This window comes from Niallia sp. WK069_GA_01 (assembly GCF_983173855.1).
In genome coordinates, this window is sequence record NZ_OZ470138.1 from 115,344 (window position 1) to 173,014 (window position 57,671).

51 protein-coding genes, 3 tRNA genes, 3 rRNA genes and 1 other RNA gene (2 of these 58 cut by a window edge) are annotated in these 57,671 nt (G+C 36.1%); 5 read left to right on the forward strand and 53 right to left on the reverse strand.

Annotated features, from left to right (window positions below):
* Positions 1–2,176: the 5' portion of a stage II sporulation protein E gene (gene spoIIE, locus AC5LWL_RS00670; RefSeq protein WP_493432560.1), read on the reverse strand. The gene continues 302 nt to the left of window position 1, outside the view; the window shows 2,176 of its 2,478 coding nt (coding positions 1–2,176); its start codon is at positions 2,174–2,176; the stop codon falls past the left edge of the window.
* A gap of 667 nt (positions 2,177–2,843) precedes the next feature.
* Between spoIIE and AC5LWL_RS00675 the strand changes: the two genes are divergently transcribed.
* Positions 2,844–2,917, forward strand: a tRNA-Met gene (locus tag AC5LWL_RS00675).
* Between the two features lie 291 nt (positions 2,918–3,208).
* Here the strand turns inward: AC5LWL_RS00675 and AC5LWL_RS00680 are convergent.
* From AC5LWL_RS00680 to metG, 30 genes are all read right to left on the reverse strand, one after another.
* Positions 3,209–3,694, reverse strand: a complete 486-nt coding sequence (locus AC5LWL_RS00680) for a S1 domain-containing RNA-binding protein (RefSeq protein ID WP_493432561.1) — start codon at positions 3,692–3,694, stop codon at positions 3,209–3,211.
* Positions 3,695–3,797: 103 nt separating this feature from the next.
* Positions 3,798–4,196: an FtsB family cell division protein gene (locus AC5LWL_RS00685; protein ID WP_493432562.1), complete on the reverse strand. Its 399-nt coding sequence runs from the start codon at positions 4,194–4,196 to the stop codon at positions 3,798–3,800.
* A gap of 15 nt (positions 4,197–4,211) precedes the next feature.
* On the reverse strand, positions 4,212–4,841 hold the full coding sequence (yabQ, locus tag AC5LWL_RS00690) for a spore cortex biosynthesis protein YabQ (protein WP_493432563.1): 630 nt from the start codon (positions 4,839–4,841) through the stop codon (positions 4,212–4,214).
* Positions 4,838–5,140, reverse strand: a complete 303-nt coding sequence (yabP, locus tag AC5LWL_RS00695) for a sporulation protein YabP (RefSeq protein WP_493432564.1) — start codon at positions 5,138–5,140, stop codon at positions 4,838–4,840. The genes yabQ and yabP overlap by 4 nt, the downstream gene beginning before the upstream one ends.
* 145 nt (positions 5,141–5,285) lie before the next feature.
* Entirely contained in the window at positions 5,286–5,543 is a 258-nt protein-coding gene (locus AC5LWL_RS00700; RefSeq protein WP_493432565.1) for an RNA-binding S4 domain-containing protein, read from the reverse strand.
* A 13-nt stretch (positions 5,544–5,556) separates the two neighbouring features.
* Positions 5,557–7,020 carry a bifunctional methyltransferase/pyrophosphohydrolase YabN gene (gene yabN / locus AC5LWL_RS00705; protein ID WP_493432566.1) on the reverse strand — a complete coding sequence of 488 codons (1,464 nt, stop codon included), beginning with the start codon at positions 7,018–7,020 and terminating at the stop codon, positions 5,557–5,559.
* A 7-nt stretch (positions 7,021–7,027) separates the two neighbouring features.
* Positions 7,028–8,638, reverse strand: coding sequence for a putative polysaccharide biosynthesis protein (locus tag AC5LWL_RS00710; RefSeq protein WP_493432567.1), 1,611 nt, complete (start codon positions 8,636–8,638; stop codon positions 7,028–7,030).
* 171 nt (positions 8,639–8,809) lie between these two features.
* Entirely contained in the window at positions 8,810–9,916 is a 1,107-nt protein-coding gene (locus AC5LWL_RS00715; RefSeq protein WP_493432568.1) for a DUF1648 domain-containing protein, read from the reverse strand.
* A gap of 5 nt (positions 9,917–9,921) precedes the next feature.
* Complete coding sequence (locus AC5LWL_RS00720; protein ID WP_493432569.1) at positions 9,922–10,302, reverse strand: GntR family transcriptional regulator; 381 nt, start codon at positions 10,300–10,302, stop codon at positions 9,922–9,924.
* A gap of 376 nt (positions 10,303–10,678) precedes the next feature.
* Positions 10,679–11,215, reverse strand: coding sequence for a stage V sporulation protein T (spoVT, locus tag AC5LWL_RS00725; protein ID WP_493432570.1), 537 nt, complete (start codon positions 11,213–11,215; stop codon positions 10,679–10,681).
* 713 nt (positions 11,216–11,928) lie between these two features.
* Entirely contained in the window at positions 11,929–15,465 is a 3,537-nt protein-coding gene (mfd, locus tag AC5LWL_RS00730; protein ID WP_493432571.1) for a transcription-repair coupling factor, read from the reverse strand.
* Between the two features lie 571 nt (positions 15,466–16,036).
* The gene (fin, locus tag AC5LWL_RS00735; protein WP_493432572.1) at positions 16,037–16,267 is read right to left on the reverse strand and encodes an anti-sigma-F factor Fin; all 231 of its coding nucleotides are present in this window, start codon (positions 16,265–16,267) and stop codon (positions 16,037–16,039) included.
* A 488-nt stretch (positions 16,268–16,755) separates the two neighbouring features.
* Positions 16,756–17,898 carry an IS110 family RNA-guided transposase gene (locus tag AC5LWL_RS00740; protein ID WP_493432573.1) on the reverse strand — a complete coding sequence of 381 codons (1,143 nt, stop codon included), beginning with the start codon at positions 17,896–17,898 and terminating at the stop codon, positions 16,756–16,758.
* A gap of 281 nt (positions 17,899–18,179) precedes the next feature.
* A complete protein-coding gene (gene pth, locus AC5LWL_RS00745) occupies positions 18,180–18,743 on the reverse strand; it encodes an aminoacyl-tRNA hydrolase (RefSeq protein WP_493432574.1) in 564 nt (187 codons plus the stop codon).
* Between the two features lie 521 nt (positions 18,744–19,264).
* A complete protein-coding gene (locus tag AC5LWL_RS00750) occupies positions 19,265–19,903 on the reverse strand; it encodes a 50S ribosomal protein L25/general stress protein Ctc (RefSeq protein ID WP_493432575.1) in 639 nt (212 codons plus the stop codon).
* A 212-nt stretch (positions 19,904–20,115) separates the two neighbouring features.
* The gene (locus AC5LWL_RS00755) at positions 20,116–21,072 is read right to left on the reverse strand and encodes a ribose-phosphate diphosphokinase (protein WP_493432576.1); all 957 of its coding nucleotides are present in this window, start codon (positions 21,070–21,072) and stop codon (positions 20,116–20,118) included.
* Between the two features lie 93 nt (positions 21,073–21,165).
* Positions 21,166–22,533 carry a bifunctional UDP-N-acetylglucosamine diphosphorylase/glucosamine-1-phosphate N-acetyltransferase GlmU gene (gene glmU, locus AC5LWL_RS00760; protein WP_493432577.1) on the reverse strand — a complete coding sequence of 456 codons (1,368 nt, stop codon included), beginning with the start codon at positions 22,531–22,533 and terminating at the stop codon, positions 21,166–21,168.
* A 451-nt stretch (positions 22,534–22,984) separates the two neighbouring features.
* A complete protein-coding gene (gene spoVG, locus AC5LWL_RS00765) occupies positions 22,985–23,275 on the reverse strand; it encodes a septation regulator SpoVG (RefSeq protein WP_003347151.1) in 291 nt (96 codons plus the stop codon).
* Positions 23,276–23,535: 260 nt separating this feature from the next.
* Positions 23,536–23,910 (reverse strand): RidA family protein, encoded by a 375-nt coding sequence (locus AC5LWL_RS00770; RefSeq protein WP_493432578.1) that lies wholly within the window; start codon positions 23,908–23,910, stop codon positions 23,536–23,538.
* A gap of 22 nt (positions 23,911–23,932) precedes the next feature.
* Complete coding sequence (gene purR, locus AC5LWL_RS00775) at positions 23,933–24,751, reverse strand: pur operon repressor (protein WP_493432579.1); 819 nt, start codon at positions 24,749–24,751, stop codon at positions 23,933–23,935.
* 56 nt (positions 24,752–24,807) lie between these two features.
* Positions 24,808–25,677, reverse strand: a complete 870-nt coding sequence (ispE, locus tag AC5LWL_RS00780) for a 4-(cytidine 5'-diphospho)-2-C-methyl-D-erythritol kinase (protein ID WP_493432580.1) — start codon at positions 25,675–25,677, stop codon at positions 24,808–24,810.
* Between the two features lie 719 nt (positions 25,678–26,396).
* Positions 26,397–26,579 (reverse strand): small, acid-soluble spore protein, alpha/beta type, encoded by a 183-nt coding sequence (locus AC5LWL_RS00785; RefSeq protein ID WP_493432581.1) that lies wholly within the window; start codon positions 26,577–26,579, stop codon positions 26,397–26,399.
* Between the two features lie 154 nt (positions 26,580–26,733).
* The gene (gene veg, locus AC5LWL_RS00790) at positions 26,734–26,997 is read right to left on the reverse strand and encodes a biofilm formation stimulator Veg (protein WP_031537121.1); all 264 of its coding nucleotides are present in this window, start codon (positions 26,995–26,997) and stop codon (positions 26,734–26,736) included.
* A gap of 263 nt (positions 26,998–27,260) precedes the next feature.
* Positions 27,261–28,601, reverse strand: a complete 1,341-nt coding sequence (locus tag AC5LWL_RS00795; RefSeq protein WP_493432582.1) for a transposase family protein — start codon at positions 28,599–28,601, stop codon at positions 27,261–27,263.
* A 508-nt stretch (positions 28,602–29,109) separates the two neighbouring features.
* Entirely contained in the window at positions 29,110–29,988 is an 879-nt protein-coding gene (gene yabG / locus AC5LWL_RS00800; RefSeq protein WP_493432583.1) for a sporulation peptidase YabG, read from the reverse strand.
* A 229-nt stretch (positions 29,989–30,217) separates the two neighbouring features.
* On the reverse strand, positions 30,218–31,096 hold the full coding sequence (gene rsmA, locus AC5LWL_RS00805; protein WP_493432584.1) for a 16S rRNA (adenine(1518)-N(6)/adenine(1519)-N(6))-dimethyltransferase RsmA: 879 nt from the start codon (positions 31,094–31,096) through the stop codon (positions 30,218–30,220).
* Positions 31,089–31,649, reverse strand: a complete 561-nt coding sequence (rnmV, locus tag AC5LWL_RS00810) for a ribonuclease M5 (RefSeq protein ID WP_493432585.1) — start codon at positions 31,647–31,649, stop codon at positions 31,089–31,091. Before rnmV ends, rsmA begins: the two co-directional genes overlap by 8 nt.
* Positions 31,650–31,920: 271 nt before the next feature.
* On the reverse strand, positions 31,921–33,102 hold the full coding sequence (locus tag AC5LWL_RS00815; RefSeq protein ID WP_493432586.1) for a resuscitation-promoting factor: 1,182 nt from the start codon (positions 33,100–33,102) through the stop codon (positions 31,921–31,923).
* A 239-nt stretch (positions 33,103–33,341) separates the two neighbouring features.
* A complete protein-coding gene (locus tag AC5LWL_RS00820) occupies positions 33,342–34,109 on the reverse strand; it encodes a TatD family hydrolase (protein ID WP_493432587.1) in 768 nt (255 codons plus the stop codon).
* Between the two features lie 206 nt (positions 34,110–34,315).
* A complete protein-coding gene (gene metG, locus AC5LWL_RS00825) occupies positions 34,316–36,307 on the reverse strand; it encodes a methionine--tRNA ligase (RefSeq protein ID WP_493432588.1) in 1,992 nt (663 codons plus the stop codon).
* Positions 36,308–37,028: 721 nt separating this feature from the next.
* On the opposite strand from metG, the gene abrB reads away from it, so the two are divergent.
* The gene (gene abrB / locus AC5LWL_RS00830) at positions 37,029–37,313 is read left to right on the forward strand and encodes a transition state genes transcriptional regulator AbrB (RefSeq protein ID WP_493432589.1); all 285 of its coding nucleotides are present in this window, start codon (positions 37,029–37,031) and stop codon (positions 37,311–37,313) included.
* Between the two features lie 93 nt (positions 37,314–37,406).
* Here the strand turns inward: abrB and rsmI are convergent, their stop codons facing one another.
* From rsmI to AC5LWL_RS00880, 10 genes are all read right to left on the reverse strand, one after another.
* Entirely contained in the window at positions 37,407–38,273 is an 867-nt protein-coding gene (gene rsmI, locus AC5LWL_RS00835; RefSeq protein WP_493432590.1) for a 16S rRNA (cytidine(1402)-2'-O)-methyltransferase, read from the reverse strand.
* Entirely contained in the window at positions 38,251–38,538 is a 288-nt protein-coding gene (locus AC5LWL_RS00840; protein ID WP_493432591.1) for a GIY-YIG nuclease family protein, read from the reverse strand. Before AC5LWL_RS00840 ends, rsmI begins: the two co-directional genes overlap by 23 nt.
* A complete protein-coding gene (locus AC5LWL_RS00845) occupies positions 38,525–39,265 on the reverse strand; it encodes a tRNA1(Val) (adenine(37)-N6)-methyltransferase (protein WP_493436504.1) in 741 nt (246 codons plus the stop codon). The genes AC5LWL_RS00840 and AC5LWL_RS00845 overlap by 14 nt, the downstream gene beginning before the upstream one ends.
* A gap of 220 nt (positions 39,266–39,485) precedes the next feature.
* Positions 39,486–39,863: a DNA replication initiation control protein YabA gene (yabA, locus tag AC5LWL_RS00850; RefSeq protein ID WP_493432592.1), complete on the reverse strand. Its 378-nt coding sequence runs from the start codon at positions 39,861–39,863 to the stop codon at positions 39,486–39,488.
* A gap of 12 nt (positions 39,864–39,875) precedes the next feature.
* Positions 39,876–40,703, reverse strand: coding sequence for a PSP1 domain-containing protein (locus AC5LWL_RS00855; protein WP_493432593.1), 828 nt, complete (start codon positions 40,701–40,703; stop codon positions 39,876–39,878).
* Entirely contained in the window at positions 40,696–41,703 is a 1,008-nt protein-coding gene (gene holB / locus AC5LWL_RS00860) for a DNA polymerase III subunit delta' (RefSeq protein ID WP_493432594.1), read from the reverse strand. The genes AC5LWL_RS00855 and holB overlap by 8 nt, the downstream gene beginning before the upstream one ends.
* Before the next feature lie 13 nt (positions 41,704–41,716).
* Positions 41,717–42,154 carry a YaaR family protein gene (locus tag AC5LWL_RS00865; protein WP_493432595.1) on the reverse strand — a complete coding sequence of 146 codons (438 nt, stop codon included), beginning with the start codon at positions 42,152–42,154 and terminating at the stop codon, positions 41,717–41,719.
* Positions 42,155–42,219: 65 nt separating this feature from the next.
* The gene (darA, locus tag AC5LWL_RS00870; protein ID WP_493432596.1) at positions 42,220–42,549 is read right to left on the reverse strand and encodes a cyclic di-AMP receptor DarA; all 330 of its coding nucleotides are present in this window, start codon (positions 42,547–42,549) and stop codon (positions 42,220–42,222) included.
* A gap of 175 nt (positions 42,550–42,724) precedes the next feature.
* Positions 42,725–43,351 carry a dTMP kinase gene (tmk, locus tag AC5LWL_RS00875; RefSeq protein WP_493432597.1) on the reverse strand — a complete coding sequence of 209 codons (627 nt, stop codon included), beginning with the start codon at positions 43,349–43,351 and terminating at the stop codon, positions 42,725–42,727.
* 27 nt (positions 43,352–43,378) lie between these two features.
* Complete coding sequence (locus AC5LWL_RS00880; RefSeq protein ID WP_493432598.1) at positions 43,379–44,824, reverse strand: aminotransferase class I/II-fold pyridoxal phosphate-dependent enzyme; 1,446 nt, start codon at positions 44,822–44,824, stop codon at positions 43,379–43,381.
* A 752-nt stretch (positions 44,825–45,576) separates the two neighbouring features.
* Between AC5LWL_RS00880 and AC5LWL_RS00885 the strand changes: the two genes are divergently transcribed.
* Complete coding sequence (locus tag AC5LWL_RS00885) at positions 45,577–45,774, forward strand: sigma factor G inhibitor Gin (RefSeq protein WP_493432599.1); 198 nt, start codon at positions 45,577–45,579, stop codon at positions 45,772–45,774.
* 80 nt (positions 45,775–45,854) lie between these two features.
* Here AC5LWL_RS00885 and rrf read toward each other — a convergent pair.
* From rrf to tadA, 12 genes are all read right to left on the reverse strand, one after another.
* Positions 45,855–45,971: ribosomal RNA gene (gene rrf / locus AC5LWL_RS00890) — 5S ribosomal RNA — on the reverse strand.
* 121 nt (positions 45,972–46,092) lie between these two features.
* Positions 46,093–49,029, reverse strand: a 23S ribosomal RNA gene (locus tag AC5LWL_RS00895).
* A gap of 270 nt (positions 49,030–49,299) precedes the next feature.
* Positions 49,300–49,375, reverse strand: a tRNA-Ala gene (locus AC5LWL_RS00900).
* A gap of 24 nt (positions 49,376–49,399) precedes the next feature.
* Positions 49,400–49,476, reverse strand: a tRNA-Ile gene (locus AC5LWL_RS00905).
* A 127-nt stretch (positions 49,477–49,603) separates the two neighbouring features.
* Positions 49,604–51,154, reverse strand: a 16S ribosomal RNA gene (locus AC5LWL_RS00910).
* Together the 16S, 23S and 5S rRNA genes with 2 tRNA genes alongside form the textbook arrangement of a ribosomal RNA operon.
* A gap of 292 nt (positions 51,155–51,446) precedes the next feature.
* Positions 51,447–51,710 carry a pro-sigmaK processing inhibitor BofA family protein gene (locus tag AC5LWL_RS00915; RefSeq protein ID WP_493432600.1) on the reverse strand — a complete coding sequence of 88 codons (264 nt, stop codon included), beginning with the start codon at positions 51,708–51,710 and terminating at the stop codon, positions 51,447–51,449.
* A gap of 82 nt (positions 51,711–51,792) precedes the next feature.
* Entirely contained in the window at positions 51,793–52,008 is a 216-nt protein-coding gene (locus AC5LWL_RS00920) for a YaaL family protein (RefSeq protein WP_493432601.1), read from the reverse strand.
* Between the two features lie 19 nt (positions 52,009–52,027).
* Complete coding sequence (recR, locus tag AC5LWL_RS00925) at positions 52,028–52,624, reverse strand: recombination mediator RecR (RefSeq protein WP_493432602.1); 597 nt, start codon at positions 52,622–52,624, stop codon at positions 52,028–52,030.
* A gap of 10 nt (positions 52,625–52,634) precedes the next feature.
* The gene (locus tag AC5LWL_RS00930; protein ID WP_493432603.1) at positions 52,635–52,955 is read right to left on the reverse strand and encodes a YbaB/EbfC family nucleoid-associated protein; all 321 of its coding nucleotides are present in this window, start codon (positions 52,953–52,955) and stop codon (positions 52,635–52,637) included.
* Positions 52,956–53,040: 85 nt separating this feature from the next.
* A complete protein-coding gene (gene dnaX, locus AC5LWL_RS00935) occupies positions 53,041–54,744 on the reverse strand; it encodes a DNA polymerase III subunit gamma/tau (RefSeq protein ID WP_493432604.1) in 1,704 nt (567 codons plus the stop codon).
* Positions 54,745–54,875: 131 nt separating this feature from the next.
* Positions 54,876–55,140: signal recognition particle sRNA large type (gene ffs / locus AC5LWL_RS00940), an RNA gene on the reverse strand.
* A 91-nt stretch (positions 55,141–55,231) separates the two neighbouring features.
* A complete protein-coding gene (gene tadA, locus AC5LWL_RS00945) occupies positions 55,232–55,732 on the reverse strand; it encodes a tRNA adenosine(34) deaminase TadA (protein WP_493432605.1) in 501 nt (166 codons plus the stop codon).
* A gap of 120 nt (positions 55,733–55,852) precedes the next feature.
* Between tadA and AC5LWL_RS00950 the strand changes: the two genes are divergently transcribed.
* Both AC5LWL_RS00950 and AC5LWL_RS00955 read left to right on the forward strand, forming a co-directional pair.
* Positions 55,853–56,419 (forward strand): cysteine hydrolase family protein, encoded by a 567-nt coding sequence (locus tag AC5LWL_RS00950; RefSeq protein ID WP_493432606.1) that lies wholly within the window; start codon positions 55,853–55,855, stop codon positions 56,417–56,419.
* 37 nt (positions 56,420–56,456) lie between these two features.
* Positions 56,457–57,671, forward strand: partial view of a glycosyl hydrolase family 18 protein gene (locus AC5LWL_RS00955; RefSeq protein WP_493432607.1) — the 5' portion only. Its footprint extends 72 nt past the window's final position; only the first 1,215 of its 1,287 coding nucleotides appear in the window; it begins with the start codon at positions 56,457–56,459; its stop codon lies off the right edge, out of view.

Consider the following 57,671-nt stretch of genomic DNA (forward strand, 5'->3'; position numbering starts at 1 on the left):
CTTGTAATATTCCAATAGGCAAATTACTCGCTTGGATTTTCACAATTGTGGAACCCCTTTTTATAAAACTCGGCGTGGAACCAATTTTCAAAAATTTCACTGCTGCATTTTGCAAGTCAATCATTGCCAAATCCAAAGTAGAAAATATTTCATCTGTTGTACGCAAGGATAGAACCGAATTAATAGACTTTATGGCAACTTGTTCTTCAATTCCCGATTGAAGAATTTTCTGCAGCAGCTGTAATGTTTCCTCACTCTCTACATGTGCTCTTTCCCCATTTCCCATTCCATCACTTATTGCCATTGCATATTTTCCAAGTCCCAGTTCAATAGTAGAATAGCTGTCCCCCGATATAAATCCTCCATCTTTTGCCGCATGAGCAACTCCTGTTTCTACGACATAAGCTTTAGCTGAACGGAAGGTAGCATGACTATAATCATTTGTGTAAGCAGATACATCTTCTGTATTTACAATAATGGTTTCTCCAAGAATATCTGATAACATAGGTGCTATTAATTTTTCACATTCTCCATGATCTGTGTTATATGGAATGGTAATATCAATATCGACATTTCCTTGCTCTAGACTATATATCTCCACGTTTTCAATGTGTATTCCAAACTCCTGTATGGCTTCTAATATAAGCTCCTCTTGTTTATGATGATTTTCACGTTCTCTTTGGATCTCTTTAGCAAAATCCCCCATCACCTCAGAAACACCTAAGAGCTGGTCTGCTACTAGTTTTCTACTTTCCAATACTTGCTTTTTTAATTTTTGGTTTGCTTGATATAAAGTCAGTTCTTGATGAATGGCATCTGTTACCTTTTTAGATCTTGTACAATGCTTTTCCCATTCTCTTGATAAATTCATTGAAATATTCCCATCATTTTCGGACATTTCTGTCATAATATCTTTCATATAATCATATGTTGTATTAAAGTTTCTCGCCCAGCAATGTTCCTTCCTGAAACAAGTTTGACATGTTTTTTCTGTTACGTTACTTAAGAAATAATCCAGTTCCCGATCGCCGTCATCCGTTTCTGAAGAAGTATTACTAGCTGAAAAACTGTTCGAAAGTGCCTGAAATACAGTAGAAAACTGGGAAACTCTTTGTGCCGTTACATCCCTCATTTTCCGCATATACTGCTGCTGTTCTAACGAATATTCGGTTGTTCCTGGAATATGTTTAGCCATCCGTGACGTTAGCAGTTGAGGTGTTAGCATAAATAAGATAACTGCTGCTGTCGTTTCCATAATGGATGCCGTTAAAGTTCCGCCACCTTCCCCATACATTCCAATTAATAGTGTTGCTATATAGAGTCCTAATGCCACCCCAGCCTTCTTTCCTTCTTTCAACAAGCCTCCTAGAAGACCCGAAAAAGCGAGCAAACTCATATGATAGAAACTAGAAATATTAGCTAAACTGAATATTAATCCTGTTACAACACCTACTGTCGACCCAATGGTAGCTCCTGCAACAAAGGCGAAGATAAGCACCAAATACCTCGACATGATATGTTCGATCGACATATCATACACCGTCCAACCAATCGTTCCAGTCATAACAGACGCTAACATAATGATGAGGCAGACAATCTCCTCTGTTTTTAAAGCTTGCCTCCGTTTATTCACGGTTAGCAATGGAAGGCTCTGTAAAAAAATAAGTGTTAATATATATCCTAAACTACCTTCTACAAGAGACATCATTCCGCCATACAGTGTAATTTCGCCTTGTACAATATAAGCTTCTAATAAACTGCCTCCCAATATAGTCAATAATACAATTAGCGGAACCATACTTTGTTCGTTTTTTTTCACTCGCGTTATAATCTTAAAAATAATTAAAAATAAAAAAGAAAGCATGAAGGTAGAAAATGATTCTTTTAGTGAGAGTGTTGCAGCTCCTCCTATTAAACCTACTAGAGCAATGGGTGCCTTTTCTTTACGCGTTAAATATACGGCTGCAAAGAAAGGGAGACTAAATGGAGTTAATTTCGCTAGTATTAATGCTCTGCCTAATAAGAACCCAATAAAGAACAGCATATAGCCTTTAACAAGAAAAAGGTTTTCTATTTTAGTATGAATTTTTTGAAAAAAAGCGCCCAACCCCAGTTTTGATTTTGTAAAATCTACTTCACCTATTGTGTCGATTAAGTCCCTTTCTACTTTTTCCATTTATATACACTCCCTACTCAGTATCGTTGTTCAAAATTATAGAGTGTATTTTTTTAAAAGTTTGTCAAAATGGAGGACGAGCTATTTTTTTTCACTCGACTTCTTTCACTTAATTTTTCAGCAAAAAACATAATTCGATAAAATGGAATGGGTTTAAAATATTTCGATATTCCTTTATCAGTTGGATTAATCTGCTTTATGTGAAAAATAAACTTCTCCCTTTGTTTTCTACATGTTACTTTTTCTGCATGTTTTTGTCATAAAATGAAGGAAAAATTAGTTCTATTAAAATAATAAACTTCTCATTTGAGATATCTTTGTAGGTTACCCTAAAAAAGGATTTGTCTGTCTCAATGGGGGGCCGCAGCCGGAATACACTTCGCTTTCCATGGGGCGGGTGCCGATCCTCCCACGGGAGTCTTCGTGTATTCCACCTACTCCCTGCTTCTAACTTAGACCATAAAATAAAATAGAAAGTTGCTTCTTTTCATGCGCCATGGTGCGAATCTTTATTAGCATGGGTGGCTAACTTGATAAAAGGCGATCTTACGTAGCGATTCTAATCCATCTCAAAATTCTAGATATACGGCTTATTTATAAAAAAAGAATTGACTTTTTGTCCTTTGCTTTGTATCATATATCTTGTGTCTCATTCATATTATATTATGGCGGCGTAGCTCAGCTGGCTAGAGCGTACGGTTCATACCCGTGAGGTCGGGGGTTCGATCCCCTCTGCCGCTATCTTTTCAAAAAAGACTATAGAATAATTCTATAGTCTTTTTTTATATGCTTTTTTTATGAAATCTAGTATTCCTTACACAAAGCTGAAAACACGATCCTTCTTATTTAGACGGAAAATAATAACAAATAAAGGATTTCAGATTAAAATACTCCATCCTTAACTGCAAAATTAACGCCTCTTTTTACCTGTTAAAATTTTCGCATACAAAAAAGCAAGCCATCACGGCTTGCTTAAGCTACGGGAATATATAAACGATAAACCGTGCTATTTATTAGAAATTCAGCAGCAAGTTACCCTCGTCTAGCGCCTCTTCCCCCACGTTTAGACTCAGTATTTCGTTTTAGAGAAGCTAATCGGTCTTCACTATCTTTTAAGAAACGTGCCATCTTCGACTCAAAATTCTCTCTAGGTACACGATTCTCATTCTGTTTTGCATGACGTGGTGGTCTTTGAGAATTGCCTGAGTATCCACCTCTAGATTCTCTTCTTTCTCCGCGATCATGTGAATGTGGTCTTTCTGGTCGTTCTGGTCTTTCTGGTCTGTCTTTTGCTTTTTTAATAGACAGTCCAATTTTCCCGTCCTTCTCCACATTAATAACTTTTACTTCTACTTGATCGCCTACTTTAAGATGTTCGTTAATGTCTTTAACATAATTGTCTGCGACCTCACTAATATGAACAAGGCCTGTTGCGCCTTCTGGGAGTTCAATAAACGCACCAAAATTAGTAATTCCTGTCACTTTTCCTTGTAACTTGCTGCCTACTTCGATTGACATAAAAAAGTTTTGCCTCCTTAAGGATATAAAAAAATCATGCTTATATTATATTATACAAAATGAAAAAAAAGGGTGTCAATACAACTGCCGTCCTTATTATGCTTCATTTTTTACTATTATCGCCTTTTTCATTAGGAATATTAAAGATTATTTCACCTTTTTCAGATAAAAATAAATCTTTTCTAGCAAGTTTTGCTAAATACTCTTGATCATTTAATTTAGCAATTTGTTCATTTAAATCCTTTTCCTGTTTTTGTAATGAAGCAATTCTAACATCCAGCTTCTTCTTTTCTACTGTTTTCTCTTCCAGTGTGGAGCTTTGAGATATGAGTGTTGATATCATCAAAAATCCAAAAGCTGCGGCAAAGAGGAAAAAAACGGTTAGACGGCGGAATAATAGTTTCTTCCTTCTTGTCGCGCTAATGCTAGTTGCCTCTTGTTGTATTGTATAGTCTGTCTGCAATTTTGCAACATCTGGTTTTTTTATTTTTATGGCACTCATACGCTGCTCCTCCCCTCATTCACGTTTTTTTCTATTTGAGATCCATGTTATCCAATACTTCTTTATTTTATTGGGATATCCTGCAAATTTATCAAAAAAACGCTCGACGTGTTTTTTACCTTTATTCGGCATAATCAGCCATAAAAGTGTAAAGATCCATTTTATCGGCATAAATAGCATCTTTACGATAAATCTTAATACCCTTAACACGAATTTCACCAGTGCCATAAGTCCCTTGTATAGCATAATAATAATGGAAACAAGAAATAAAACCAATGACTTAATCGGCTTGTACACAATATTGACCAATAATTTAACAATAAAGTAATATAACTGGACACTAATAGAAATTAAAAGTTTTAATGAACGAAGATAAGGGGCTTTCAAAATACTTTGATAAAAAGCAAAACCTAAAATTAATGCCAAAACAATATAAATACGTACTTCTCCCTGATTAACCAAAAAAAGAACATAAAATATAAGCAGTGCCTGACATATCCAAAAAAGAAGATCATGGATAAAAACGATGACTCTTTTTCGTTCAGGTCTTTTTAAAAAATATTGATACGTATCGAAACATAATCCAAAGAATAAACCCATGCCAACCATCGCCAGCATGGTTATAAATTGCACCGATAGTGTCATCGGAATATCTTGCTAAAGAATCCTTTAGCTTTTTCTCCATTTTGCTCATCTACATATACTAAATCAAAAACCTTGCCTTTAATAGACACAATACCTTTTTCTACATCCAAGTTTTTCATTTGAAGATTTTGCCCTCGTATAGATAAAAAACCCATAACCGTTTCTAAGAGAAACTCTTCATTATCAAAACTCTCCACTTGCTTTACTCCAGTAATATCTAAAAGCTTTCTTCCCCTCATTATAACATCATGTTCTACTGTGTTGCTTTTCAGTGTATTTGACTCATAATTTTGGCTCATTTTTTATCCCTCACAATCAATAGTACAATCTACTTGTATTATTGTATGAGAGATTAAAGAAATTAGAACAAGCTTTCAAAACGGAGCATTACTTATTACTAACCAAAAGATACTATTTCTTTCCCTTTTTTAAGTAGCTATAAACTTAAGATAATGTTTCTTCTTTTAGGATGGTAAACATATTTGCAGCATCTTCTTTTTTAGTTGAATCCTGCAATAATTCCACTTTTGCCGTTACTACTTTTTGTCCAAAACGAACCTGGAGTTCATCTCCTACTTTCACATTTGAACTCGCTTTTGCTTGCTGACCATTTATTAAAATTCTGCCTTGATCTGCAACCTCTTTTGCCAATGTTCTTCGTTTTATTAATCTTGATATTTTTAAAAATTTGTCTAAGCGCAAGTTTATCCCTCCATTATTGCCTTTCTTTCTTTTTAGCCTCATTCCAAAATTCATCCAGTTGATCTAAGCTTAACTCATGAAAGGCCTTCCCGCTATTTTTTACTTGTTCTTCTATAGAGCGAAAACGCCGAATAAATTTCTGGTTTGTTTGGTACATCGCTAGTTCAGGGTCTAATTTATAAAATCTGCCAATATTAACAAGAGAGAATAAAATATCACCAAACTCTTTTTCCATTTCAGGATGATGGCCATTTGCAAGCTCTTCTTTAAATTCCTTTATTTCTTCGTGAACTTTTCCCCAGGCTGAATTTACTTCTGGCCAGTCAAACCCTACTTCCGCAGCCTTTTTCTGCATTTCATATGCTCTTAATAGATTAGGAGCCGCATTATTTATCCCATCTAAAATAGAAGCTTGTTTTTGATCTTTTTCTAAACTTTTTGCTTTTTGCCAATGGTCCATTACATCATCCACAGTATCTGCGGTTTCTTCCCCAAAAACATGTGGATGCCGGCGAATCATTTTCGAGGAAACTCCTTCAATTATATCATTAATTGTAAAAAATCCTTCGTCTTCCCCAATTTGACTATGAAGCATCACTTGCAATAATACATCACCTAATTCTTCCATTATATGATCAATATCATCTTCATTAATCGCTTCAATCAGTTCAAAACATTCTTCCACCAGGTACTTTCGCAAGGTTGCATGTGTTTGTTTTTTATCCCATGGACAACCTTCAGGACTCCTAAGTGTTGCGATGATTTGTCTTAGATTCGTAAATTCTTTATTTAATATTGCTTGGTCGCGTACAGGAGGAACATAAACAGAAGTTAAATTATTGATATTAACTTCCCGATCTAATTCATGTAATTCTATTTCCTTTATCCACTCATCCTTGCTTCCAGCAGCCGTTACAATCGTGACAGGATAATTATATGGCAATTTTTCCATTAACGTTAATTTTACCTCTGAGGCAGAAAACGTATCATATACTTGTCCAATTATAAGATGTTGTCTAATCTGTATTTCATTACTATCTAGTGAAGTACCATCAAGAAGCTGAAATCCTTCAATTGGATCTATCTTTACTGCTTGAAAAATGCTGTCTAAAAAGCTTTGACCTCCACTAAATACTAAGTCCACTACCCCTTCCTTGCTTTTTTCAATCAAAAGCTGAACTGTTTTTTCAGCCACAAGGGGATGTCCAGGAACTGCATAAATAATTTCTTCTTTCCCTGCTTCTTCTAGAAGCAGTGCTGCTATTTCTTTGTATACCGAATCAAATTGATCGTGTTTTTCATAAATGGCATCAAGAAACTGAAAATCTGCCCCCTCCGCCTGCAAGGCTTCCACAACAGGATGATCCATTGTTCGCATATACACTGTCTTCTCATTATTCATAAGCGTTTTATATACACCTAAGGGAAGTTGATTTATATCCCCTGCACCTAAACCAATAATCTCGATCTTATTCAAAAGTATACTACCTCCTTTTTGTCGGTAGAAAAAGTGAAAGTTTACTGCCAAATGGCAATAAAATCAACTCTTCCTGTTTAAAAATATTTGCTCTGATCACAATAAATAAATAGATGATTCCCCCAATTACAACTCCACTCATTGCTTGAAAGCTAGAAAAAAGCCGATCATGGTGTATAAAGACGGCACATAATCCCGTTAATAATAAGTATAATTTTAGAACAAGAAACATCATACATGCTCCAAAAAATATAGTCATTACACTTTTTTTATTCATAAGAGGCTTCTTTATAACACATGCTAACCTCCACAATAAAAGAATCATGATAATAATAAAAGTGATTATAGATGCAACACTTGCACCAATCGTCCCGTAAGACTCTACTAATTGTTTGTTTAAACTGTATTTTATAAAAAAAGAACCCAATATAACCACAGCAGGATAGAGTGAATACCCTAACCCTTGTAGAATGGCGGTGGCTGTTACGATAATAGCATTTAATAAAATAATACAGGTTAAGATAGACAGAACGGTTGAACCATTTGCATTTTTAAATAGCATCGTATTTGTTTCATTCATTATGCTAAGAAGCCCTACTGTTGCCCCCGCTCCTATAAATAACCCTATTGTTAACGATAATTGGATTTTTTCCACTAATTGCTTTCGATTATTTTTAATTTTCTCTCTCGTTATAAAAGGGACAAGTGTCAATGCCATGGAAGTAGTTAACACTGTTCCCATTTGAATTAAAGGCTGCCCTCGATCATATATCCCTTTTAACGCTTTTGCTGTATCGCTATTTATCCCAGAGGATACTAAACCCACATATAAATTTAAGGAATCTGCCAATTGCACCAATATTAATAACATGCTGCTGATAGAGATAGTCAGTCCTTCAAATATGAGCTTTTTATATAATTTTTTATGACTCTTTTTATGATAAAAAACGGGTCTAAGAAAGGAAAAAGTATAGGAACCCTTTTTATAATAGTAAAACAACAGCAGGAGAGAAATCAAACCGCCTGTTATCGAGCCAAACATAGCTCCTGCTCCTATTGTATAAAGAGAAAAACCTTGATAAGTAAAAGCGACTGCCGTAATCAAGATGGTGCTTACACGAATAAGCTGTTCTCCCACTTGAGAAACCGCAGTTGGTATCATGGATCCCTCCCCTTGAAATATCCCCCGCAGTAAAGCAACAAGCGGTGAAATAAGAAAGGAAAAGGCAATTACTTTTAACAATTTGCTCAATTCAGGATCTCCCATTAAAGAAGCAATAGAATCTGCACCAATAAACAAAAAGAAAAAAGAAACGATTCCTATAGAAGATAAAAAGAAGAAAGAAGACCTTAACAAATTAGATAATCCTGTGTAATCTTCTTCCATCTTCATTTCCATATATAACTTCGAAAGAACAACCGGAAATCCATACGTAGAAACAGCTGCAACTACTCCATAAAAAGGGTAAACTTGCTGATAAATATAAAATCCAGTATCTCCAACGATATTTTGAAAAGGGATACGGTAAACGGCACTTAAAATTTTTGTAATCAGCGCTCCAAGGGTAAGTATAAAAGCACCTTTAAACCAGTCGCTTGAATGTATATTAGGCTTCATCAGAAAAGCCCCTTCCTTTGTTTATGTCGCTAGTATTATAGCATAATTTTTTCCGGCATAAACAAAGTATACCAATCCTTTTTACCATAGCTACAGCTCCGCTCTTTGTTGCTACAATAAAAAGAAACCAAGCATGAATTAAACTTGGCTTCGGTATTTTTTTCATTATATTCATGAAATAAAGCTAATAAGTAGAATAACTAAGATCGGAACAACAATCATAATATACCCAATTGGATGAGCAAAGTTCATTGTCCAGCCAATTCCAAATCTCTTCTCAACAAATACGGAAGGGTCATTTTTATTATAATAAAAGAGGCCACCTTTCCAATAATGGTCTTCATCTATATCGACCACCTCTTCCTTGTTTGCCATGTCATCCTCGCCTTCATATGAACCGTTTAATTTCCCTACTTTCACAGCGAAAAAAAGAGAGCCTGCTAACACTAACAGTAAAAAGGATATCGGAAGAACCATCATTACCACCGTATCATAAAGTTCTTTGTATAAAGTTATTACTTGTATAAACGAAAACAATATTGTAATTAGAATCGTAAGCAGAAAGAAAAACCAGCTTGTATATTTACGATACAACAGCTGTCTGTTCTTAGATCCTTTTATATTTGTGGGATTCATTTTTATTCCAGATTTTTTTGTTAGCTCATGCAATCCTAAAAACATCGCTTGCATCGTTAATAAAACAAGTAATAAGGAGATAACAGAAAACGGTGTTTTAACTGCAAAACGATCTGGCTGTCCACTAGATCCCCAATGAATAGGAATATTTGCTGGAAACTGAGTATAGTTAGCTAAACTAAAGATAATCATTCCTATTGTAATAGCGATTGGGAGAACAAAAAGATACCAAGGCAGCATTTCATCCCCTTGTCGAAGGTTCAATGCTGTTACCTTCACTTCCTTTAAATGTGCATACCATTGCTGTTCTCTTTTTAAACGCAATACTTTTCCATGAAAATAAAAATAAAGAGACATACTCCATAACATAATTCCAAACTGAATTACTAAGCCTACTATCACAAGTTGGTCTTCGGCTGAATTTGACTTTATCCCCCATAAATAAAACAGAATTAAAGCGAGCGCAGAAACAGAAAATGTTGCCGCACTATACAATTTTTTATAATATCGAATGATAGGAGAACTTACTTTTTCATCTGGTATACTTACTCCAAATACAACTGTTTTTTTAATAATAAATGGCAATATTGTTTCTATGATGCATAAAAAGCTAATAATAATGATAATTATGGTCATTCCCATACCCTTTACTCTCCTTTCACCTCTGCACTTATTTGATTCACAAGCATGGAGATTTCCTTTTCATCCATTCCTAAAACTAATGCCTCGATGACTGCCGGTCTAAATTGTTGTATCAACTTGTGACATGGTTCTTTTGCTTGCAGCCCTTTTTGCACATAAATCATTGCTCCTGATTTTGGAATGATTTTAAGAATCCCTTTTTCCTCTAGCTCATGGTAGCTCTTATTTACTGTATGCATGTTAATACCAAGATCAGCTGCTAATGCTCTCACTGATGGCAGCATATCGCCATTATTTATTTCTCCGCGAATAATACCTTCCATGATTTGATTTGTTAATTGAGCATATATAGGTATATCAGCCTTAGGCTCAATTCTAATGATCATATTTTTCCCACCAGCCTATTTTTGTTCTATATATATTATAACAGATTTGTTCTACCATACATAGAACAAAGTATCATAAATTATTGTAACCAATTCCTTCTTTTATTGTCACACAATGTGCTATGTTATGTATTATTTAGAAAAGCGCAAGCGAGGTGAGGGAAGCGGTGAAATCAATAGGGTGCTGGCCGGATAAGTACGCGTAAAGAGGAAAATCGACTAACAACGCAAATCCTGTTGCCTACACTTGTACATTCTGTACGTCGGATCTTGACATCGTTACCATTTTAAGAAATCTATACTTTTTTACTGGTTAAAAAAGGGTTGTCCAACAGCCGATAATTCGACTTACTGGACAACCCTTTTTCCAAAGCATTTATGATTCCATTTGTCTTGCTAAAAAACCTGCTGCAGTTTCAACTGCCTTCTTTTCTACTTCTCCTAGGCTGCTTTCCTTGGAGAAAATAATAACAGCGCCTATTGGATCTCCATTTGCAATAATTGGACCGATTGTATAGGAAGAAATATTTTCATCATTTCCATCCACTAAGGCAATTTGATCTTGCTCATTCATTAAAATAGACGTTCTATCTTCCATTGCCTTTTCTACAAGTTCACTTATATTCTTATTTAAATAGTCCTTTTTTGAACCGCCCGCAACAGAAATATAAGTATCTCTATCGCAAATCAAAATAGCATTGCCTAGGCTATCATACAATGCCTCTGCATACTCTCTTGCAAAATCACTCAATTCACTGATAGGAGAATACTTCTTCAAGATTACTTCTCCATCTCGATCAACAAAGATTTCTAATGGATCTCCTTCACGAATACGTAATGTCCTTCTGATTTCTTTTGGGATTACAACACGGCCCAAATCATCGATTCGACGCACAATACCAGTTGCCTTCATTTCATGTTGCCTCACTTTCATCAGATGATTGTTTTAATCTGGTAAATATTCCATTAACTTCCTATGAAATGTTCACCCTATTTAAACATAGTATCTATCATATAGAACGTTCTATACATTTTTATGTAAAATTTTCTCTATGATGTGATTCTTTCCAAACAAATTCCATAAAATTCTTTTTGTACTTTTCAACAAGGGTAAATACGTCATAAACTTCCAATTTTGTGTATACTTTTTTATTCCCCTTGTCCGCGAAGGGTAAACATCCTATTCATACTTATTATTTATTAACTCAAACTTCACCGTTATAAATTTCTCTTCATGTATTAGCATAACTTTGTTTAGAGCAATTAGAAAAAGGTGTTTGATTAATCTTTTGGGTGTTTTTTTTGCAAACCTTATTCCTTATAAATAGGGGCAAGATTCTCGTTTCAGGATGCTCGCTTTCCGTGGGGCGTGCGATGAGCCTCCTCAGCGCAAGCGTAGCCCCGCGGAAAGCGAAGCAACCCCCCACAATAAAAAACAAGCCTCCCATTTTATTGTTCTAAACCGAATCCTATCAAGATTTGCAAACACATTTGAAGGTGTGAAGTTTGAGTTATTAAAAATAGGATATTCTTAGAAACCAGCCATCATACAAAAAGAAGGTATCTTAAAGATTAACTTCAAGATACCTTCTCAAGCTTTATGTCTAATAATAAAAATAGGATGAATTAACTCGCCTCTTGTGGCTCCTTTTTAAAACTATTTAATGCTTCTACCATTTCATAACAAGCATCGAGCCATTTATCTGTTTCAATGCCCTTCACATGAAGAACCATTTTTAATTTTTTCCCGTCCATTCCTAGGCCAATCATTCTTCCATATTTAGAGCTCTTTTCAAAAATCTTTTGTCCATCCAAAAGACTGCTGCTTTCTTCTGATAAAAGAATGAGCACTTCTTCTTTTGTTTGTTTTATCAACTCTACTCCTGCTTGCTTTCCATATACCTTCATTTCCGTTAATTTAAATAAATAGGCTACCTCAGCAGGATAATCACCAAAACGGTCTATCATCTCCTCTTGAAGCTCGCTTACTTCCTCTAAGGACGTAACCCCTCTGAACCTTTTATACATTTCAATTTTTTGCTGCCCATCATTAATATAGAAGTCTGGAATATATGCATCAATATCTAAATCCAATTCTATTGTCTGATTTCTCTGTTCATCAAAGGTTCCTTTTCTTTCTTCAATTGCTTCCTTCAACATTTGTGAGTATAAATCAAAACCAACAGAATCGATAAAGCCATGCTGCTGGGCACCTAATAAATTACCTGCGCCTCTAATAGTCAGGTCTCTCATGGCGATTTTAAATCCGGAACCTAACTCTGTAAATTCTTTAATTGCATGTAATCGTTTTTCTGCTACTTCTGTTAATACTTTATCTTTCCGATAAGTGAAATAGGCATATGCCACTCGATTTGACCGCCCAACTCTTCCTCTTAATTGGTACAGTTGGGATAATCCCATCCGATCTGCATCTTGAACAATTAGGGTGTTAACATTTGGTATATCTACACCTGTCTCAATAATCGTTGTACTCACCAGTACATCGTACTCTCCTTCAAGAAAGCTTAGCATCACAGATTCTAATTCATTTTCTGACATTTTTCCGTGAGCATACGTCACTTTCGCATCAGGAACTAACATAGATATTTCCTCTGCTTTTCTTTCAATATCTTCCACTCTATTATAAAGAAAATAAATTTGGCCATTACGTGCTAGTTCTCTCTCAATCGATTCTCTTACAAGTCCCCCGTTATACTCCATAACATAGGTCTGAATGGGAAAACGATTTTCTGGAGGAGTCTCAATTACAGAAAGATCTCTTACTCCAAGCATGGACATATGCAATGTTCTTGGAATAGGAGTAGCTGTCAACGTCAGCACATCAACATTTGTTTTTAGCTGTTTGATTTTCTCCTTATGCGTAACACCAAACCTCTGTTCTTCATCTATTATTAATAAACCTATATCTCGATACTGTATATCTTTTGAAAGGATTCGATGTGTACCTACAACAATATCAATTGTTCCTGCTTTTAATCCTTTCAAAGTTTCCGTTTGCTGCTTTCTTGTTCTAAATCTGCTTAACAAACCTATTTCAATCGGATAATCTTGAAAACGTTCTCTCAATGTTTCGTAATGTTGTTGTGCTAAGATAGTCGTTGGTACTAGAAATGCAACCTGCTTGCCGTCAGCTATCGCTTTAAACGCAGCACGAATAGCCACTTCCGTTTTTCCGTAGCCAACATCTCCACAAAGAAGACGATCCATCGGTCTTTCACGTTCCATGTCCTTTTTAATCTCATGAATAGAACGAATCTGATCATCTGTTTCTTGATAAGCAAAAGATAATTCAAATTCCTTTTGCATCTCTCCATCCGGAGAAAATCCGTATCCTACAGAGGCTTCTCGCTCAGCATATAGCTTAATTAAATCGTCTGCAATATCTTGTACCGAGGATTCAACTTTCTTTTTCACTCTCTTCCAATCATTGCCGCCAAGCTTATAAATTTTCGGTTCCTTGCTTTCTGATCCAACATATTTTTGTACCAAGTTTATTTGTTCAACAGGTACGTATAATTTATCGCTTCCTTGATACCTTAAATGAAGATAATCTTTATGCACCCCATTAATCTGCAACGTTTCAATTCCTAAATATCTGCCTATTCCATGATTAACATGAACAACATAGTCTCCAACTTTTAATTCCGAATAACTTTTTATTCTTTCCGCATTCGAAAGCTTTTGTCTTCTTTTCGAGCTCTTTTTTGTTTTTGTTTTAAATAATTCCTCTTCTGTGATTACCGCCATTTTTAAAATTGGAAGCTCAAATCCTGACTGTAGATTTCCTTCTACAAGCTGAACTTCTCCTTTTAAAATGGATTGGTTCTCACCCTTTATAATAGACTTGATTTCATAATCACGAAGTACTTGTTCTAACTTTTCAACTCGTTCCTGATCATTTCCTAACACGATAACAGAGAATTGGTTCTTCTTCCATCGTTCCATTTCTGTCCTTAATACATTCATCTGCCCATGAAAGCTTTGCATTGGTTTACACGAAATATTGATAATATTTTGCGGGTTCGTATTTGGTACATGGCGTAAAAATAAAGACATGTATACAATAGGCTGCTTAGAACGATGCAAAAGATCGTTAATATTTTGAGAAAGAGTCATCCCATGAATAATCTCTCCATCACTCAGCAGGCTTGTATACCAATCTGCTTCTTCCTTTTCTAACGTATCATTCATTTCTTGAACTCTACTAATTTCATCAATAAATATTAGGCCATTTTCAGGTAAATAATCTATTAAACTCGTTTGTTCTCCGTAAAGAATCGATAAGTATTTATACAGTTTCTCTGGCTTTTGGCCATTTTTTAATTGCTCTATTTCATGTCCAATCGACTGCGTTAATAATGTTTTTGTTTCTGTATCTTTTATCTTTTTTAAGCTTTTTGCTAAACCTGCTTCCAGCTTTGCAATAAAGGAATCCACCGCTTCTTCTTGAAAAAGGATTTCAGTAGCAGGACCAATCGCTATTTTGGTCAATTTTTCTTTTGAGCGTTGATCCTCCAACGAAAAGGAACGAATAGAATCTATTTCGGTATCAAATAATTCAATACGCAGAGGGTCTTCTTCTGTTAAAGGGTAAATATCAATGATTCCCCCTCTGACACTAAATTCACCTGGCGCAGAAACCATATCATTCCGGACATATCCCATTTCGATAAATAATTTTAATTGCTTTTCCAACTCTATTTCTTCGCCGACTTCTAATAAAACTTGGCTATCCTTCCAAAGATTTGTTGGAGGAAGCAGCTTTCTTAACCCAGAAACAGGTACAATCATGATTCCATTTGATTCTTTTGTCCAGTGATTTAATGCCTCAATCCTATTCGCTTTTAATTCTGGACTAGCGATACTTACTTCTGCTGCAATCAATTCATTAGCAGGATACAAATAGACATCTTTCTCATCAATTAAATTAGTAATATCATCATAAAGTTTTTGTGCCTGTAGTAAATTATGGGTTACCACCAATAAAGGTTTTTTTGTTTGCTCATATACAGATGTTAAAAACATTGTTCTAGAAGAACCAGATAGACCAGAAATTAATTGTTCATGCAAACCTGCTTCAAAACCAGAAACCAAGGTCTGAATTTCTTCTTGTTGGTTAAATAACGTTTTCAGCCCTAACAATAGATTTGTCCCTCCCTACACAAAGATATAGTATCTTTTGCATTTTATTATCTTTTCTCTATAACACTAGGCCATCAAGTCTATATTCTTGCTATTTTTGTATAGCCTTTAAGCCTTTTATCTTTCCTATACTATTTTTGTTTATTTCACCAAACGAAAATTTCCACCAGTCTATTTTTATGTGGATGAACTGATGGCATTTCTTAAACTTATTCAATTAAAGTACTTCTTTGATTTTTAAAAGGTCGAGCATCAACTTCAAATTGACAACCTCTTCCCTCATACTTGTCTCCTGTCTGCCCTTTATTTAAAGAGGAGTCTCAGAAAACTTATACTTTCTTACCTTATAAAAAAAGTGCTAGTGATTGTATATACGCTATCTACTGCTTATATTCCTGCTAAAATGGTTAATTGTTAATTAGACTTTCTTCTAAATTCAAATGGAAAACGAGGGTGCCCTAAAGCGCTGATTCTATTTTAAAGTCAATAAGAATCAGACTATACGCTTAGGAATACCCTCTTTTTCTAACACTTGCTATTAACCATAACGTCTAGTCATTTCACAATGCCACTAATGAATTAAATAATCATTTTCATAATAATTAGGATTCTTCATCAGAGATTCTTGACAATCTTCACATATTGACTTGATAAAAATTTCTCCATTTTCACTATAATTAATCATTTCAGAGCGATCTACATCTGTCAATACATGTAATCCTAAACGATTTGTTTCTACTGTATCTGAATCAATTGTTCCGATTTTCACTCCACAATGTCTACAATGATAATGTATAGCCAAGTAAAAACCTCCTTATACATCAAAAATACTATTGTTAGTATTTACTTATAAGAAGAATTTCATACCTTACTAAAAAAGCGGAAGCAACCATTTTGGAGAAAATGAATACACTTAAACTCTATTCCATTATATGACATGATAATCAAACAATGTGAATTTTTCTTAAATAGAGATTTTTCCTTTTAGCCAACTAGTAGATGTTTTTTTAATATCAGAGTGTATATACTCCAATACATCACTGTCTAGTGCGGGATTCCACGCAAGACGCCGAAATGCTTTTTCTGTGAAAATAAAACGGGCGAGTGGCTATTCTGGGTATCTGTATAATACAGTAACGTGTTCTATTTGATAGGGCGGGTACAGGATTTTGGTGTAAAGAAAATCTTGAAGCGTGGACTTCTAGAAAAAAGACAATAGTAAAGAAAGGGTGTGACCTCAATTTTTTAAAAAAATCACAACCTTAATAGAGTATTGTAATGGAAGGTCGTCTAACCAGCTAGACGTGGTTCAGAGAAGTGTTGCTTATTAATAAATAGGGTATATATAATTCTTAAAACTTTATGTGCAATAGCCTGTAAAGCTTTTTTCTTTCCTCTTCTTGCAGATAGAGACCAAAAAACATTTGACATTGAGGTATTTTTCGACCTTGATATAGCCCAAGCAACCTCACAAAGAGCAGCTTTTATATGTGGGTTTCCTTGAACGCTTTTGGAACTTTTCTTTTTACCAGCACTTTCATTATTGCCAGGTGATACACCAGCCCAAGAAGCTAAATGTCTTGATGAAGGGAATTGGCTCATATCTGTTCCGATTTCCGCAATAATAACAGCAGCTGTGTGTTCCTTTATACCTGGGATAGATAAAAGTATTTCTTTTTCTTCTTGATAGGAATGAAGCAGGGTATCTATCCTATTTTCAAGTTCTTGAATGGAAGTTTCCAAATACATGATATGATTCCAAGAGCTTTTAATCATAAACATTTGATGTTCATTTAATGTTCCGAAAAGAGAATCGGAAATGGTATCAGCCTTCTTGCGGAGAGAATGATGGATATTGGCATCAACATCAGCCTTATCAAGGTATCCATTATCGACTAACTGTTTCAAAAGTTTACGTCCAGAAACCCCAAAGATATCAGAAATAACTGAACCAAGCTTTATGTTTGAACATTCGAGGACCTTTGAAATTCTATTTTTTTCAGCTGTTAAGTTACCAACCCATTTCTTGCGTAAACGGTTCAAATCTCTTAATTCCCGAAGATCTTGGGAAGGGACAAAGCTTTTTTCAATCAATCCATGACGAAGAAGCTTGGCAATCCATTCTGCATCTGAAACATCGGTCTTACGACCAGGAACGTTTTTAATACGTTGGGCATTGGCCACAGTAATATCGAAATATCCTTCAAGGATGTTGTATACCGGCTTCCAATAGATTCCGGTACTTTCCAGAGCAATGTGTGTAATTTGTTTTTCTTCTAACCACTTTAATAAATCAAATAAACTTTTGGTTAAAGTGGAAAAAGTCTTGGTTTCTTTTTGAATGGATTCATTATTAGTGCCAGTTAGGGCACAAACTACAATCTCTTTTTGATGAACATCCATTCCGGCACAATGGGTTAATAAAATGTCCAAATAAAACAACCTCCAAAGTAGTGTCTATGGAAAGTGGAATAAGCTTGGTCAAACAGCATTTTTCTGTACGTGATCATCCTCAAAAATTGAAGAGTCAACAAAGGGGTGTACACAAGGCAAATTCCAAACAGTTTCTTATACAGGGTCGAACCACCACAAAAGCGCACGTAAAGATTACTTCCCATAGCATTAATCAGTATGGAAAAATGGACAAAAAAGTAAAACCCCGGCTTAGAAAAAATTTTCATGCCGGGGTGTGAGTGTGAAATCATGTGTGTTTCTTATTGAATATTATATTTATTCATCACTTGTAAAAAGGGTTCCTTCGTCCATTCCCCACAAGCATCCGAACATTTTTTAATAATTGTTTCCAATATTGCTTGTTCTTCTTTCGTGAACTTGCCTAATACATAATCAGTAACCTTCATACCATTTTTTGGCCTGTCAATCCCCACTCGGATTCGATTGAATTTTTCAGATCCTAGATGGGCGATAGTAGATTTAATGCCATTATGGCCACCAGAACTACCTTTTTGTCTTAATCTTATTTTTCCTACTGGTAAATCTAAATCATCGTAAATAACAACAATATCTTCTAGTGCAATATCATAATAATCTGCCAGAGGGCGTATGGATTCTCCAGAAAGATTCATATATGTAAGCGGTTTTAATAAGATCACCTTTTCTCCACTAATGATCCCCGTTCCAAATATCCCTTTAAATTTTGCTTTCTCTAAAGGAATTGTATACTCTTTAGCGATGTACTCAATAATGTCAAAGCCAATATTATGCCTTGTATTTTCATATTGTTTTCCAGGGTTCCCTAATCCAACAATTAATTTCATATAAACCACCCTTTGCAAAAAAATGTTTACTACGTACGTATTCAAAGGAAGAACATCCATACACAGAAGTCCGAAGCGCTTACTTAGCAGGCTCCTTGAGAATTGGAGTAGAAGAATGCAGCGTAAGGATTAGAAAGCTATAGGGGATCAAATCTTTTGATAGAGCAATATACAGAAAAAGAAGCTTTCATCCAAAAAACATTTCTAATTGGACAAAACCTCTCGTTCCGCATATATGAAAAAACACATGTATCTTGGTAAATCCCATAAAAAATATTCATTTAAATCAAGGAAAATGAATATTCGCGATAAAGGATTATTTTTCAGAAGGTGCCTTACTCGAAGATAATTCACCGCTCCCTTCGAGTCTAGGCAGCACCGGCATTTCATATCCTATCACTTTAAAAAAGCGGCTAAACTTCAGAAGCTTCTGCTTTTCTTTCCTTTAAAGATTGCTGAACTGTACTTATTAATCATAACAAATTTAGCATAAAGGAAAAAAGGGCAGAAATAAACTTTTTTTACTCAACTGTCTCTTTTTCCGTTTCTCTGCCTTCTAAGTTATCTGGGGCTCCTTCTTCTTGCTGTTCTCCTGTACTAATTTCTTCTTCTTGTCTAGGAGCAAGAATAGATGCGATTACTTCGTCTTTTTCATGATTAATCTCTAAAGATTTATATTCCTTAATATCAGCTATTGTAATCGTTTCTCCTACTTGCAATTCACTAACGTCTATCTCGATGGCAGCTGGAATATCATTTGGTTTTGCTGTTACTTCGACTTCATGAAGTGGTTGTTGCAATACACCGCCATCCTTTACCCCTGCTGCATCTCCAATTAGAGAAACCTTAACTGTAGCTGTTATTTCTTTCGATAAATCGATAGCAAGAAAATCAACATGCAGTATATTTCTTTTAATAGGATCTGAAAGATAATCACTTAGTACTACATTATATTTTTGTCCATCGATAGCTAATTCAATTACGCCATTTCTTCCCACGTTTTTAATTGTTTTTAAAAATTCAATTTCACTTAAATAAATAGATGTACTCTTCGTTTTCGATCCGTATACTACTCCAGGTATATTTCCTTCTTTACGAATTCCTGTTAAAGTTGAATGTTTAAATTCTGTGCGTTCTTTAGCCTGTAATAATGTACTCATAATTTTAATCTTCACCTTCCATTATTTTTTCAAAGACACTCTTATTAAAAAATGCCCTAATTCAGGAAAATTTAAACATAAAACTTTTTTCTAAAATTAACAAACAAAAAATCCTCTCAAAAAAAAACAGGGAAAATAACGGTATTAGAAAAAGAAGAGGCCGCTCTCTAGGAGAAAGCGACTTAGATGTAGACAAAGGTTTCTTCAGCTTATTAATCAAATAAAAAACTTACTGATTGATCAGAATGAACTCTAATAATTGCCTCACCTAAAAGTTCTGCTACTGATAATTGTATAACATTATCAGACAGTTTTTCTTTGTCGAGTTCAATAGAATTAGTTACAACAAGTTCTTTTATTTTTGAATTCTTAATTCTTTCCATTGCTGGTCCTGATAATACAGGGTGTGTACAACAAGCATACACTTCTTTTGCTCCATTTTCAGCAAGAGCATTAGCACCAAGAGTAATTGTTCCTGCCGTATCAATAATATCATCAATTAAAATCGCTATTTTCCCATCAATATTACCAACGATATTCATCACTTCAGCCACATTTGGGCGCGGGCGTCGTTTATCAATAATAGCAATTGGAGCTTTTAGTCTTTCTGCAAGTTTTCGTGCTCTTGTAACACCACCATGATCTGGAGAAACAATGACAATATCTCCATCAAAATCACGTTTACTGAAATAATCGCCTAAAATAGGAACCCCCATAAGGTGGTCAATCGGAATATCAAAGAAGCCTTGAATCTGCGGAGCATGTAGATCTAAAGTAATGACACGTGTTGCTCCTGCAGTTTCTAATAGGTTTGCAACCAACTTAGCTGTAATTGGTTCACGAGCTCTTGCTTTTCTATCTTGCCTTGCATATCCATAATATGGTATAACTAAGTTGATTGTTTTTGCAGAAGCCCGTTTTAAAGCATCGATCATAATTAATAATTCCATGATATGCTCATTAACAGGATTACTAGTGGATTGAATAATGTACACATCACATCCACGAATACTTTCTTCGATATTTATTTGAATTTCACCATCACTGAATCGGGTAACAGAGCACTTTCCTAATTCTACTCCAATAGAATGAGCAATCTCCCTAGCTAAAGCTGGGTTTGAATTTAAGCTAAACACCTTCAAATTTGGATCTAAATTCTTAACTGACATCCTGAACCTCCATAGACTTATTCCTAACTAAATAGGTTGTCCTATCTTAGTGAAGAAATAAGAAGCATTGTCATTCTTCTTATTTCCCTATAATTACTTTTCTTCTTTTTTAACATAGTTCTCTTTATTAACTTGACGAGCCCGAGCAATGGAAAGGGCACTAGAGGGGACATCCTCTGTAATAGTGGAGCCTGCCGCAACATAAGCTCCCATTCCAATTGTAACTGGTGCAATTAAATTAGAATTACAGCCTACAAATGCGCCATCTTCAATTGTTGTTAAAAATTTATTTTTCCCATCATAGTTAACCGTTATTGTTCCACATCCGATATTAACATCACTGCCGACCTTGGCGTCTCCTACATAGCTCAAGTGTGATGCTTTGCTTCTTTTTCCAAAATCCGCTTTTTTAAGCTCAACAAAATTACCAATCTTTACCTCATCAGCGATATTAGATTGGGGACGAATATGAGCGAATGGTCCAATATTTACTTCTGATCCTATCTTACTGTCATGTGCTACAGATTGTTTAATGCTTGTATTCTTTCCAATTATACAGTTTTTTATTTCTGTATTTGGTCCTATCATACAGTCGGAATCTATTGTCGTATGACCAGAAAGTATCGTTCCAGGCATAATGACTGTATCTTCTAAAATGGTCACATCTGAATCTATATACGTATTGGCTGGATCTATGATGCTAACTCCATTACGCATATGTGCTTCATTTATTCTTTTCTTCATGATTCGTTCTGCTTCTGCTAATGCAACACGATCATTTACCCCTAATGTTTCTTCAAAATCATCTGTTTGAAAGGCTGACACTATATCACCTTGATTTTTTAATATCTCAATAACATCAGGCAGATAATATTCTCCTTGAACATTTTCATTGGATACTTGATTCAAAGCTTGAAATAATGACAAATTATCAAAGCAGTAAGTCCCTGTGTTAATTTCAGTGATCTTTCTTTCCTCTTCTGAGGCATCTTTATGTTCAACAATCTTTTCTACTTCGCCTGACTCATTCCGAATAATACGGCCATAACCACTCGGATTGTGCGCTACTGCTGTTAATATAGTTGCTTTAGCAGATGTATTTTCATGATGTTTAAACAGCGACTCGATTGTCTCATGCTTTATTAGAGGTGTGTCGCCACATATAACCAAAGTTACTCCCTCTTTGTTCTCAAGAAGCTCTTTTGTTTGGATGACTGCATGCGCTGTCCCTAACTGCTCTGCTTGAAAAGCATAGTTGACTTTATCACCAAGCTGTTTCTTAACTTGTTCAGAACCGTGTCCAACGACCGTAACAATATCCTTAATATGAAGATTTGAAACTTGGTCTACAACATGCTTCACCATCGGTTTTCCGCATACAGGATGGAGTACTTTATATAATTTCGACTTCATTCTAGTTCCTTGTCCTGCAGCTAATATGACTGCGTAACGAGTTAACATTCACAGGCCTCCAATATAACCTTTTTATCCATTAAAAATATTATCTTAAAAAGTCTTTGATTTCAAGAAATGATTCAACTATTTAAGCTTATTTCTCGAAAAAAAAGGGGTTTTAATAAGGTTTTATCCCTTTTAACTTTTTTTATTTTTTTTGACAAGATTATTTGAGGACACCGTATATTTGAAAAGCAGATCATTACTTTTCTTTTGTCTATCTTGAAAAAAGGGTTTGGCTCTCTCAATAATTCCGCAGCCGGTATACACTTCGCTTTCCATGGGGCTGCGCCTGAGCCTCTGCGTGGTTGTCTTACAAGTAAATAATTCTTTGTTATCCTTCTATGAAAATTTTTTGATCTACTAGTAAAATAAGGAGTCTAATGCAATGGAAGAATATTTATGCATAAAAAAAGAGCCTTACTCATTGGAAGTAGGCTCTAGCTGCAAAATATTTTTAGGAAGCACCAGCTTCTTCAAATTCAACTTCTAATTCACCTAAACGGTGGTACTCTGCTAAAACAGCTTCTTGGATTTTACCTCTTGTACCGGAATTAATTGGATGCGCAATATCTCTGAACTCTCCATCAGGTGTTCGTTTACTAGGCATGGCTACAAATAATCCATTATTTCCATCAATAACCCTAATATCGTGAACAACAAATTCATTATCAAGAGTGATGGAGGCAATAGCTCTCATTCGTCCATCTGTATTAACTCGGCGTAGCCTTACGTCAGTTACTTCCATTCTGTTCACCACCTTTGCTAGAAGATAAAATCTAGTTAAGTAATTCAACAGAACTTTCCTAACTCCTTCTAAAATGGTGAAATTTTTTAGAATATTTAGGATAAATTGATGAAAATTGCTAAAATATAGAATAATATCTTTATTTTAGCAATTTTACCGGAAGAACAGAAACTATTCTTGTCATCTTTTTTGACAAATAATATTATCTATACCCATTTTAGCTGATTGTCTTCTTCAGAGAAAACGACCTTTTTTAGTCTTTATTTACAAAGTGCAATAACTTCTACTTCTACCAACACATCTTTAGGCAACCTTGCTACTTCTACACAAGAGCGAGCTGGTTTATGTGAATGGAAATATTCTCCGTAGACTTCATTAATCGCAGAAAAGTCCTCCATATTTTTAATAAAAACAGTTGCTTTTACTACTGTTTCAAATGATGCATTTGCAGCTTCTAATACAGCACCTAAATTTTTAAATACTTGATGTGTTTGTGTTTGTACGTCGCCCTCAACTAGTGTCCCTTCTGCAGTTAAAGGGATTTGACCTGAGCTGTAAAACATATTATTAACAATGATGCCTTGACTATATGGACCTATTGCTTGTGGTGCATTATTTGTTTGTACTACTTTCATTTGTCATTCCCCTTATCATTTATTATTTATCAAAGTAATTTCCTATTTCCACAGAAATTCTTTTTTCTTTAACATCGACTCCAGATAACTTTACCAAGGATAAATAATCATCCACAAGTCTTTCTTCTGCCTCTTCCGCCTCAACTAAAACAGCAATTCCAGCTAAAATAGCATTAAATTCTTCCAATAAGCTGATCATGCCGTTTACGGTACCGCCTGCCTTCATAAAATCGTCGACAATTAATACCTTGGATCCTTCCTCCAGACTTCTTTTGGAAAGTACCATTGTTTGTATTCTTTTTGTTGAACCAGAAACATAGTTTATACTAACAGTAGAACCTTCTGTTACCTTGCTGTCTCTTCTCACCATGACAACAGGGACATTTAAGTAGGCTGCTACTGCATACGCCAGTGGTATTCCTTTTGTAGCAACTGTCATTACTACATCAATTTTTGTATCTGCAAAAGCAGATGCGAATAATTTTCCGACTTTTTGAACAAGAGCTGTATTACCTAATATATCAGTCATATATAGATAACCACCTGGTAAAAGTCTTTCAGGACTCATAATGAGCTCACAAAGCTCTTCAATAAAAGGCTTTGTTTCTTGCTCGCTTACTTTCACCTGATACTTAACTCCACCAGCTGCTCCAGGCAAAGTTTGAAGGATTCCTATCCCTCTTTGTTCAAAGGTTTCTTTAATGATTGCTAAATCTTCACTTATAGATGATTTAGCTGAACCATACCTTTCAGCAAAGTAGGATAAGGATACAAGCTGCCTTGGATGCTCTAACAAATAATTCGTCATGTCTATTAAGCGCTCACTACGACGAAATTTCATACAGCGAACCTCCAAAATCCGAATATTTATCGTTAATATTACATCATTATACGTGTTTAATCAAGAGTGTGTCGATTACCTATTATCCGGACTGCAAATACTTGATCGCAAAACCCTCTTAAACCATTATATACACGATTCATTCTAGAATCATGGTGAATTAAGCCAAAAACGGTTGGACCGCTCCCACTCATTAACACTGCATCCGCTCCAAATTTTTTCATTTGTTCTTTAATTTGAGCCACTTCTGAATACAAGTTCAATGTGACATCCTCTAGTACATTTCCTACACTTCTGCACATATTGTCATAAGATCCATCGTATATCGACTGAATCATCTTGTCTGTTTTCGGATGGTCTATCTTTCCAACATCTAGTCTTTTATAGATATCTGCAGTAGAAACTCCAATAAACGGTTTAGCTAACACAACCCAGCAAATCGGCGGCGCAGGGAGTTCTTTAATTATTTCTCCTCTGCCAGTTGCGAGTGCCGTTCCACCGTACACACAGAAAGATACATCCGAACCTATTTCAGAACCTATTTCCGCCAACACATCTATAGATAACCCGAGATTCCATAGTTTATTCAGCCCTCGAAGAACAGCTGCGGCATCACTACTTCCGCCTGCAAGCCCTGCTGCTACCGGAATATTTTTCTCAATCTTTATTGTCACCCCTTTTGTAATATTAAATTTATCCTTTAATAGCTTTGCAGCTTGATAAGCTAGATTCCTTTGGTCATCTGGAACAAATCTGTTAAGAGAAATAATTTTTATTTCATCTTTTTCTTCTAATGTAAGCTCTAATCTATCAGCTAAATCAATGGTCGTCATAATCATTTCGACCTCATGATACCCATCTGGCCTCTTATTGAGGACATCTAATGATAAGTTTATCTTAGCTGGTGCTTTTACCAAAAGCTTCAATATTTCCACCTACTTAATTTTCTTTGTCTCCATTTTTTGTCCTATTTTACCACAAATAAGAAAAGCATAAGCGGTCAGTTTGTACTCACTTTATTTTCCTTTTTGGATAAATGCTCACTCGAGAAAGAAAAGGATAAAAAGCAAAAAATAGTGCGAGTATTCACGTTGCTTTACCTTATCAAAGAAGCTCCAAAACAAAATCGACTACCAACACTGCTTCCATCTGCATTCTCCATTAATCGTATGATCCGAGCTATTGAAACATCAGTACTAGTATTTCCTATATATCCGAGCTAACACGAACTACTTTCCTTATTGACTTACTATTTTGAGCCGAGAAAGTTTTCCGCTATAAAAAAGTTGCTTACTTTTTCCAATTACCACTAATTTTTATATGAAATAAAAAGGACACGTTAACATCTATATGGATATAGTGATTTTACCATAAAATAAGCATTTGGTTAGTAGCAACCCTATTGTTTTTTTTACATATTATTCTATCCTATTATCTCTTTATTTAAAAAGTATGTATTCGCTTTATTTTACTATATATAAACTCTGTATCAAAAAGGATACAAAAAGGCGGCTCCACATTTTTATTTATCAGTAAATGTAAGCTTACTAACAAACTAAATGGGAAGCCGCATAAACAGGTACCGTGAATAAATCCATTTTGATGTAAATTCGTGTAAACAAGATGAAATTAAAGGTTACAAAAACTATTCTTGTTTTTGGTTAAGAAGACTCTGTTCGGCTATTTCAATTGCTCTTTTGACCATATTTCCTGCATCTCTTGCTCGTATGCCACCCCAACCGTCTTTTTGAACAACATCATAAAAACCTAGCTCTTTTGCTAATTCTTCTTTTAATCCTTCAGACATAACACCTTTCCGTCTACTCAAAGTGAATCGCTCCTTTCATTATCCACGGTGTTTATAGTATATATCCTCTTTGTTATTTCATAAGTATTATTTCTTACCAGTTTTTTATTTTAAACATCCCGTAAAAATGAAAAAGCAGTAAACCTGTGTTCACTGCAGTTCAAAGCAATATCTATTAACTTAAAGCAACTTGTCCTGATGTATCTTCAAAGAAGGTAATTTGAACCGTTTCTGTTAAAACATCCGCATAGCTGTATGATACACGTTCAAATGCATTTTCATCCTGATCTAATTCAACCACAAAAACAGATGGATAAGTCTCTGCTAGTACACCAGAACGTTCTATAGTCTTGCGACGTCCACCATTGGCTTTTAGCATAAGTCTCTTCCCTAAATTTGAATCAAGAGCTTTTTTTATATCTGATAATGTTTTCGCCATTCGGTCCACCTCACTGTGTAAAGTATATCACACTGACACAACAGAGTCAAACAAAAATATAAATTATACAGCTCCGAGGAGTAAACTTTGATAAAAAAATGTGAAAGATGTTAAAGTAACTTATTCACATGTAAAAATTTACCATTGTCATTTTCGTCCTTTTTACCAAAAAAGACAAGCCAATTTCGTCATTTCCATTGTGAAATTGTGGATAACTACTTTTCTCTTTCCCAACACCACATCCTTTTGTTATAATTATGGCACTAGGTAAATCTAATTTGCATTGGTTTTCCCAGTTGTACTATATCCTCGTTTGTTAGTGTTTGCCCGCGCAAGGCTTCTAACAGTCGCGAGGATATTTCTTTTACCGTTTTTTTGACGCGCTTCAATGCTTTCGACCCTTGCTCATGAAGCACCATTATGATTTCTGTAATCTGGGCCAATAAATAATGATTTTTCATGGCATTGTAATTTTTACTGCTTGCGTGTTGAATGTGATAGCGTAGGTTTTTTTGTCTGTTAAATCCCTCGTTTTCTATTTTCCAACGGCTTCGTCCAGTGTTAACGAGCCTTTTGGCATTCTTTTTTGTGATTTTTATGTTGGTAAGGAAAAGAAACTTTTGTTTTCCCTTTTTCGTCTCCATTTCGTATTCCAGCACACTTTGTTGATGTTCCCTATAAACAATTCCGTTCACCCAAGTAATTCTTCCTTGTTGGCTATCTTCATTTATATTCAAGACATTGTCTTCCATATTTTTTAATACCTGAAACTCACTGGCAATACTTTTGATGCGATCTTCCTTGAATCGAAATAAATAGTTCCACTTATATTTCTTGCATTGGTTAAAGACCTTTTCACACGCATAAAGACTATCGGCAATGATACAGATGGGCAGCCGTTTGAATGTGTCTTTAAGTCTTGTAGCCAATCGATAAAAAGCATTTAGTTCACAATCTTGTTTCTCCACGTCTTCCGATTCATTTTCAATAAATTCTGAGTCAACACTCAGCACCATATCTCCAACAACCAATTTAGCTTCTAGGACGTGATGCATATAGATGGTCTTTGTTTTTTCTTCACCCGTTTCCTTATCCTTTTCCTTGTAATTTCGTCTCAAGCAGTGGTCACAATGCTTTTCATTAAACGTGAAAATGCCTGTACCATCAATGATAACGCCCCAATATTTCCCCTCAATCCGATAAGAATCAAAGCACCTCTTTTTCAATAATTCTTTGATCATGTACGTTCGGATATGTTCAAGTTCTGCTGGTTTCAACCGAGAAAGAAAATTATTGATTGTGTCATAGTGGGGTAATTCTTCCAAATGTTCAATCCCTAAAATTTTTCCTATATTTTCAATGCACTCGTCCTTGTTGAATTCATTCGTCATTTCACGCATGCTTTTTAGATTACAGGTGTTTTTTAAAATAACCATCATCAAAAGGACTTCTGGGTCATAAATGGTATAGCCCTGGTGTCTTGGATCCTTTACTTTTTTAAGCAACTTATTAAAATCTTTAAAAAAGTGTTTCTGCGTTTTCAGAAACTCGAATAAAAAGTTTATCCCTTTTTCTTTATCACGTTTGTCTTTTCTAGTTATCATAAAAAAAATCCTCCCAAATATCAATATAATAGGGTTTTGTATATCCTAATTATCCTATATTTGGCGAGTGTTAGGTGGAATTATCTCGAAAAACTTTTACTCTTCAGAGCTGTAAATTATAACAGTCTTTTTTAGAAGTTGTCAATATTTTTTATTCTTATTTTTCTCTTATTTTTCAACATTCTTATCATTTCCTAATAGTTTCTTTTTATGTAGAAAAATACATTTTTTAAAAAAATAGTATCAATTCAAGAAACCTGTTATGACTTGAAGGCTTGTCTACTTAAAAAATACATGGATAAAAGAGGGCAAACTAAAATCAAAGCAAACTTAGGCTCTCCCTTCCCCGCTGCAGCTTTAATCGACTCGTATCCTTCCAGCCAGTTAACCATAACACTAGACCACCTGTATGTCGAAGCTAGACAATTAACTAGCTTAATTTCGATATCATTATAAGATTCCATCACTGACACTCGTACGTGCCAATGATGAAATGGGAAAATAAAGTCTATTCTGTGTAATTTATATTATATGGCATTCCGGTTCTAAGTACTCCTTTTGTTTCTAGACCTCCCAGCCCCTTCTCTCCTGTTAATGTATTTCTTAACACATCCCACACATTTACTCGCTCCATAAATGGTGTAAAACTAATCTTTGCAACAATATAAACTGGATCTAATGCATGTATATTTACCCTTGAAGGAGAGCTGGCAAAATTTGCTCCCGCATGTATCAGCGATTCAAAATGTGATTGACAAGCACCTGCAAATATTACTAGTTGATCTAAGTGAGGAATTTTCTTTCGTGCTTCTCTGACAGTCTGAACAAAGTACTTTGAATGACGGTAAGCATTAATATCCTGCTTTCCCCCTAGCGCCTTAGAATAGGCGTCATGCCCTGTAATGACAAGTATATCTGGTCGATAGTAATCAATTAGTTTGCCTATTTTTTGCGGCATCTCTTTTTCATTACAATGTACTCCTGTTACCGGAATCCCAATTTTTTCATATAAAGTTAAGCACTTTTCTAAATAAGTAGAATCACCATCTAAATGCAATACTTTTCCAGGTAATTGAAAATAATTGGTTTGTTTACTATAAGAATCTGTTGTAACGTATTCCTGCTTTTGTCGTAATAAATGGACATCCTGCCGGAATAATTCCAATGATTGCTCTTCTAAAAATTGAAATTCCTGTGATATTTTTCTTTGCATCGGTTTATTGATACGAACTAAGTCTTCATAAGGAGCGTCTGCAATAAGACGAAAATCCTCTCCGTATAAAACAGCAAGCTTTTGTCCATTTTCTTCTTTAATATCAATAATTCGAAAAACGATATCACATTGATATGATTTTCTACCGACGATATCCATGGTATTTATACTCACTGTCGTCACTCCAATTAGCCCTATTACAAGAGCCTTTTGTTTCTTAACCTATCTTTCATACACTATGCAATAGTCTATAAAGTTGTGAGCAGCCATGTTATTTCCTTCTTTTATAAAATTAATTGTTTAATTTCATCCTTAAAGGGCTACTCTGAAAAAGCTTTGGCTCTCTTGAATAGACCGCAGTCTCAGATTAAAAAAAGAAGGTGCCTTATTAGACACCTTCATCCTATTTAAATATTTCATATAAAGCATCACTTAATCGTGCAAACTCTTCTATTGATAAGGACTCTCCTCTTCTAGAAGGATCGATGCCTACTTCCTGCAGTGCCTCTATGATTTCTTCCTTTTTTTGTTTTCCATTCTCAAGCTGGCTGGATAAGTTGTTTAAAATCGTTTTTCTTCGCTGTGCAAAACTTGCTCTTGTAATCTGAAAGAAAAAATCTTCATTCTTAACGGAAACTAGCGGCGTCTCCCTTCTTGTAAGCTTAATAACCGCTGAATCCACATTAGGCTGTGGCACAAATACTGTTTTTGGGACAATCATGACAACTTCAGGAACAGTGTAGTATTGTATAGCTATCGACAATGAACCATATTCCTTTGTGCTTGGTTTCGCAGAGATTCTTTCTGCCACTTCTTTTTGCAGCATTACTACAATTCCTCTAAGAGGAAGTCCCTCTTCTAATATCTTCATAATAATCGGCGTAGTTACATAATATGGAAGGTTCGCAACTAACATAATATCATTAATACCTTCAAACTCCGCTGCTATTACCTCTTTTACGTTTGCTTTTAGAATATCTTCATGGATTACTTTTGTATTTTTATATGGTGCTAGCGTTTCATCTAAAATTGGCAATAATCTTTGATCAATCTCAAATGCAACAACTTTTTTGCTGCGCTTCGCCAATTGTTCTGTTAAAGCTCCGATTCCTGGGCCAACTTCAATAGCCCCCGACTCAGCAGAAAGCTCAGCATGCTCCACAATATTTCTTAAAATATTTGTATCAATTAAAAAGTTTTGTCCTAAGCTTTTTTTAAAAGAGAATCCATATTTTTCTAATATCTCCTTTGTTCTTACAGGTGTTGCAATATCTTTATACATCTTTTTCCTCCTGGTGCATTGCCTTTAAAGCATCTGCAAATTCTTGTTTCGTAATTTGAAACATCATAAGCCTTTTATGCAACTGTTTTCCATTTGTATAACCTATCTTTAATAGTTTACCTAATTGCTCACGCCGCTGTTTGGAACCCACGCCGCCTATAAGCTGCGCACAGATTAAATCATCTTGTGTGATTTGTTCCATTACTGTCTCATGCATTAAATGAGCATCCTTTAAAGCTTCTCTAATTGCTTCAGTTGATGCATGCTCCACCCCAACTCCCTTTCCATGCTTATGCAATGCTTCTTCCTTCGTAATAAAAGCATGCTTGCAACCAGGAACTTTTTTAACAATAGTATTACGTATTTTTTGTCCAGGATAATCAGGATCTGTAAAAATAATAACGCCTCTTGTCGACTGGGCTAACTTAATTTTTTCGATTGTTTCTGTATTTATAGCTGAACCATTGGTTTCAATTGTATCTGCATCAACTGCTCTTCGTATAGCAATTGTATCATCTTTACCTTCCACCACTATTATTTCTTTTATCTTCATGAAACCTCCAAAAAAAAAATAAAATATTTGAAAAAAATGAAACATTTTTGTAACATGAAACGTCTATATATATAGAAAGACAAAATACTTAAATATAACATTCATTATAGCTTAAATAATTATTTTCAACAAAAGACGGTCTTCATTAAGAACACTACAACTTTTTTAAATTTATTGAACTTTCAGTGATGAACATTTTATTTTTTTCAAGTTATGTACATCCTCCTAATATAAAAAAGCAGAGAATATGATAGATTCTCTGCAGAAAAATTTATTTGATTACTTTTATATTTACGGGCTTTGAACCCCAACGATATGCTTCTGCTTTCGTTGCGAAAAAAACATCGATTTTTTTTCCTTTTATAGCAGAACCTGTATCAGCAGCTACTGCGTAACCATAACCTTCAACATATACTTTTGTACCTAATGGAATATAATTTGGATCGACAGCAATTACTTTTGCATTAGGATTTGCTTTTAAATTAATACCTGTAGCAGTATAGCCTGAACAACCATTGCAGCTTGCTGTATAAGCCGTGGAGTTAACATACATATCTGTTGCTTCGCTTTCTCCTCGAGACGCAATTTGTAAAACTTCTGCTTTTGTTCCGACTGCTACAACTTTATCTTTTTTTTCTTTTATTTTTTCTTCACTAAGCAGTTTTCGAGAAACTTCTTTGCCGTTTTCTAATGTTATCTCAAACTTTTTAGATAATAATCCTTTTTTACCCTCTGTGACTACCTTTTCAACGCCACTATCCAAATTTTTATCCTTTTGAGTAACAACAGCGTAATTAATCGGTTGTTCCACTACATCGGTGACCTTTTCTATGCGTGTAATATTTACAACAGCTTTTTCTTTCACTTTTTCTTTTAGATCTGGTTCAACTCGGTCTAATTTTGCAAGTGATATTTCTTGTTGTGTTAAAAAGTCAGCGACCGTAGTCGAAGTGGACCATAGTTGTTTTTTCTTTCCTGCATCTACTAGTGTCAACGGAAATGCGGTATGTACAACAATCTCCATGTTTTCTTCTATGCTGTTTTTCTTTTCTTGGTTAATCTGATCATGCTCGTTCAAAGAAATGTTTTGTTCCTTTAAAAATCCTTCCACATTTTCAGCTGTTGTCCAAACCGTTTTTTTCTCGTCGTCCTTTTTCAATTCAACCTGTTTCGCCTGTTTCCAAACAACATTCATGTCGTCTTTTATCTTTGTATCTAAAGATGGAAACACATAATCTTTTGAGTGGATTGTAATTTCAAGATCATCAAATATTTCTTGTATAGTGGATGAGTGCGTTTGGATGACCTCTTCTTTACCATCTAAAGTTATTGCCACAGTTTTTTTAGTAGCTTCGTATAATATAAAGCCAAATGCACTTGTAAAAACAATAAAACTAGCAATAATAATAGTCCATTTTTTCCTACTCAAAGATAGGGAAAACAAGTTTTTCATGTTTGTGATTACGATGAAAAACGCCTCCTTTTCTCTTCGGAGTGATTATATAGAGTATCTTGGCGGCTGTCAACCCATACAATTTCCTTGAACGTACCTCCTATTATGCAAAAAACTATCGCGAAAGGAAAGAAAGAAATCTCGACATAATCATTCTATGAGAAAGGAAAGCGTTGTAGAACTTTTTAGAATCAACTAAGAATAGGACAAGACTTTCCCTTTTTCGACACCATTACTTATCAGTTTATGCCGAATAATTTCTTTGCATTTTTTGTTGTTGCTTCTGCTACTTCCTCAAACGAAATACCTTTTATTGAGGCTATTTCTTCAGCAACTAATTTAACGTAGCTAGGTTCATTTCTTTTTCCCCTAAATGGAGTTGGAGCAAGATAAGGGCAATCCGTTTCAATTAAAAGTTTTTCTAACGGAATCGCTGCTGCTACTTCTTTTGGTTTTTTTGCATTTTTAAATGTTACAGTTCCTCCAAGAGAAATATAGAAATTCATATTAATACACTCTTGTGCTGTTTCTACACTTCCACCATAACAATGCATAATTCCTCCGACTTCTTTTGCATCCTCTTCCTTTAAAATATCGACTATATCAGCTGTTGCTTCTCTATTATGAATAATAATGGGCAAATCAACTTTTTTTGCTAATCTTATTTGTTTTCTAAACACTTCTTTTTGTATATCCTTCGGTGATTTATCCCAATGATAATCCAATCCCATTTCTCCTATAGCAACAACTTTAGGATGTTTTGATAATTCTTCTATCCAAAGCAGATCTGCTTCGGTCATATCAATTGCATCTACTGGATGCCAGCCTACACTTGCATAAAGAAACGGATATTTTTCTATAAGCTCCATCGCTCTTTCAATTGTGGGTTTATCAAATCCAACCACAATCATTTTTTCCATCCCTGCATCCTTTGCACGTTGAATGGTTTCTTCTACATCTTCTATAAATTGCTCTGCATTTAAATGCGTATGGGTATCAAATAACATAAAAAATCCCTTCTATTCCCATTATTTTATTTTCATTACAAACATTTCACAACAATGACAAATTACTAAAAAACCTTTCTATAAGAAAAACATAGAAATATTCCATAACGAATGAATGTTTGGATACTTCTATGTTTCTTTTTAGACTATCAATGATTTTATACTCAAATTTGCGTATAAATTTTTAGTAATATTTTTCCGCTTGTTTATTTAACCTTAGCACCAAGTGGTAATGAATCATCCACAGATGCAACAGATAAAATTCCATCCTGGCTTCCTGCAAGAATCATTCCTTGCGAAAGTTCCCCTCTTAATTTAACCGGTTTTAGATTTGTTACACAAATAACTCTTTTTCCAACTAATTCTTCCGGTTTATAATACTGGGCAATACCAGAGACTACTTGTCTTTTCTCATATCCTAAATCTAGTTGTAGCTTTAACAATTTATCTGCCTTTTTCACAGGTTCTACTTGTAGTACTTTTGCCACTCTCAAATCTATTTTCATAAAGTCATCAATTGTTATTTCATCAGTTTCAGGCACCTCTTGCACTTCAGGGGTAACCTTTTCCTCTTCTTTAGCCGGACCTTGCATTTCTACTTTAATAAATTCTACTTCTTCTTTCATATCTAAACGAGGGAAAATAGGCTCTCCTTTTTCCACTTTTGTTTCTGCTGGTATAGCTCCAAATATCTCTAAACTATCCCAAGATGTTAATGAATCCTTTTGGATGTTCAATTGTTGAAATATTTTGTCTGGTGTTCTTGTTAAAAATGGTTTTAATAGAATAGCAATTCTTCTTAATGATTCTGCTAAATGAGCCATAACATCAGCTAATTGCTCTTGTTTTCCCTCTTTCGCTAAAACCCATGGCTGCGTTTCATCGATATATTTATTATTTCTGCTAACCAGTTGCCATAAATTCGTGAGTACAACAGAGAATTCCATTTGATCCATATGTTCCACATATTTTTGAAGTGTTTCCTCATGTGCTTTTACAAGAGATTTTTCAAAGACTCCTTCTGATCCCTTATATTCCGGAATAACTCCATCAAAATACTTATTAATCATTGCTACGGTGCGGTTTAGTAAATTCCCAAGATCATTTGCTAAATCGAAGTTTACTCGTTCAACAAACCCTTCTGGTGTAAATACACCATCCGCCCCAAACGGTACTTCTCTTAATAAGTAATAACGTAATGCATCTAATCCATAACGATCAATCAATGTTTCTGGATTAACAACATTCCCTTTTGACTTGGACATCTTCCCGTCCTTCATTAGAATCCAACCATGAGCAAATACCTTTTTCGGTAGCGGAAGATCTAGGGCCATCAACATAATCGGCCAATAAATAGTATGGAAACGGACAATTTCTTTTCCAACCAAATGAACGTCTGCTGGCCAATATTTAGAATATTTAGAATCGTCTTCTGTACCATAGCCTAACGCTGTGATATAATTAGACAACGCATCTATCCAAACATACACAACATGTTTTGGATCTCCTGGAACCTTTACTCCCCAATCAAATGTTGTTCTTGATACAGCAAGATCTTCTAGACCTGGTTTAATAAAATTGTTAATCATTTCATTTTTTCGTGATTCTGGCTGTATGAATGCAGGGTTTTGTTCATAAAATTCCAATAGACGATCTGCATATTTGCTCATTTTGAAAAAATAAGATTCTTCTTTAACCAATTCAACAGGATGGCCGCTATCAGGACTTTTCCCGCCAACAACCTTACCAGACTCATCATATACAGGATCAACAAGCTGTAATTCTGTATAATAGGTTTCATCTGAAACAGAATACCAGCCTTGATATTCATCTAAATAAATATCTCCTTGTTCCACTAATTGTTGAAACATTTTGCTAACAACATCTGTATGTCTCTTCTCAGTAGTACGAATAAAATCATCATAAGAAATATCTAACTTATCCCATAATGTTTTTATCCCTGCTACTATTTCATCCACATATTCTATTGGTGTAATTCCTGCTTCTTCTGCTTTACGCTGAATTTTTTGTCCATGCTCATCTGTTCCTGTTAAATAACGTACATCAAAACCTCTCATACGTTTATAACGTGCCATTGCATCCCCTGCTACAGTCGTATATGCATGCCCAATGTGAAGATTCCCGCTCGGATAATAGATAGGGGTTGTTATATAGAAAGTATTATTTTGCTCTTTCATTTTTGTCCCTCCTGAAAAGTAACTATGTATAGTACGTAAGATACTGATAAATTAAACGAATTATTTAATCTAGATGTTGGATAAAATGAACATCTCGTAGGCCACAGAAGATGAGTCAATCAACGTTGCATATTTAATATTTAGTCGATTTCCTATAAGACGTATTTATTTCTTTTCTTTTTCTAGTATTGAGCACATAAGTAAGGCAAATAACTAAAAAAGAGAACGTTTGTCGACAGCCTTATTAAAGTAATTGTTTAATATACTTCTTATTGTATCAATACTTGTACGATTTCCAAAACATCAATTTACTATTTATTGATTATTATTGGGTAGATTCATTGAATATTGCCATTTTCGCCGATTATACCATCAAAATATACATAAAAATAATATTTTCTGCAACTAACTTATACCATTTTCCCACTCACTTCATAGCATATTTTTACAATTGAAAATTTTTATGGATTTTGTAGAATATTGTCGAAATATAGCATATAATAATGACATATCTTTACTTTAAAATTTTTATATTATTGAAGATACTGGTAGCCTTTTTTTATAAAACATTGAGATATAGACATTTATCCACATTCAAATATTTCTAAAATAAAATAATTGACGGATATGGGAATGGCTGGTATTATATAACCAAACAAAGAAATTTGTCGAATATTAGCGAAAAAAGATAAATAATGATAAATTGGGAGGAGAAAAGGATATGAAATCTACAGGTATTGTTCGTAAAGTTGATGAATTGGGGCGTGTAGTTATTCCAATCGAATTAAGACGTACGTTAGGAATTGCTGAAAAGGACGCATTAGAAATCTACGTAGACGATGAAAAAATTGTCTTAAAAAAATACAAGGCTAATATGACTTGTCAAGTTACAGGTGAAGTTTCAGATGACAACCTTACATTGGCTGGAGGTAAATTAATTCTAAGCCGTGAAGGTGCAGAACAGCTTTTAAACGAAATCAAAAGTTCATTTGAAGTATCTAAATAATTATTACTTCCAATAATTTTATATAAAATAAAAATGTATGGAAGATCAGCAGTACGCTTTCTTTCCATACATTTTTTTATAATAACGCAATATTTATTCCTTTATATGATATTGCTGATAGACTTCTCGTTTTTGTATTCCTCTGTCTACGGCTGTTTTTTTAATGCCTTCTTTTGCTGTACATCCTTCTTCATTTATATACTTTTCAACATGCTCGACGATAGAAAGGTCGCTCCACCAGTCGTCAACAGATTCTTGCAATTCCCCTTTTTCTATTACAATACAAAATTCTCCACGTATTTCTTCCTTATTTGCCCATTCTATTACTTCATGAACAGTTCCTCTAATAAACTCTTCATATATTTTTGTTAGCTCCCGACAAAGAGCTACATTTCTATTTCCTAAAATTTCATTGATACAAGACAGTGTTTCTTTTAAACGATGTGGTGATTCATATAATAAAACAGTACCTTGGACATTTTTAAGGAACATTAATTCTTTTTTCTTTTCTTTTTTTTGTCTATTAAGAAAACCATAAAAGAAAAAAGGATGGGTAGGCAAGCCCGATGCAATCAATGCTGTTAATGCAGCGTTAGCACCTGGCAATGGTATTACAGATACTTTTTCATTTATTGCTTCAACTACTAACTCATAGCCAGGATCGGCAATGGTAGGCATACCTGCATCACTGACTAATGCAACTGTTTTTCCTTCTAATACTGCCTGTATTAATTTGCGGCCGCTTGTTTCCTTATTATGCTCATGATAGCTTACAATCGGCGTAGATATTTCAAAATAGTTACATAGCTTTTTTGTATTTCTTGTATCCTCTGCTGCTATAAGATTTGCTTCTTTTAATATCCTGACAGCGCGAAAACTCATATCCTCTAAATTTCCAATTGGTGTTGGTACTAAATACAAAAGTCCAGAATTTTCTTTATAGCTTTTTTGTTGCCACAAATCTTTCACCTGCTTCCCTTTTTAAATATTGTTCTTTTTCTCTCCGACCGAGCTGTTTAAAAGCATATTCAGCCTTTAGAGCTTCCGACTTATTGGAGAAAACTTCATAATATACTAAGGTGACGGGTGTCCGTCCTCTAGTATACTTTGCCCCTTTTCCTTCATTATGGGTTTTCACTCTTTTTTCTAAATCATTTGTATATCCTGCATAAAATGTTCTATCTCTACATTCTAAAACGTAAAAGAAATGACTAGTTATTTCCATAAAGGATTCGACTCATTTCTTCTGTATATTCATTTGTATCTTCGTATACAAATAGTGGTGGAAGTATTTTCAAATCTGGTTTTCCATCTTTTATTGCTTCTACTAAAAGTATATTCGCTTCTTTTCCCTTTTTTGGGTATACGAATCGAATACGTTTTGGTTCTAATCGATAGTTTCTCATTAATGTAACAATATCAAGCATTCTACCAGGTCTATGAACAAACGCTACTTTTCCACCTTGTTTCACTAATTGACTTGAAATACGGATTGTGTCTTCTAACGTACACATTATTTCATGCCTTGCGATGGCAAGATGTTGATTGATATTAATTTCTTCTGATGAATCTGTTTGAAAATAAGGAGGATTGCATGTAACAACATCATATTTCTCATATCCTATTAATTCAGGAATGTCCTTAATATCCTTATGAACCATTTGTACTCTGTCTTGCAGCTTGTTATATATAATGCTTCTAGAAGCCATATCATGAAGACGTTCTTGTATCTCCACTCCTATTATTATTCCTTTCGTTCTTAATGATAGAAATAAAGGAATCACACCATTTCCACTACAAAGATCTACTAACTTTCCTCTTTTTATCGGCACAGAAACAAAGTTTGCTAATAAAACTGCATCAAGAGAAAAAGAAAAAACGGAAGGGCTTTGAATTATTTTTAACTTTTCCGCTAATAAATAATCAAGCCTTTCATCTCCTATTAACTTAATCACCTTTCACATTACCTCCATCTATAAAAATAACAGTCCTATTGAAGAAATAGACCAATTAAGCATCACATAGGAAAATTAAACACTTGTTGAACCTTAGGATATAAACGCTGATAATATTTAAAAAACCTTCCTAGTATAAAGGAAGGTTTCCGCTTGTAGAAAGAAAAGGATATACCGACTTTCTACATAATTGAGAGTACATCACCAACAGACAAGGTTACTTTTTATTAAGAAATGATAAACAGAATAAACAATCTCCATCTTTTCTTGGACTACCGAAATGAAGATTACAAATATGAAAACCTTCTTGATACAGTCTTGCAAGGTTATCATATCCTTCTCCTACATCTATATTCTTTTCCTCTATTTGGTTGCTAGATTTAGAAGTTTTCTTTTTATTCGTTTCTTTACTTTTCTCTTTTCCCTTTGTTTGTCTTTCCAAATGCCTTCTTAAATTTTCATTTTCCAGCTTTAATGTATTATTCTCCTCAATTAGTTCTGCCACATGTTGCTTAAGCTCACCTAATTGTTGATACAAATTCCCAATTTGGCTTTCCATATTAATTACTGAATCAAAAACTTCCTTTTTATCCACTCTTCCACCTCATTAATCTGTGGATTGAACTGAAACAGCATCTTCTTGCAGTATTTCTTCCAATGTATATTCAAGCACTCGTTCTTGTTCAGAAATTTCCACTTGGAGTAAACGTTCTAAAATATTTAACCCTACTACTTTTCCTTTACCTTGAGGAGTATTTATCCACTCGCCCAAGTCTGGCAATTGCTCTTTAGCAGATTCGTATTCATCATTTTCATACTTAAGACAACACATTAATCTGCCACATAAACCAGAAATTTTAGTAGGATTTAAAGAAAGATTTTGGTCTTTTGCCATCTTTATTGAAACCGGCTCAAAATCTCCTAAAAAGGTTGAACAACAAAGCATTCTCCCACAAGGTCCAATTCCACCTAGCATTTTCGCCTCATCTCGAACACCTATTTGCCGCAACTCTATTCTTGTTCTAAAAATGGCAGCTAAATCTTTCACTAATTCACGAAAATCCACACGTCCGTCTGCAGTAAAATAAAAAATCACTTTATTCCGATCAAATGTATATTCTACATCAACTAACTTCATATCCAAATGATGAAGATTTACTTTTTCACAACAAACTTCATATGCTTCTTTTGCTGCACTTCTATTCTCCTCAACAATCATTTGGTCTTTTGGATCAGCAATCCTTAATACCTTCTTAAGAGGTAACACCACATCATGTTCTTCCACCTTCTTTGGAGCAATAACTACCTTTCCATATTCTACTCCGCGAACTGTTTCTACTATAACAAAGTCACCTTTTTGAATGATTATATCATTCGGATCAAAATAATATATTTTTCCAGCTTTTTTAAAGCGGATTCCTACAACATCATACAACTGAAGATCCCTCCTGCAGCTTTAGCACAAGCTGCTCCATCAATAACAGTGGATTCATATTACCCTGCAGCTTACGCTTTGCTTCAAAAATAGCTGATATTTGTTCTGTTAAACGATGATTAGAAAGCCTTAGAGCAGCAGTCTCTAAAAGTTCTTTTTCGTTTATATGAACAATTTGTTCATGCTTGCCAAGCTGTATATATAATAAATCCTTGTATAGCAGCAATAATAAATCTAACCCTCTATCATACTGGTCCTTTTCTTTAAAATGCAAAAACCAATCTCGTTGAAGAGCTACTAATGCCTCTAAAGAATTTTCTTTAAGAGTCTCATATAATTTTACCACTATTTTTTGCGCTTGTACAAACCATTCATCAGAACTTAGAAGCAATGCCTCTTCGTAATTATTGGTAAGTTGGGCAAGTTTTGGAGCATCATTCATTTTTATGCCTTTCATAATAAGCTGATCTACCAATTTCGAAGGAGACAAAGGAGTAAAAGATAAGATTTGGCATCTTGACAAGATAGTTGGAATAATTTGTTGTATTTGTTCTGTTAATAAAATAGCTGTTGTTTCTGCATTTGGTTCTTCTAAAAACTTTAATAAGCTATTTGCTGCATTTGTTGTCATTTTGTCTGCATGACTTATAATATACAACTTCTTCTTTGATTCTACGCCCGTTTTGGAAAACTCCTCTTGCAACGTTTGAATTTGATGCTTTTTTATGGATAACCCATCTGGTTCGACCATATGAACATCTGGATGATTTCCATTAGTAATTCTTTTGCAATTAGAACATGTTTCACATGGAACATATTTATCTAATAAATTCTCACATAAAACACTTTTCGCTAAAAGGATACTACTATCTTTTTTGCTAGTTCCTTTCATTCCTTCAAAAAGATAAGCATGTGCAAGTCGCTTCTTAATTAAGCTGTTTTTTAGCATTTTTAATACAATGGGCTGTGACTCTTCAAGCTGCTCCCATGTTCTTGTCAACAAAATCACTCACTTACGTATATAAATTAATTAACATCCCCTTAATTTCTCCAATTTTGTTAAGGATCGTTAAACTGCTTTTTTCCTTATTCATAACTTCCTCAGTTAGTTCAATCAATTTTTCATCAATAACCTGCACAATATTTAAATCTTTTCCTTGTCCAAATTGATTCCATGATTGATCTTTTTTCAATTCTAGACCATAACCAACTGCTTCTTTAACAAATTTTTTGACGAGAGATTTGAATTTTGTTAATTCCTTAAGCGTTTGAGATCTGCCTAATCTTTTTCCCGCATCATCTATATTTTTAATTAATGTACTTAATTGGCCAGTCTGCAGCTTCTGATTTTGTTTCATAACAAGCTCTTGAAACTTTGCTCCAGTTTGCTCATTCTTTATATCTTGTTTTGTACCCTCTGCTGTAATTCGAATATCTTTATTGATTTTCATTTACTTCCCCCGATAAGAAGTATTGGCCAAATCGATAATTTAATTATAAAATCAGCCAACTGTGTTTAAAATTGTTTGAATTGTTCAACTGGCAGAACAAAAACAGTTGCTCCTCCAACCTCTACTTCCACTGGATATGGAACATAAGAATCAGCATTACCACCCATTGGGGAAACTGGTGCTACTAGTTGATCTCGTGATTGACAATTTTCTTTTATAATCTGCATGCATTTTTCAACGCGAATGTCTTCCGTACCTATCATAAACGTTGTATTCCCAGATTTCAAAAAACCGCCAGTACTTGCTAATTTCGTTGCTCTGAAATTATGTTCAACAAGTGCGTTTAACAGCTTATTACTATCTTTATCTTGAATAACAGTTAAAATTAACTTCATTTATATCATCCTTTATTTTATATTTTCCGAATAAATAGCTTCTTTCTATTATATCAATAAATTCTATAAGAAACATGTATTATGGATAAATTGAAGTCTTTGAAAATAAAGAGATTCGATCGTTCTTCTATCTATTTAACTGCATTTTTTTCCTATTCTTAATAAAAAGAAGGAATCATAAAAGTTTGCTTATAATTTTTTCTGCTTGCTGAAAAACTTTTTCCACTGACTGAGAGGCATCTATTTTATTAATTCTATTAGGAAATTTCTCTATTACCTGATAATACCCTTTTTGAACACGTTCATGAAAATCTAGTTTTTCCATATCTAAACGATTGATTTCTCTGTTTTCTGTTGTATTAATTCTTGCTAGCCCTACCTTTGGGTCTAAATCAAAATAAAGCGTTGCATCTGGCATCAGTCCATTTATTGCAAATTCATTTATTTTCCAAACTTCATCAATTCCTAATCCTCTTGCATATCCTTGGTAAGCAAGAGAACTATCAATGAAGCGATCACATAAAACGATATTCCCTTCTTTTAATGCAGGAATTACTTTCTCTGCTAAATGCTGTCTTCTAGCAGAAGCGTATAATAATGCTTCCGTTCTTGCATCCATTTCCGTGTGATCAGGATCTAGAATGATGCTTCTGATTTTTTCAGCAATTCTTATTCCGCCAGGTTCTCGTGTTTTTACTATCTTTACGCCTTTTTTCGTATAATATTCTACTAACATTTCTAAGATCGTCGTTTTTCCAGCTCCCTCTGGTCCCTCCATTGTAATAAAAAGTCCTTCTGCCATGAGTTAATCCTCCTACTAAACACTTCGTTATTCTGTAAATACTGTAATTTTATAATTATAAATAGTGGAGCTTCCTTGAAACTTTGCACCACTTTTCACTAAATTTTGCAACTGCTTAATATGATCAGAAGTTATTTCTTCACCAGACAATAATAAAGGAATACCTGGTGGATAAGGAACAATGGTCTCTGCACTAATATAATGGATAGATTTATCTAAACCAATCTGCTTTTTTCCCCGTCCTAATTGCTCTTCTTCACCAAGTTTTAATTCTACTATATTAGGCTCCAGATTTATAGCCAATCCTTGTTCTATCAAATCTTGTTTTTTAGAAACAGTTGGTTGTAATGCTTGTTTTATTTTTACTAATGCCTGTTGTAAAGGATATTCTATGTCCTTTTTAAGTAATGGAAAGATAAATAATACATTTAAAGTATCTGCCAATTCTGTATAAATTCCTTCTCCTTCTAATAATTTCTGAAGTTCAAATCCGCTTAATCCATATGCAGACTGAATTGTAATTTTCAAGGGATCTCCCATTCCATCTTTATAAGATAGCACTCTTATAGAATTTATTTTAGAAAGTTCATCCCGAAACTCATTAATTTTTTTTATTAAATATTCTCCATCTTCCTCATTAAATGTTCCTATATAACTTCTTGCCACATCTAATGATGCCATAATCAGATAAGATGGACTGCTTGATTGAAGCATGGCCAAATAACGCTCAACCATCTCTTGCTGAATCTTATTACTATTAAAATGTAAATAGGCTCCCATTGTTAAAGCAGGCAATGTTTTATGAGCTGACTGTATAACAATATCCGCCCCCCATTCTACAGCCGATTGTGGAAAATAATCGGAAGCAATAAAATGAGCACCATGGGCCTCATCCACTAATACCTTTATATCATGTTTATGTGCTAACTTAATAATCCCCTTTAAATCCCCTACCTTTCCGTAGTAATTAGGGGAAGTGATGATTAATACCTTTATAAGGGGATACAATTGAATTGCCTTTTTTAACGTTCTCACGGAGATAGCCTCTTCCACTCCCCATTCTGAATTATATTCCGGGCTTAACAGAACAGGCTTTGCCTTAACTAAGCTAATCCCGTTCATAATAGATTTATGACTATTCCGTTGTATAAATACCCCCTCACCTGCTTGAACTGAAGCTAATATCATCGCTAAATTCCCGACTGTTGATCCATTTACTAAAAAATAACTACTTTTCACTTTATATAGCTGTGCCAATAATTTTTCAGCATGTAAAATTACCTCAGTAGGAGCATGAAGATCATCTAATCCTGATAATTCTGTCAGATCATAACCAAATATATTCTCCTCCCATTTTTGTTTATGTTTACTTAACAACAGACCATTCTTATGTCCAGGGACATGAAATGAAATATTTCGCTTCTGTTGAAAGTCAACTAGTTTCGTATATAAGGGTGTATCTTTTTGCACCATTTTCACCTTTTCTTATTTATGACTTACTATATGTTTATCACTTGTATCATATGAAACAAGCTGTAATGGAAATCTATATCTTTTCCAGCAGCACCTTATTATCATTCAAATGATTCCTACGTTCCCTTTTTTTCATTACAATAGAGAAACGGTCATCCGTTTATAAGATTTATGGAAGATATTATTTTATTTGTATAAGTGCGTGTTCAAAAGGGAGGATAAAAAGGACCGAGAAGCTCGAGACGGTTTGCTCCTGAGCATCACCCTTTCACAGGATCTGATGACTTCCACGTTGCTCACAGGACGTGTGCGTTTTTAGTGGAAGAACCTCTAAGTTATACGTTGAGAAGCGGAAAAGCAAACCAACAAAGAAATTCGATGTGTCATTTTAACCGGACTTTTTAAACAACCTGACAAGGAACATCCGTTCTTATTATAACATAGGAGAAATATTGTAACTTAACTAAACCTAAATTAATCTCTAGACTGCTATTGATTTAACTACCGTCTTCCCTGCTCCTTTTTGTTGAACAGAATCAAACACTGTAGTCATTATCAATATTTAAGAATGTTTTGTATAAATTGTTTCTTTTAGAATCGCATGGTGTCTGCTAAGTATTCTTCTTTGTTTTTCTACAAAAGACAACAATTCTGAAAAAATCTTCTTATTAAAAAATAGCCTTCTGTAATTATCTGAATATTGTATACAGGTGCATTCACTTGGATAAAATGAAAATATGGAGGTGGAGTTCATGAATTTATCTTTACTAAAAGAGCAAAAACCAGTTGGGGAAAAATGTTTAGTTTGTGAAAGCTATAAATCAAGGGGGATACATCTATATCTATCTTTTATTTGTTCTGATTGCGAGCAGGCTATCGTTCATACAAAAACAAGTGATATGAACTACTCCTTTTACATCAATCGATTAAAAGAAATACGTATTAGCTAATAATAGAATAAAAATTTTTTTATCAATAAATTTTTTATATAAAAAAAGCATCTAAATTAAATTTAGATGCTTTTCATTTTGCCTGGCGACGTCCTACTCTCACAGGGGGAGAGCCCCCAACTACCATCGGCGCTGAGAAGCTTAACTTCCGTGTTCGGTATGGGAACGGGTGTGACCTTCTCGCTATCGCCACCAGACTATTCTATTTTTAAGAGTTTTGTTCTCTCAAAACTAAATCATTTATGAAGAAATAAGAAATCGAATAATCATTTATGTCCAGTTACAACGCTGATATACAGACGTTTTCACTTTTCATTTTTAGTTAAGTCCTCGATCTATTAGTATTTGTCAGCTCCACATGTCGCCATGCTTCCACCTCAAACCTATCAACCTGATCATCTTTCAGGGATCTTACTAGCTTGCGCTATGGGAAATCTCATCTCGAGGGGGGCTTCATGCTTAGATGCTTTCAGCACTTATCCCTTCCGCACATAGCTACCCAGCTATGCCTTTGGCAAGACAACTGGTACACCAGCGGTGCGTCCATCCCGGTCCTCTCGTACTAAGGACAGCTCCTCTCAAATTTCCTACGCCCACGACGGATAGGGACCGAACTGTCTCACGACGTTCTGAACCCAGCTCGCGTACCGCTTTAATGGGCGAACAGCCCAACCCTTGGGACCGACTACAGCCCCAGGATGCGATGAGCCGACATCGAGGTGCCAAACCTCCCCGTCGATGTGGACTCTTGGGGGAGATAAGCCTGTTATCCCCGGGGTAGCTTTTATCCGTTGAGCGATGGCCCTTCCATGCGGAACCACCGGATCACTAAGCCCGACTTTCGTCCCTGCTCGACTTGTAGGTCTCGCAGTCAAGCTCCCTTGTGCCTTTACACTCTACGAATGATTTCCAACCATTCTGAGGGAACCTTTGGGCGCCTCCGTTACTTTTTAGGAGGCGACCGCCCCAGTCAAACTGCCCACCTGACACTGTCTCCCACCCCGATAAGGGGTGCGGGTTAGAATGTCAATACAGCCAGGGTAGTATCCCACCAATGCCTCCACCGAAGCTAGCGCTCCGGCTTCCAAGGCTCCTACCTATCCTGTACAAGCTGTACCAAAATTCAATATCAGGCTACAGTAAAGCTCCACGGGGTCTTTCCGTCCTGTCGCGGGTAACCTGCATCTTCACAGGTACTATAATTTCACCGAGTCTCTCGTTGAGACAGTGCCCAGATCGTTACACCTTTCGTGCGGGTCGGAACTTACCCGACAAGGAATTTCGCTACCTTAGGACCGTTATAGTTACGGCCGCCGTTTACTGGGGCTTCAATTCAGAGCTTCGCATTGCTGCTAACCCCTCCTCTTAACCTTCCAGCACCGGGCAGGTGTCAGCCCCTATACTTCGCCTTACGGCTTCGCAGAGACCTGTGTTTTTGCTAAACAGTCGCCTGGGCCTATTCACTGCGGCTCTCTCGGGCTTTAACACCCAAAAGAGCACCCCTTCTCCCGAAGTTACGGGGTCATTTTGCCGAGTTCCTTAACGAGAGTTCTCTCGCTCACCTTAGGATTCTCTCCTCGCCTACCTGTGTCGGTTTGCGGTACGGGCACCTTGAACCTCGCTAGAGGCTTTTCTTGGCAGTGTGGAATCAGGAACTTCGGTACTATATTTCCCTCGCCGTCACAGCTCAGCCTTTATGGTAACGGGATTTTCCTCATTACCAGCCTAACTGCTTGGACGTGCTAATCCAACAGCACGCTTACCCTATCCTCCTGCGTCCCCCCATTACTCAAACGGTTCATAAGGTGGTACAGGAATATCAACCTGTTGTCCATCGCCTACGCTCTTCAGCCTCGGCTTAGGTCCCGACTAACCCTGAGTGGACGAGCCTTCCTCAGGAAACCTTAGGCATTCGGTGGATGAGATTCTCACTCATCTTTCGCTACTCATACCGGCATTCTCACTTCTAAGCGCTCCACCAGTCCTTACGGTCTAGCTTCAACGCACTTAGAACGCTCTCCTACCACTGACATCTATTGATGTCAATCCACAGCTTCGGTGATACGTTTAGCCCCGGTACATTTTCGGCGCAGAGTCACTCGACCAGTGAGCTATTACGCACTCTTTAAATGGTGGCTGCTTCTAAGCCAACATCCTGGTTGTCTAAGCAACTCCACATCCTTTTCCACTTAACGTATACTTTGGGACCTTAGCTGGTGGTCTGGGCTGTTTCCCTCTTGACTACGGATCTTATCACTCGCAGTCTGACTCCCAAGGATAAGTATTTGGCATTCGGAGTTTGTCTGAATTCGGTAACCCGATGGGGGCCCCTAGTCCAAACAGTGCTCTACCTCCAATACTCTTACCTTGAGGCTAGCCCTAAAGCTATTTCGGAGAGAACCAGCTATCTCCAAGTTCGATTGGAATTTCTCCGCTACCCACACCTCATCCCCGCACTTTTCAACGTGCGTGGGTTCGGGCCTCCATCCAGTGTTACCTGGACTTCACCCTGGACATGGGTAGATCACCTGGTTTCGGGTCTACGACCACATACTTATTCGCCCTATTCAGACTCGCTTTCGCTGCGGCTCCGTCTTCTCAACTTAACCTCGCATGTAATCGTAACTCGCCGGTTCATTCTACAAAAGGCACGCTATCACCCATTAATGGGCTCTAACTACTTGTAGGCACACGGTTTCAGGATCTATTTCACTCCCCTTCCGGGGTGCTTTTCACCTTTCCCTCACGGTACTGGTTCACTATCGGTCACTAGGGAGTATTTAGCCTTGGGAGATGGTCCTCCCTGCTTCCGACGGGATTTCTCGTGTCCCGCCGTACTCAGGATCCACTCAGGAGGGAACGAAGTTTCAACTACAGGGTTTTTACCTTCTATGACTGGCCTTTCCAAACCTATTCATCTACCCCGTTCCTTTGTAACTCCATGTTGAGTGTCCTACAACCCCAAGAGGCAAGCCTCTTGGTTTGGGCTAATCCCGTTTCGCTCGCCGCTACTCAGGGAATCGCGTTTGCTTTCTCTTCCTCCGGGTACTTAGATGTTTCAGTTCCCCGGGTCTGCCTTCAGTACCCTATGTATTCAGGTAAAGATTCTATCCCATTACGGATAGAGGGTTTCCCCATTCGGAAATCTCCGGATCAAAGCTTACTTACAGCTCCCCGAAGCATATCGGTGTTAGTCCCGTCCTTCATCGGCTCCTAGTGCCAAGGCATTCACCGTGCGCCCTTTCTAACTTAACTTTGGTTTCGGCTAAAGATAAACTTCACATCTCTTCGTCAGCTTCTTCGCTCTGCTCCTCACGTACAAAGTACGTTCTGGTGCTCGCTCTGGCGCTTCCTCGACCTGTTCGTTTCTCTTCACCCTCATGTTTTCTGCTATTTGGTAGATGGTATTTGACTACTATCTACTATAAATAGAGAATCTAAGATGGCGATTACTCGGTTTTTCTTGGTTTCTTCATAAATATGATTTAGTTTTCAAAGAACAAAAAAATAAACGATAAATTCGTTTGGTGGAGCCTAGCGGGATCGAACCGCTGACCTCCTGCGTGCAAGGCAGGCGCTCTCCCAGCTGAGCTAAGGCCCCTCAAAAGAGTTGATTATTAAAGTATGGTGGGCCTAAATGGACTCGAACCATCGACCTCACGCTTATCAGGCGTGCGCTCTAACCAGCTGAGCTATAGGCCCATCAATTTCAGGTTACCCTATTATTTTAAACAAAGAGAAATCTTTGTTTTTGAGGAATTGCTCCCTCAAAACTGAACAACAAACTCGTCAACAATCTGTGATGGAATGTAAATTCCATTTTCCTTAGAAAGGAGGTGATCCAGCCGCACCTTCCGATACGGCTACCTTGTTACGACTTCACCCCAATCATCTATCCCACCTTAGGCGGCTGGCTCACATAAAGTGTTACCCCACCGACTTCGGGTGTTACAAACTCTCGTGGTGTGACGGGCGGTGTGTACAAGGCCCGGGAACGTATTCACCGCGGCATGCTGATCCGCGATTACTAGCGATTCCAGCTTCATGTAGGCGAGTTGCAGCCTACAATCCGAACTGAGAATGGTTTTATGGGATTGGCTTGACCTCGCGGTTTTGCTGCCCTTTGTACCATCCATTGTAGCACGTGTGTAGCCCAGGTCATAAGGGGCATGATGATTTGACGTCATCCCCACCTTCCTCCGGTTTGTCACCGGCAGTCACCTTAGAGTGCCCAACTAAATGCTGGCAACTAAGATCAAGGGTTGCGCTCGTTGCGGGACTTAACCCAACATCTCACGACACGAGCTGACGACAACCATGCACCACCTGTCACTCTGTCCCCCGAAGGGGAACGTCCTATCTCTAGGAGTGTCAGAGGATGTCAAGACCTGGTAAGGTTCTTCGCGTTGCTTCGAATTAAACCACATGCTCCACCGCTTGTGCGGGCCCCCGTCAATTCCTTTGAGTTTCAGCCTTGCGGCCGTACTCCCCAGGCGGAGTGCTTAATGCGTTTGCTGCAGCACTAAAGGGCGGAAACCCTCTAACACTTAGCACTCATCGTTTACGGCGTGGACTACCAGGGTATCTAATCCTGTTTGCTCCCCACGCTTTCGCGCCTCAGCGTCAGTTACAGACCAAAGAGTCGCCTTCGCCACTGGTGTTCCTCCACATCTCTACGCATTTCACCGCTACACGTGGAATTCCACTCTTCTCTTCTGCACTCAAGTCCCCCAGTTTCCAATGACCCTCCACGGTTGAGCCGTGGGCTTTCACATCAGACTTAAAGGACCGCCTGCGCGCGCTTTACGCCCAATAATTCCGGACAACGCTTGCCACCTACGTATTACCGCGGCTGCTGGCACGTAGTTAGCCGTGGCTTTCTGGTTAGGTACCGTCAAGGTACGAGCAGTTACTCTCCTACTTGTTCTTCCCTAACAACAGAGTTTTACGATCCGAAAACCTTCATCACTCACGCGGCGTTGCTCCGTCAGACTTTCGTCCATTGCGGAAGATTCCCTACTGCTGCCTCCCGTAGGAGTCTGGGCCGTGTCTCAGTCCCAGTGTGGCCGATCACCCTCTCAGGTCGGCTACGCATCGTTGCCTTGGTGAGCCGTTACCTCACCAACTAGCTAATGCGCCGCGGGCCCATCTGTAAGTGACAGCGTAAACCGTCTTTCAGCTTTCCTACATGAGTAGAAAAGGATTATCCGGTATTAGCTCCGGTTTCCCGAAGTTATCCCAGTCTTACAGGCAGGTTGCCCACGTGTTACTCACCCGTCCGCCGCTAACTTAAAAAGCAAGCTTTTTAAGTCCGCTCGACTTGCATGTATTAGGCACGCCGCCAGCGTTCGTCCTGAGCCAGGATCAAACTCTCCATATAAGAGTAAGATTAGCTCCGAAGCTAAACTCTAGCTTTTTTGTTACTTGTTTTAGTTTATAACTTAGTTATAAACGTTTATTGTTGACGTTTTGTTTGTTCAGTTTTCAAAGAGCAATTTCATTACTTCTGTCAGAAGCAACTTTTATATAATAACATTTGATACTTCATATGTCAAATGTTATTTTTAATTTATTTTTTCACAACCTTGTTGCGACTCCTAATATACTATCAGCTTATATTTATAAAGTCAACAATATTAAATAAAAAAAATCAACTAAAATAATTAGTTGATTCATAATATATACTTCTGCACAGCTACAAGAGCAAGTACACCTGGAATCCCCAATAATCCAGATACTGATGATGTTGCGAAATTAATAGGGATATGAATACCATACTTATTCCCGAATGCGTTTAGAAAAAATAAAAATAATGCACCGATGATAATTTTTATAATCCCTTGTCCTATAATACGCAACGGTTTAATAGGTGTTCCAACAACCAGTAGAAGAATTATAAGTCCAGTAACAACGGAGACAATAATAACAGGGCTCAAAATCAACTCATCCTCCCTAAAACTACTTGTACTAATAGATATGTGGAAAAATCATATAGTAGAACTAAGGAGGATCAACTAATTATCTCAAGGTGACATTTCTTTCTTTTGCTTCTTTAAATAGAAAAAAATATTTTGCTTCTGTTAATCTTGCCGCACAGAGTACCTCATCAGAAGGATCAAAACTTTTATCTAACAAAGCTTTTTCATTTAAATACTCCTGTTTTAAATGTTTAAATTGAATTATTAATTTTTCATCGAATTCTTTTCTTAATTTTCCTTTTCGGCGAAAAAACATCTCTGATAATCCCCCAACATTATACTTCTCTTCTTCCTTCTAACGCCTTTGAGAGAGTTACTTCATCCGCGTATTCTAAATCTCCGCCAACTGGCAATCCGTGTGCAATTCTTGTTATTTTAATGCCTGAAGGTTTTAAAAGCCTTGAAATATACATCGCGGTAGCTTCTCCTTCTATATTAGGGTTAGTTGCCATGATTACTTCTTCTACTTCATCTTCTTGCAGCCTTTTAATCAATGTCGGCACATTTATGTCTTCAGGACCTATTCCATCCATTGGTGAAATCGCACCGTGTAAAACATGATATAGACCGTCATACTCCTTCATCTTCTCCATCGCAATTACATCTTTAGGATCTTGCACAACACAAATAATTTTTCTATCTCTTCTTTTATCTTCACAAATATAACAAGGATCTTGATCTGTTATATGACCACAGACAGAACAATAGCTCAAATTCCTTTTAGCATTTACTAATGCTTTCGCAAAGTCTAGAACAGTATCCTCTTTCATATTTAGTACAAAAAAAGCCAGTCTTGCAGCCGTTTTAGGGCCGATGCCTGGCAATTTCATAAAGCTGTCAATCAGCTTCGATATTGGTTCAGGATAATGCATAGTCTCCCTCCTAGAACATTCCTGGAAGATTCATCCCTTTAGTGAATTGTCCCATAGTTGAATTTGTAAGCTCTTCTGCTTTTTTCAACGCATCATTTGTAGCAGCAAGTACAAGATCTTGGAGCATTTCCACATCTTCTGGATCTACAACTTCTTCCTTAATTTTCACTTCAACAATTTCTTTATGTCCAGTAACTACAACTGTAACCATTCCACCGCCAGCAGTACCTTCAATTTTTTTCTCACCTAGCTCTTCTTGAGCCTCAGCCATTTTTTTCTGCATTTTTTGCATTTGTTTCATCATGTTTTGCATATTACCCATTCCACGCATATTTATACCCTCCATTAATACATTTTATATTCAATTATTAGATGCTATTATCCCTATCACATGGTAGCAAAGTGTTCTGCCCTGCTTAGTCTTTTACTTCTAATAATTCTTCACCAAATAATTTTATCGCTTCTTCTACAAGCGGATCCTCTTTTTGCATTTCTGTGTTTTCTCCTTCAGATGAATGAAGGTGATGAGGACTGCTTAAGAAATCTTCCCTTATCTTTAGCCATTGATCTTCCGGAACCCCTACTAGCTTATATCGTTTTCCTACTAACTGATAAAGTGAAGTTGTAATTGTCTCTATAAATTTACCATTATCCAATGCCATTTGACAGTGAATTTCATATTTAAATTTAATGATGATAGAATCGTCTGATGCAGCTACTGGTTCTGCTTCATTTAATAATGCTGCTTGTGAGCGCATTTGATTCTGCACAAGTTTATTAAGCATATCTCCCCAGTTGCTTTTAATCTTCTGCAACTCAGGTTTTGTCGCCGTTTTTAGTATTTCGTTAATTTTTCCAGTTGGTGCTTGAAATCCTTTTCGATTCGTTCTTATTTTCTTTTGAGGAGCCGGATCTTCTGTCCTAGCACTCACACCATTCTGCTTTAAACTGGCAAGTTCTCCTTCAAGAGAATCTATTTTTGCTATCAAGCTTTGAAGCTCAGGTAATGAAGCAGTTACTTTAGAATTTCGAGGTCCTTCTAATTGGCATAGTTTTACGATCGCTACTTCTAGAAAGATTCTTGGATGATTGGTCCAGCGCATATCTTGTTGTGTTTTATTTAAAAGATTTATTATCTCGTATATATGCTCTTGAACATATTCTTCTGTTAAACCTTTAAATTCATCATCAAGAAGGACCCTTTCTAATGACTCTTCCAAATTTGGCGCCGTTTTATACAATAGCATATCCCGATAAAAGAAAATGAAGTCTTCAATGAATCGACTAGGATCTTTACCAGCAAGCAACAGCTCTTCTAAAGATTGTAACCCACTTATTGTATTTTTTTCAAAGATTGCTTTTGCTAATGTATTCAAAAATCCTTGAGAAACTGCTCCTGTTACCGTCAATGCATCATCAACTGTTACAGAATCCTCGCTGTAAGAAATCGCCTGGTCTAACAAGCTAAGCGCATCACGCATTCCCCCATCAGCAGCCCTCGCAATCATTTGCAATGCTTTTTCTTCACAAGAAATACCTGACTCTTGAACAATGATGCTCATTCTATTCACTATAGATTGAGCAGTAATTCTTCTGAAATCAAATCGCTGACATCTTGATATAATCGTTAAAGGGATTTTATGAGGTTCCGTAGTGGCTAATATAAAGATAACATGTTTAGGGGGTTCTTCTAAAGTTTTTAGCAGTGCATTAAAGGCCCCTATTGAAAGCATATGCACTTCATCTATTATATAAACTTTATAAGGAACAGAACTTGGAGCATATTTTACTTTGTCTCTAATGTCCCTTATTTCTTCAACACCATTATTGGATGCTGCATCTATCTCGATTACATCTGGAATTGAACCATCTGTAATACCTTTACAAGCTGCACATTCATTGCAAGGTTCTCCAATTGGAGCATTCTCACAGTTCACTGCTTTTGCTAATATTTTTGCAGCACTTGTCTTTCCTGTCCCTCTTGGTCCAGAAAAAAGATAGGCGTGTGATATTTTTTGTTGAAGAAGGGCATTTTGCAATGTTTTGGTTATATGTTCCTGACCTACCACATCTATGAACTGCTGTGGTCGCCAAACTCTATATAATGCTTGATAATTCATTGATTCGCCCCCATTCATTATTCCCATGATTATTATAGCTTATCTACAGTTGTTTTTACATATATACTGCAACCATATACAAAAAACTCATCCCTTAAATTAGGATGAGTTAAATATGTAAATTATAACTGCCGTGCACCTTTCATCGACTAGCACCCATAAGCGTTACTTAAGTAGTTAGCTCGGTCCAGGTAACCCTGCGGCACATGGGGGTGTCCACTTAATGCTGCTTCCTTCCGGACCTGACATGGTTCATGGATTCCCATTGCGCAGGACCCGGACGTCAACACTACTTGCTTAAGGCAGACCCTACAGGATACGAGCCTCAGAAAGGAATTCAGCCTCGCTAGAGCGGATTGCGAGTACAGGGCACCGCTACCTCCCCGCTTAGCACGACAAAATTGATACCAATAGTAAGGTGTCTTGTAAGACACATTTATAAGTATACTGATAATAGGACAAAATTGCAATATTTATCACTTGTTAATTATTGTAATAAACTTTTCCTCTTCTTCTCTTCCTTCTTACGAGATCGCAATTCTCTAAAAAAATCAGAAAGCAATTGTCCGCATTCATCTGCAAGTATCCCTGAAATAACTTCACTCTGGTGATTAAACCGATTATCCTGCAATAAATTCATAAACGTGCCTGCACATCCTCCTTTAGGATCTACCGCACCATAAACTACTTTAGCAATTCTAGAAAGAATAATTGCTCCAGAGCACATCGCACATGGTTCAAGGGTTACATATAATACAGCATCTTCTAATCTCCAAGTCCCTGCCTTTTTGCAAGCTTTCTCAATTGCTATTAATTCTGCATGCGCAACTGCCGACTGCTCTGTTTCCCTTAAATTATGCGCAGCAGCTAGAATTTTTCCACCTTGTACAATCACTGCTCCAATAGGCACCTCATTAATAGCTGCCGCCTTCTTCGCTTCCTTAATTGCCAGCGTCATGTAAAAAGAATGTTCTTCTTCCTTATTCATATACAACACACCTTAAGTAATTAAATTTATGTATAATATTTTACTTATTTTTTACAGAATATTAACCAAACTATAAAGGGATTAATAAAAACACCTATAAATAACAAATGCGGGGTACCTATGAAAAAATCTAACCATACAGCGCTACTTATTATAGATATAATTAATGATTTTAACTTTTCTAACGGAGATACTTTAGCGATGAAAACAAAAGAAATCGCAGCAAATATCTACTCTTTGAAACAATTATGCATAAAAGAAAACATGCCCGTTATTTATATTAATGATCATTATAACTTATGGAAAGCAGATTTAGATAAAATAATCTCCTTTTGCCTTAATGATAAAAATGATGAAATTCTCGATAAAATAAAACCATCAGATCAAGATTATTTTTTAATTAAGCCAAAACATTCTGCGTTTTATGGAACAGCACTTCATACCCTATTACAGCAGCTTCAAGTTGATACACTTTTACTTACTGGAATCGCCGGGAATATTTGTGTTCTTTTTACAGCTAATGATGCATATATGCGAGAATATTCCTTGATTATCGCAGATAACTGTATTGCTTCAGTAGATAACCAAGATAATACGTATGCAATAAGAATGATGCAGAACGTGATGGATGCAAAAATATTCACCTATCAGGAAAATACTATCATGTCTCCCCTTTTCCCTTCATAAAGTGTATTAAGCGCTTTTAAAAGCAGGAGGGAATAGAATGCAAATACATGTTGTACAAAGTAATCAAACATTAACAGGTATTGCTCAAGCCTTTGGCACAACAGCTGCCGATATTGTGGAAGCAAATGAACTTCCAAATACCAATCAATTAGTCGTTGGTCAAGCATTAGTCATCCCAATAGTTGGAAGCTTCTATTGGGTGCAACCTGGTGATAACCTTTGGTCTATTTCTCAAAGGTTTCAATTATCTTATCAAGAATTAGCCTCTATTAATAAAATAGCCATTAATCAGCCTTTACAGATTGGTCTGCGATTATATATACCCCAGAGACCAAAAAGAGCAGCAGAATTCAACGCATATGTAGAGCCTCGAGGGAATTCTGTTGCTCCAGCTCTAGAAACTAGTGCACGGGAGGCTGCGCCGTACTTAACCTATTTAGCACCATTTAGTTTTCAAGCACTTAGAAATGGCTCACTGAAAGAACCTTTATTAAATAATTTTCCCGCTATCGCACAAAATAATAATAATATACTAATGATGGTGATTACAAACCAAGAAAATGATCAATTTAGTGATGAATTAGGTAGAATTCTATTAAATGATCAAGCCGTTCAAAATACCTTTTTAAATAATATTGTTACTACAGCAAAAAAATATGGATTTACAGATATTCATTTCGATTTTGAATATTTAAGACCAGCAGATAAGGAAAACTATAACACTTTCCTTAGAAAAGCAAAATCCCGTTTCTCCAAAGAAGGGTGGTTGCTATCTACTGCTCTTGCACCAAAAACAAGTGCAGGGCAAAAAGGCCGTTGGTATGAAGCACATGATTATAAAGCACATGGGGAAATTGTCGATTTTGTTGTCATTATGACCTATGAATGGGGATATAGCGGAGGACCAGCAATGGCTGTTTCACCAATTGGACCCGTTAGAGATGTTTTGGAATATGCACGAACCGAAATTCCCTCTTCCAAAATATTAATGGGACAAAATTTATATGGATATGATTGGACACTCCCCTTTGTTGAAGGAAGCACTGCTAAAGCACTAAGTCCACAGGCTGCCATTCAATTGGCCAGCGAAAACAAAGTACAGATTTTTTATGATCAAAAAGCACAGGCACCCTTCTTTAAGTACACAGATAACAACAACAAATTACATGAAGTATGGTTTGAAGATGCAAGGTCTATTCAAGCAAAATTTAATTTAATAAAAGAATTAAATATTCGAGGAATGAGCTATTGG

What these genes read in the sequence shown, in the direction of transcription:
- AC5LWL_RS00715 (WP_493432568.1), bottom strand. Translation starts at nt 9,916, where the DNA reads ATGGGAATGACCATAATTATCATTATTATTAGCTTTTTATGCATCATA.
- spoVT (WP_493432570.1), bottom strand. Translation starts at nt 11,215, where the DNA reads ATGAAGGCAACTGGTATTGTGCGTCGAATCGATGATTTGGGCCGTGTT.
- AC5LWL_RS00950 (WP_493432606.1), top strand. Translation starts at nt 55,853, where the DNA reads ATGAAAAAATCTAACCATACAGCGCTACTTATTATAGATATAATTAAT.
- rnmV (WP_493432585.1), bottom strand. Translation starts at nt 31,649, where the DNA reads ATGAAGATAAAAGAAATAATAGTGGTGGAAGGTAAAGATGATACAATT.
- AC5LWL_RS00865 (WP_493432595.1), bottom strand. Translation starts at nt 42,154, where the DNA reads ATGAAAATCAATAAAGATATTCGAATTACAGCAGAGGGTACAAAACAA.
- tmk (WP_493432597.1), bottom strand. Translation starts at nt 43,351, where the DNA reads ATGGCAGAAGGACTTTTTATTACAATGGAGGGACCAGAGGGAGCTGGA.
- AC5LWL_RS00815 (WP_493432586.1), bottom strand. Translation starts at nt 33,102, where the DNA reads ATGAAAAACTTGTTTTCCCTATCTTTGAGTAGGAAAAAATGGACTATT.
- AC5LWL_RS00880 (WP_493432598.1), bottom strand. Translation starts at nt 44,824, where the DNA reads ATGGTGCAAAAAGATACACCCTTATATACGAAACTAGTTGACTTTCAA.
- AC5LWL_RS00840 (WP_493432591.1), bottom strand. Translation starts at nt 38,538, where the DNA reads ATGGAAATAACTAGTCATTTCTTTTACGTTTTAGAATGTAGAGATAGA.
- yabP (WP_493432564.1), bottom strand. Translation starts at nt 5,140, where the DNA reads ATGAGCCAAAATTATGAGTCAAATACACTGAAAAGCAACACAGTAGAA.
- AC5LWL_RS00750 (WP_493432575.1), bottom strand. Translation starts at nt 19,903, where the DNA reads ATGAGTACATTATTACAGGCTAAAGAACGCACAGAATTTAAACATTCA.
- veg (WP_031537121.1), bottom strand. Translation starts at nt 26,997, where the DNA reads ATGGCGAAAACATTATCAGATATAAAAAAAGCTCTTGATTCAAATTTA.
- AC5LWL_RS00885 (WP_493432599.1), top strand. Translation starts at nt 45,577, where the DNA reads ATGAATTTATCTTTACTAAAAGAGCAAAAACCAGTTGGGGAAAAATGT.
- metG (WP_493432588.1), bottom strand. Translation starts at nt 36,307, where the DNA reads ATGAAAGAGCAAAATAATACTTTCTATATAACAACCCCTATCTATTAT.
- AC5LWL_RS00710 (WP_493432567.1), bottom strand. Translation starts at nt 8,638, where the DNA reads ATGAAGCCTAATATACATTCAAGCGACTGGTTTAAAGGTGCTTTTATA.
- recR (WP_493432602.1), bottom strand. Translation starts at nt 52,624, where the DNA reads ATGCATTATCCTGAACCAATATCGAAGCTGATTGACAGCTTTATGAAA.
- AC5LWL_RS00920 (WP_493432601.1), bottom strand. Translation starts at nt 52,008, where the DNA reads ATGTTTTTTCGCCGAAAAGGAAAATTAAGAAAAGAATTCGATGAAAAA.
- AC5LWL_RS00795 (WP_493432582.1), bottom strand. Translation starts at nt 28,601, where the DNA reads ATGATAACTAGAAAAGACAAACGTGATAAAGAAAAAGGGATAAACTTT.
- purR (WP_493432579.1), bottom strand. Translation starts at nt 24,751, where the DNA reads ATGAAATTTCGTCGTAGTGAGCGCTTAATAGACATGACGAATTATTTG.
- yabQ (WP_493432563.1), bottom strand. Translation starts at nt 4,841, where the DNA reads ATGACACTATCGGTGCAATTTATAACCATGCTGGCGATGGTTGGCATG.
- AC5LWL_RS00820 (WP_493432587.1), bottom strand. Translation starts at nt 34,109, where the DNA reads ATGTTATTTGATACCCATACGCATTTAAATGCAGAGCAATTTATAGAA.
- abrB (WP_493432589.1), top strand. Translation starts at nt 37,029, where the DNA reads ATGAAATCTACAGGTATTGTTCGTAAAGTTGATGAATTGGGGCGTGTA.
- rsmA (WP_493432584.1), bottom strand. Translation starts at nt 31,096, where the DNA reads ATGTATAAAGATATTGCAACACCTGTAAGAACAAAGGAGATATTAGAA.
- AC5LWL_RS00755 (WP_493432576.1), bottom strand. Translation starts at nt 21,072, where the DNA reads ATGTCAGTTAAGAATTTAGATCCAAATTTGAAGGTGTTTAGCTTAAAT.
- AC5LWL_RS00770 (WP_493432578.1), bottom strand. Translation starts at nt 23,910, where the DNA reads ATGAAAGTAGTACAAACAAATAATGCACCACAAGCAATAGGTCCATAT.
- AC5LWL_RS00930 (WP_493432603.1), bottom strand. Translation starts at nt 52,955, where the DNA reads ATGCGTGGAATGGGTAATATGCAAAACATGATGAAACAAATGCAAAAA.
- tadA (WP_493432605.1), bottom strand. Translation starts at nt 55,732, where the DNA reads ATGAATAAGGAAGAAGAACATTCTTTTTACATGACGCTGGCAATTAAG.
- dnaX (WP_493432604.1), bottom strand. Translation starts at nt 54,744, where the DNA reads ATGAATTATCAAGCATTATATAGAGTTTGGCGACCACAGCAGTTCATA.
- AC5LWL_RS00720 (WP_493432569.1), bottom strand. Translation starts at nt 10,302, where the DNA reads ATGATCATTAGAATTGAGCCTAAGGCTGATATACCTATATATGCTCAA.
- AC5LWL_RS00685 (WP_493432562.1), bottom strand. Translation starts at nt 4,196, where the DNA reads ATGAGTGCCATAAAAATAAAAAAACCAGATGTTGCAAAATTGCAGACA.
- pth (WP_493432574.1), bottom strand. Translation starts at nt 18,743, where the DNA reads ATGAAATTAATTGTTGGATTAGGGAACCCTGGAAAACAATATGAAAAT.
- spoVG (WP_003347151.1), bottom strand. Translation starts at nt 23,275, where the DNA reads ATGGAAGTAACTGACGTAAGGCTACGCCGAGTTAATACAGATGGACGA.
- darA (WP_493432596.1), bottom strand. Translation starts at nt 42,549, where the DNA reads ATGAAGTTAATTTTAACTGTTATTCAAGATAAAGATAGTAATAAGCTG.
- glmU (WP_493432577.1), bottom strand. Translation starts at nt 22,533, where the DNA reads ATGTTAACTCGTTACGCAGTCATATTAGCTGCAGGACAAGGAACTAGA.
- AC5LWL_RS00680 (WP_493432561.1), bottom strand. Translation starts at nt 3,694, where the DNA reads ATGTCAATCGAAGTAGGCAGCAAGTTACAAGGAAAAGTGACAGGAATT.